At 38.0% G+C, this 57671-nt stretch carries 53 protein-coding genes (2 of these 53 only partly in view); 14 read left to right on the forward strand and 39 right to left on the reverse strand.

Annotated elements, in window-relative coordinates; genetic code table 11:
• Together PPBDW_RS17895 and PPBDW_RS17900 are read right to left on the reverse strand one after the other, a co-directional pair.
• Positions 1-1908, reverse strand: partial view of a glycosyl hydrolase family 18 protein gene (locus PPBDW_RS17895; RefSeq protein WP_036791068.1) — the 5' portion only. 438 nt of this gene lie to the left of the window's left edge; 1908 of the gene's 2346 nt are visible here — the first part of the coding sequence; its start codon is at positions 1906-1908; its stop codon lies off the left edge, out of view.
• 412 nt (positions 1909-2320) lie between these two features.
• On the reverse strand, positions 2321-2569 hold the full coding sequence (locus PPBDW_RS17900; protein WP_036791071.1) for a GlsB/YeaQ/YmgE family stress response membrane protein: 249 nt from the start codon (positions 2567-2569) through the stop codon (positions 2321-2323).
• Positions 2570-2813: 244 nt separating this feature from the next.
• Here PPBDW_RS17900 and yjjG point away from each other — a divergent pair, with 244 nt between their 5' ends.
• From yjjG to brnQ (PPBDW_RS17915), 3 genes are all read left to right on the forward strand, one after another.
• The gene (gene yjjG, locus PPBDW_RS17905) at positions 2814-3488 is read left to right on the forward strand and encodes a pyrimidine 5'-nucleotidase (RefSeq protein WP_036791074.1); all 675 of its coding nucleotides are present in this window, start codon (positions 2814-2816) and stop codon (positions 3486-3488) included.
• Positions 3489-3911: 423 nt separating this feature from the next.
• Positions 3912-5198 carry a branched-chain amino acid transport system II carrier protein gene (gene brnQ / locus PPBDW_RS17910; protein WP_036792889.1) on the forward strand — a complete coding sequence of 429 codons (1287 nt, stop codon included), beginning with the start codon at positions 3912-3914 and terminating at the stop codon, positions 5196-5198.
• Positions 5199-5794: 596 nt separating this feature from the next.
• On the forward strand, positions 5795-7129 hold the full coding sequence (brnQ, locus tag PPBDW_RS17915) for a branched-chain amino acid transport system II carrier protein (protein WP_036791076.1): 1335 nt from the start codon (positions 5795-5797) through the stop codon (positions 7127-7129).
• Between the two features lie 144 nt (positions 7130-7273).
• Here the strand turns inward: brnQ (PPBDW_RS17915) and PPBDW_RS17920 are convergent, their stop codons facing one another.
• From PPBDW_RS17920 to PPBDW_RS17930, 3 genes are all read right to left on the reverse strand, one after another.
• Positions 7274-7450 carry an ATPase gene (locus PPBDW_RS17920; protein WP_036791078.1) on the reverse strand — a complete coding sequence of 59 codons (177 nt, stop codon included), beginning with the start codon at positions 7448-7450 and terminating at the stop codon, positions 7274-7276.
• Between the two features lie 95 nt (positions 7451-7545).
• Positions 7546-9249, reverse strand: coding sequence for a phospho-sugar mutase (locus PPBDW_RS17925; RefSeq protein WP_036791080.1), 1704 nt, complete (start codon positions 9247-9249; stop codon positions 7546-7548).
• Between the two features lie 329 nt (positions 9250-9578).
• Positions 9579-10100, reverse strand: coding sequence for a DUF2058 domain-containing protein (locus tag PPBDW_RS17930; protein WP_036791082.1), 522 nt, complete (start codon positions 10098-10100; stop codon positions 9579-9581).
• A 391-nt stretch (positions 10101-10491) separates the two neighbouring features.
• Between PPBDW_RS17930 and PPBDW_RS17935 the strand changes: the two genes are divergently transcribed.
• The gene (locus PPBDW_RS17935; RefSeq protein ID WP_036791083.1) at positions 10492-10974 is read left to right on the forward strand and encodes a YidB family protein; all 483 of its coding nucleotides are present in this window, start codon (positions 10492-10494) and stop codon (positions 10972-10974) included.
• A gap of 51 nt (positions 10975-11025) precedes the next feature.
• Here PPBDW_RS17935 and astB read toward each other — a convergent pair whose 3' ends face one another.
• On the reverse strand, positions 11026-12363 hold the full coding sequence (gene astB / locus PPBDW_RS17940; protein ID WP_036791085.1) for an N-succinylarginine dihydrolase: 1338 nt from the start codon (positions 12361-12363) through the stop codon (positions 11026-11028).
• Positions 12364-12693: 330 nt separating this feature from the next.
• Between astB and PPBDW_RS17945 the strand changes: the two genes are divergently transcribed.
• Complete coding sequence (locus PPBDW_RS17945) at positions 12694-13383, forward strand: MaoC family dehydratase (protein WP_036791088.1); 690 nt, start codon at positions 12694-12696, stop codon at positions 13381-13383.
• A 797-nt stretch (positions 13384-14180) separates the two neighbouring features.
• Positions 14181-15200, forward strand: a complete 1020-nt coding sequence (gene lplA, locus PPBDW_RS17950; protein WP_036791090.1) for a lipoate--protein ligase — start codon at positions 14181-14183, stop codon at positions 15198-15200.
• 62 nt (positions 15201-15262) lie between these two features.
• Here lplA and PPBDW_RS17955 read toward each other — a convergent pair whose 3' ends face one another.
• Positions 15263-16186 (reverse strand): cation diffusion facilitator family transporter, encoded by a 924-nt coding sequence (locus tag PPBDW_RS17955; RefSeq protein WP_036791092.1) that lies wholly within the window; start codon positions 16184-16186, stop codon positions 15263-15265.
• Between the two features lie 81 nt (positions 16187-16267).
• Positions 16268-16867, reverse strand: a complete 600-nt coding sequence (locus tag PPBDW_RS17960) for a DNA-3-methyladenine glycosylase I (protein ID WP_036792892.1) — start codon at positions 16865-16867, stop codon at positions 16268-16270.
• Between the two features lie 260 nt (positions 16868-17127).
• Between PPBDW_RS17960 and PPBDW_RS17965 the strand changes: the two genes are divergently transcribed.
• Positions 17128-17400, forward strand: a complete 273-nt coding sequence (locus PPBDW_RS17965) for a hypothetical protein (RefSeq protein WP_036791093.1) — start codon at positions 17128-17130, stop codon at positions 17398-17400.
• A gap of 214 nt (positions 17401-17614) precedes the next feature.
• Here PPBDW_RS17965 and PPBDW_RS17970 read toward each other — a convergent pair whose 3' ends face one another.
• The 4 genes from PPBDW_RS17970 to PPBDW_RS17985 form a co-directional block, all read right to left on the reverse strand.
• Positions 17615-17929 carry a hypothetical protein gene (locus PPBDW_RS17970; RefSeq protein WP_036791095.1) on the reverse strand — a complete coding sequence of 105 codons (315 nt, stop codon included), beginning with the start codon at positions 17927-17929 and terminating at the stop codon, positions 17615-17617.
• A 146-nt stretch (positions 17930-18075) separates the two neighbouring features.
• Positions 18076-18978 (reverse strand): protein translocase subunit SecF, encoded by a 903-nt coding sequence (secF, locus tag PPBDW_RS17975; RefSeq protein WP_036791097.1) that lies wholly within the window; start codon positions 18976-18978, stop codon positions 18076-18078.
• Positions 18979-18982: 4 nt separating this feature from the next.
• Positions 18983-20797, reverse strand: a complete 1815-nt coding sequence (gene secD, locus PPBDW_RS17980) for a protein translocase subunit SecD (RefSeq protein ID WP_036791099.1) — start codon at positions 20795-20797, stop codon at positions 18983-18985.
• A gap of 255 nt (positions 20798-21052) precedes the next feature.
• Positions 21053-21670, reverse strand: coding sequence for a hypothetical protein (locus tag PPBDW_RS17985; RefSeq protein WP_054262167.1), 618 nt, complete (start codon positions 21668-21670; stop codon positions 21053-21055).
• Positions 21671-21883: 213 nt separating this feature from the next.
• Here PPBDW_RS17985 and PPBDW_RS17990 point away from each other — a divergent pair, with 213 nt between their 5' ends.
• The gene (locus PPBDW_RS17990; RefSeq protein WP_036791101.1) at positions 21884-22753 is read left to right on the forward strand and encodes an NAD(P)-dependent oxidoreductase; all 870 of its coding nucleotides are present in this window, start codon (positions 21884-21886) and stop codon (positions 22751-22753) included.
• Positions 22754-22867: 114 nt separating this feature from the next.
• On the opposite strand, the gene PPBDW_RS17995 is transcribed toward PPBDW_RS17990, so the two are convergent.
• The 3 genes from PPBDW_RS17995 to PPBDW_RS18005 form a co-directional block, all read right to left on the reverse strand.
• Positions 22868-24133 (reverse strand): NupC/NupG family nucleoside CNT transporter, encoded by a 1266-nt coding sequence (locus PPBDW_RS17995; protein WP_036791103.1) that lies wholly within the window; start codon positions 24131-24133, stop codon positions 22868-22870.
• 490 nt (positions 24134-24623) lie between these two features.
• On the reverse strand, positions 24624-25058 hold the full coding sequence (gene trxC, locus PPBDW_RS18000) for a thioredoxin TrxC (RefSeq protein WP_036791105.1): 435 nt from the start codon (positions 25056-25058) through the stop codon (positions 24624-24626).
• A 268-nt stretch (positions 25059-25326) separates the two neighbouring features.
• Positions 25327-25629: a hypothetical protein gene (locus tag PPBDW_RS18005; protein WP_054262168.1), complete on the reverse strand. Its 303-nt coding sequence runs from the start codon at positions 25627-25629 to the stop codon at positions 25327-25329.
• A gap of 128 nt (positions 25630-25757) precedes the next feature.
• Between PPBDW_RS18005 and hemB the strand changes: the two genes are divergently transcribed.
• Positions 25758-26750: a porphobilinogen synthase gene (hemB, locus tag PPBDW_RS18010; protein ID WP_036791107.1), complete on the forward strand. Its 993-nt coding sequence runs from the start codon at positions 25758-25760 to the stop codon at positions 26748-26750.
• Positions 26751-26881: 131 nt separating this feature from the next.
• Here hemB and PPBDW_RS18015 read toward each other — a convergent pair whose 3' ends face one another.
• The 5 genes from PPBDW_RS18015 to PPBDW_RS18035 all read right to left on the reverse strand — a co-directional run bounded on the left by PPBDW_RS18015 (position 26882) and on the right by PPBDW_RS18035 (position 30230).
• Positions 26882-27169 carry a hypothetical protein gene (locus tag PPBDW_RS18015; RefSeq protein WP_036791109.1) on the reverse strand — a complete coding sequence of 96 codons (288 nt, stop codon included), beginning with the start codon at positions 27167-27169 and terminating at the stop codon, positions 26882-26884.
• Between the two features lie 271 nt (positions 27170-27440).
• Entirely contained in the window at positions 27441-27857 is a 417-nt protein-coding gene (locus tag PPBDW_RS18020) for a GFA family protein (protein WP_036791111.1), read from the reverse strand.
• A gap of 158 nt (positions 27858-28015) precedes the next feature.
• The gene (locus tag PPBDW_RS18025) at positions 28016-28891 is read right to left on the reverse strand and encodes a class I SAM-dependent methyltransferase (RefSeq protein WP_054262169.1); all 876 of its coding nucleotides are present in this window, start codon (positions 28889-28891) and stop codon (positions 28016-28018) included.
• Between the two features lie 306 nt (positions 28892-29197).
• Positions 29198-29488, reverse strand: a complete 291-nt coding sequence (locus tag PPBDW_RS18030; RefSeq protein ID WP_054262170.1) for a hypothetical protein — start codon at positions 29486-29488, stop codon at positions 29198-29200.
• A gap of 544 nt (positions 29489-30032) precedes the next feature.
• Positions 30033-30230: a hypothetical protein gene (locus PPBDW_RS18035; RefSeq protein WP_036791113.1), complete on the reverse strand. Its 198-nt coding sequence runs from the start codon at positions 30228-30230 to the stop codon at positions 30033-30035.
• A gap of 471 nt (positions 30231-30701) precedes the next feature.
• On the opposite strand from PPBDW_RS18035, the gene PPBDW_RS18040 reads away from it, so the two are divergent.
• Together PPBDW_RS18040 and PPBDW_RS18045 are read left to right on the forward strand one after the other, a co-directional pair.
• Positions 30702-31640: a Dyp-type peroxidase gene (locus PPBDW_RS18040; RefSeq protein ID WP_036791116.1), complete on the forward strand. Its 939-nt coding sequence runs from the start codon at positions 30702-30704 to the stop codon at positions 31638-31640.
• A gap of 271 nt (positions 31641-31911) precedes the next feature.
• Positions 31912-32754 carry a hypothetical protein gene (locus tag PPBDW_RS18045; protein ID WP_036791118.1) on the forward strand — a complete coding sequence of 281 codons (843 nt, stop codon included), beginning with the start codon at positions 31912-31914 and terminating at the stop codon, positions 32752-32754.
• A gap of 110 nt (positions 32755-32864) precedes the next feature.
• Here the strand turns inward: PPBDW_RS18045 and PPBDW_RS18050 are convergent, their stop codons facing one another.
• The 5 genes from PPBDW_RS18050 to trmY all read right to left on the reverse strand — a co-directional run bounded on the left by PPBDW_RS18050 (position 32865) and on the right by trmY (position 39001).
• Positions 32865-33788: an alpha/beta fold hydrolase gene (locus PPBDW_RS18050; RefSeq protein WP_036791121.1), complete on the reverse strand. Its 924-nt coding sequence runs from the start codon at positions 33786-33788 to the stop codon at positions 32865-32867.
• 124 nt (positions 33789-33912) lie between these two features.
• Positions 33913-34902 carry a patatin-like phospholipase family protein gene (locus PPBDW_RS18055; RefSeq protein WP_036791124.1) on the reverse strand — a complete coding sequence of 330 codons (990 nt, stop codon included), beginning with the start codon at positions 34900-34902 and terminating at the stop codon, positions 33913-33915.
• 155 nt (positions 34903-35057) lie between these two features.
• The gene (locus PPBDW_RS18060; protein WP_036791126.1) at positions 35058-36377 is read right to left on the reverse strand and encodes an ABC1 kinase family protein; all 1320 of its coding nucleotides are present in this window, start codon (positions 36375-36377) and stop codon (positions 35058-35060) included.
• A 173-nt stretch (positions 36378-36550) separates the two neighbouring features.
• A complete protein-coding gene (locus tag PPBDW_RS18065) occupies positions 36551-38011 on the reverse strand; it encodes a peptide MFS transporter (RefSeq protein ID WP_036791129.1) in 1461 nt (486 codons plus the stop codon).
• A 393-nt stretch (positions 38012-38404) separates the two neighbouring features.
• Positions 38405-39001 (reverse strand): tRNA (pseudouridine(54)-N(1))-methyltransferase TrmY, encoded by a 597-nt coding sequence (gene trmY / locus PPBDW_RS18070; protein WP_036791132.1) that lies wholly within the window; start codon positions 38999-39001, stop codon positions 38405-38407.
• A gap of 350 nt (positions 39002-39351) precedes the next feature.
• On the opposite strand from trmY, the gene pepT reads away from it, so the two are divergent.
• Positions 39352-40593, forward strand: coding sequence for a peptidase T (pepT, locus tag PPBDW_RS18075; protein WP_036791135.1), 1242 nt, complete (start codon positions 39352-39354; stop codon positions 40591-40593).
• 163 nt (positions 40594-40756) lie between these two features.
• Here the strand turns inward: pepT and PPBDW_RS18080 are convergent, their stop codons facing one another.
• The gene (locus PPBDW_RS18080; protein ID WP_036791138.1) at positions 40757-42013 is read right to left on the reverse strand and encodes an adenylosuccinate synthase; all 1257 of its coding nucleotides are present in this window, start codon (positions 42011-42013) and stop codon (positions 40757-40759) included.
• A gap of 175 nt (positions 42014-42188) precedes the next feature.
• On the opposite strand from PPBDW_RS18080, the gene PPBDW_RS18085 reads away from it, so the two are divergent.
• Positions 42189-43094 (forward strand): LysR family transcriptional regulator, encoded by a 906-nt coding sequence (locus PPBDW_RS18085; protein WP_036791141.1) that lies wholly within the window; start codon positions 42189-42191, stop codon positions 43092-43094.
• A 103-nt stretch (positions 43095-43197) separates the two neighbouring features.
• On the opposite strand, the gene PPBDW_RS18090 is transcribed toward PPBDW_RS18085, so the two are convergent.
• The 5 genes from PPBDW_RS18090 to PPBDW_RS18110 form a co-directional block, all read right to left on the reverse strand.
• On the reverse strand, positions 43198-43638 hold the full coding sequence (locus PPBDW_RS18090) for a copper resistance protein NlpE (RefSeq protein ID WP_036791143.1): 441 nt from the start codon (positions 43636-43638) through the stop codon (positions 43198-43200).
• Positions 43639-43731: 93 nt separating this feature from the next.
• On the reverse strand, positions 43732-44298 hold the full coding sequence (locus tag PPBDW_RS18095) for a hypothetical protein (protein WP_036791147.1): 567 nt from the start codon (positions 44296-44298) through the stop codon (positions 43732-43734).
• Between the two features lie 315 nt (positions 44299-44613).
• Positions 44614-44946, reverse strand: a complete 333-nt coding sequence (locus PPBDW_RS18100) for a hypothetical protein (RefSeq protein WP_036791149.1) — start codon at positions 44944-44946, stop codon at positions 44614-44616.
• A 110-nt stretch (positions 44947-45056) separates the two neighbouring features.
• Positions 45057-46970: a metallophosphoesterase family protein gene (locus PPBDW_RS18105; protein WP_036791151.1), complete on the reverse strand. Its 1914-nt coding sequence runs from the start codon at positions 46968-46970 to the stop codon at positions 45057-45059.
• Between the two features lie 32 nt (positions 46971-47002).
• A complete protein-coding gene (locus tag PPBDW_RS18110; RefSeq protein WP_036791153.1) occupies positions 47003-47887 on the reverse strand; it encodes a LysR family transcriptional regulator in 885 nt (294 codons plus the stop codon).
• Between the two features lie 92 nt (positions 47888-47979).
• On the opposite strand from PPBDW_RS18110, the gene PPBDW_RS18115 reads away from it, so the two are divergent.
• Entirely contained in the window at positions 47980-49347 is a 1368-nt protein-coding gene (locus PPBDW_RS18115) for an MATE family efflux transporter (RefSeq protein ID WP_036791156.1), read from the forward strand.
• Positions 49348-49421: 74 nt separating this feature from the next.
• On the opposite strand, the gene PPBDW_RS18120 is transcribed toward PPBDW_RS18115, so the two are convergent.
• The 8 genes from PPBDW_RS18120 to PPBDW_RS18155 form a co-directional block, all read right to left on the reverse strand.
• Positions 49422-50084 (reverse strand): alpha/beta hydrolase, encoded by a 663-nt coding sequence (locus tag PPBDW_RS18120; protein ID WP_036792906.1) that lies wholly within the window; start codon positions 50082-50084, stop codon positions 49422-49424.
• Positions 50085-50117: 33 nt separating this feature from the next.
• Positions 50118-51374 carry an ABC transporter substrate-binding protein gene (locus PPBDW_RS18125; RefSeq protein WP_036791159.1) on the reverse strand — a complete coding sequence of 419 codons (1257 nt, stop codon included), beginning with the start codon at positions 51372-51374 and terminating at the stop codon, positions 50118-50120.
• A gap of 13 nt (positions 51375-51387) precedes the next feature.
• Positions 51388-52839, reverse strand: a complete 1452-nt coding sequence (locus PPBDW_RS18130) for an ATP-binding protein (protein WP_036791162.1) — start codon at positions 52837-52839, stop codon at positions 51388-51390.
• Positions 52840-52913: 74 nt separating this feature from the next.
• Positions 52914-53642 (reverse strand): response regulator, encoded by a 729-nt coding sequence (locus tag PPBDW_RS18135; protein ID WP_036791165.1) that lies wholly within the window; start codon positions 53640-53642, stop codon positions 52914-52916.
• A gap of 337 nt (positions 53643-53979) precedes the next feature.
• Positions 53980-54978: a glycine betaine ABC transporter substrate-binding protein gene (locus tag PPBDW_RS18140; protein WP_036791167.1), complete on the reverse strand. Its 999-nt coding sequence runs from the start codon at positions 54976-54978 to the stop codon at positions 53980-53982.
• A gap of 167 nt (positions 54979-55145) precedes the next feature.
• On the reverse strand, positions 55146-56357 hold the full coding sequence (locus PPBDW_RS18145; protein WP_036791170.1) for a quaternary amine ABC transporter ATP-binding protein: 1212 nt from the start codon (positions 56355-56357) through the stop codon (positions 55146-55148).
• Positions 56354-57250: an ABC transporter permease gene (locus PPBDW_RS18150; RefSeq protein WP_036791173.1), complete on the reverse strand. Its 897-nt coding sequence runs from the start codon at positions 57248-57250 to the stop codon at positions 56354-56356. Before PPBDW_RS18150 ends, PPBDW_RS18145 begins: the two co-directional genes overlap by 4 nt.
• A 17-nt stretch (positions 57251-57267) precedes the next feature.
• Positions 57268-57671, reverse strand: partial view of an ABC transporter substrate-binding protein gene (locus tag PPBDW_RS18155; protein ID WP_036791176.1) — the 3' end only. The gene runs 595 nt beyond the window's last position; only the last 404 of its 999 coding nucleotides appear in the window; the start codon falls outside the window, past its right edge — the gene reads right to left on this strand; it ends in the stop codon at positions 57268-57270.

Genomic DNA, 57671 nt, shown 5'->3' on the forward strand with positions numbered 1-57671 from the left:
TGAAGAATAAGTTAAGTTATCGCCCTCAGCATCAGTTGCGGCAACAGAGATAACCACATCTTGACCACTTTCAACAGCAACTGTTGCTGGTGCTGTTAATACTGGCGCCGTATTTTCAACAACGCCTGAACCTTTAACATTCACCACCACAGATTTAGTCACACTTTTACGGCCATCAGTCACTTTAATCGTTACAGATGTCACCATATCAGTCGCTGTGTTTGGTGCGGTATACGTCACTGTTGCAGTACCATTACCATTATCTGTAATTTGTGCCTCTGGAGAACTAAAGCTTAAACTGTCGCCATCAGCATCTATTGCAGAAACACTAAAACTAATAGTCTCGCCAGACTGTGCAGCTTGAGCGGCTGGTACTGTCAATTCTGGCGCAGCGTTCGGAGTAATATCAGCGCTAAACACATCATCAATTGCTTCTGCTAGGGGAGAACTTAACTTAGTACATTCTTTTAACTTAGTACCGTGGTTGATAAAGGTACCTTCACACTTAATATCGCCGTGTACTTGCCAAACAATAACCCCACCTAAATCGTGATCAACAATGTACTGCGCTTTCTTCTTCATCGAAGGAACATCGTCATAACTTAAGAAGTATTTACCTTTAACAGCATAAGGTACTTCTGCACTCGCATCCCACTTATGCTCCCAACCTGGCGTTTTAACGATATAATTGTAATTTGGTGAGCCTTCAAACTCTTTCCAGTTATCAACATCGACAGCAGTTAACAATGGACCATCAACAGACATGGTATACATACGTTTATCAGTTGGTGCACCTAAATAAGCTTCAGCTTCTGTGGTCTGCACACCTCGACCATAAAAAGCAGCACCGAAGTTAATTTTCTCCGATGGAATGCCCTTTTCTGCCATCCAAATACGCAAGGTATCTAAATCTAATCCGGCATATTCTTCTTCTGGGTAGGGGTATAACGGTGCGTTATGTGCAGTAACATTCGACCAACCACCATTAAGGTCGTAAGTCATCATATTAAAGTAGTCCATTGATTTAACGAGACGAGGCCAATTAAACCCTTCGAGTTTTGCCGTTGATGCAGAGAATGCCGCTGTCAGTAATTTATCAGGGCCAATACGTTTGCGAATATCTTCCATTAATTGTTCAAAGTTCGCGAAATCGGCAGGATCACCCGCAAAATTCATTCCACCAAACCCTGGATATTCCCAATCAATATCAATACCGTGGAAACCTAATGCCATTAACTTATCTAAATCATTAAGGAAACGTTCTTTTTTAACCGGGTCAGCAGCCATTTCAGGAAAATGTTTAGACATGCTCCAACCACCTAGCGATGCCATAACCTTAACACCTTTCTGATTGGCAAGATCAATCAAGCCAAGAGCACCTCCTTCTTTTTTCAGTGGAATAGGCATATTACCTTCAATGCCTGTTGGTTCATGACGCCAACCTTTGCCACTTTTCACAAAACCTTGTGCTGTTACCTTGGCTAAATTTTCCGCATCCCAAGGTTCATTAACTGGGTATTGATGAATATATTCCAACTCACCCCACAAAATATGGAAATCCCAGCTAGAATATACATCTGGGTGTAATAATGGCCCAGGCTCTTGTACGCTATCAGGCTTATTAATATCTTTATTACGTAAATCACCACTGTGCAATGTGCCGTCTTTTGCTACTCCAAAAAACGAGAAATTAAGAATAGAGTAAATATCCATATCAACATTTAAATGAGTCGCTTCGCCTTTTACAGAAAAACCTGCACTAGTACCTTTCCATGCTTCCCATTGAGTTAGATAACCAATCACATTCTTATTATGTGCTGGTGCTGCTTGTACTTGAGCTGCTGAACCCGCCAATAAAAATCCAGCAATAATACCTGCCACTTTCGTTTTATTAATTCCCTTTTTCATTTTGTGCTCCACGTTATGATTGATAGCTAATTGCTATATCAGCTTTTATGAATTCAGCTGATTTTTATAACGATTAGTAATGTTTTTACGCCATTAAGAATCTTGTATCATTGTTATAGATCTTTTTTGGTTTAGCGAAAAAAAAATTATCATTTTGATTACAATGATCAACAAAAACACAACAAATGGAACTGAGTTCATACTTTGTCAGCAACAATACGAACAATAAAACATCATTTTGCTATCGATAACGACAAAAAAAGGAGATAATATTTAGATAAAAATATCATTATAAAGCTGAGGTAATTTTTTCTAGACAGATATTTGTTCTATTAGAAAATAAAAGCATAAAAAAACGAGTTGTAAAATACAACTCGATTATTATTTAATTGCTATTGTAATATTATGATTATTAACGAATAAATCGATTATAAATAAACAGTAGAATAAAAGCACCTAACGTTGCAGTGATAATACTGCCAATATTTACGCCAGTTGCATGACCTAAACCAATAAATTTACCTACAAACCCTCCGACAAAAGCACCACCAATACCTAGTGCCATTGTCACAATCCAACCGCCACCATCTTTACCTGGCATTAACCATTTTGCTAATGCACCAGCGATTAAACCTAAAATAATCCAAGATAAAATGCCCATTTTCTTTCCTCAATTGGCTAATTTTTTCACTCTCAAGAGAGATGATGTGATTATGGTATAAGTAGACATATATCACACTATTGAGTTCAATAAAAATATCATAATTATATAAATAGCGTTATTGATCACACTTATTCGTTGTGAACTACTAGCGCGTACTTCCTTACTTCAAGTAAAATACAGTCCGCTTTACAAGGGTTAATGTAATAGCATTTACACTCACTGAAATAGAGAATGACGCTTAATGAAATACCAATGGATTTTATTTGATGCTGACGAAACCTTGTTTCACTTTGATGCATTTCGCGGGCTTCAATTGATGTTTTCTCGGCATAATATCGTTTTTTCTAATAGTGATTTTGAGCAATATGAAGCGATTAATAAACCATTATGGGTTGATTATCAGAACGGTATAATTTCTGCGACCGAATTACAAAATATTCGCTTTGAAACATGGGCTGCAGCGCTGTCGCTATCAACAGAGCAACTGAATACTGATTTTTTAAAAGCAATGGCTGATATTTGTACACCATTAGCAGGCGCTAAATCGATGCTCGAAGCATTAAGCCAACATGCAAAGTTAGGCATTATTACTAATGGCTTCACTGCATTACAGGAAATACGTTTAGAGCGTACTGGTTTTGCCGACTTTTTTGATGTACTCATTATTTCAGAACAAGTGGGGATCGCTAAGCCTGACGTTAAGATTTTTGATTATGCATGCCAACAAATGAATATCACTCAGCGCCAACAGGTTTTAATGGTCGGAGATAACCCACATTCTGATATTTTAGGCGGTATTAATGCAGGCATGGATACTTGCTGGCTTAACAGTGATCAGAAACCACTGCCAAAAGGGATTACTCCAACTTATACCATAGCGTCATTAGCTGAATTACAAACCATTTTACTGACTTAAAAATCGATTTTTTGTATTAAAAACTAGATGTCATTATATAACGACTATAATTCAGTTGTTTATATGGCATCTAGCCAGTCAATACTAAAAAAACGTCAAATACTTGTTCATCATGCTTTACAATCCTCTTAATTCCGATTAAGTTTAAACCTCATTTTTCTTAGAGCGTATAGGCTATGTCTCAGAACATTAACAACAATCAGGATGCTATTGCTACAGCTGCTACAGCAACCAGACCGATTGCTTGTACGCTAAAATCTGTCGTCGTCGTCACTTTCTGACGCTGACGGTTAATTTATTCGTCAGTAACGCTGGCGGATATGAGTTTCATTTCTTATTACCTCTCCAGCATACTGACTCACATTGTTCGCTCTGAATAAGGTATGTCATTTGAAAACAAAAGAACTTGCAGCCATTGGTTTTATGACCTTTGCATTATTTCTCGGTGCTGGAAACCTAATATTCCCCCCTCTTATGGCACAACAAGCTGGTGAAAACTGGTTAATTGCTATCGCAGGATTTTTGCTAACCGCTGTTGGCTTACCTGCGTTGACGCTTGTTGTTCTAGGACGGTTATCTTCTGCGGACAAATTAACTGCGGCATTACCAAAATGGATGGATCGTTCATTTTGGTTTTTAGTGTTAACCACACTCGGCCCTGCTTTCGTTTTACCTCGGGCTGTTACGGTTGCCTATGAAATGGGTATTAAACCGTTTTATTCTGGTAATGGCTTAATGGTCTTCTCTGCCGTTTTCTGTGCATTAACATTAGTACTAGCGCTTAAACCAGGGAAACTAGTTGATTATATTGGCAAAGTAATGACGCCAGCACTGATTGCAATGTTAGCATTACTTGCAATTTCTGCGATTATTAATCCTTTAGGCTCTCCAACAGCAGCAATTGAAACCTACCAAAAAGCACCAACGGTTAATGGGCTTATTCAGGGCTACATGACATTAGATGCGATTGCAGCCGTCGCTTTTGGCTGGGTTATTATTCAAACTATCCGTAATACTGGCGTGAAATGTAATAAAGCAATTTCTTACTACACCCTTCGCATTGCACTCATTTACGCGGTTCTAATGTCACTTTGCTACCTTGCTATGGGATATTTAGGTGCGACATCTTCAGATATTGCACCACAAGCAACCAATGGTGGTGAAATCCTTACTCGCTATGCTGCGGGTGAATTTGGCACGCTAGGGCAACTGTTGTTAGCAGCCATCACATTAATGGCTTGTTTAACCACCACAGTAGGCTTAACCAATGCTAATGGTGAATATTATAAAAACACTTACGGTGTAAAATTTAAACTCAGTGCTACCGTGATTATGGTATTAACCGCAATTATTTCTAACGTTGGTTTAGAAACAATTATTAAAGTAAGCCTACCCGCTATTTTAATTTTATGCCCAATTTCAATATCATTAATTATTTCAACCTTTTTCATTCGTAATCACTCAACGTCAGAGCAACGGTGTATTTCGGTAAGTCAGACAATAGTAGTCATAGTTGCAACACTATTTGGTACTATTGATGCGTTAAATATTTTAGGTAAATTGCCAACGCCAATAACCGACTTTGCTCAGTATTGGCTGCCTTTATTTGCTTCTCACGCATCTTGGCTAGCACCTGTCACCATCACTATTTTAATCAGTAAATTATGTACTCGTAGTCATAAAAATCACGATAGTGTCGCTGTAAACTAGTTTAATATAAGTAACCATCATTGTAGGGCTAGATAATATCTAGCCCTTATAATTAACAGTTTTCATCAAAAAAAACACCAACTCACAACATAATCAATCGAAATTATTACCATTACTCAAAATAAACACATCACAATTTACTAACTTGTTAATATTAAACACTTAAATTAGATTTTTTTTACAACTATTAAAAAAAATTTGAAAAAAGTTATTTACAACACTAACTTTTCTTTATATTTTTAAAGTGTAATTCACTCATTCATTAATAGAAGTTGTTAAGTTATGCATTCAACAGCGTTGAAACATAGAGAACAAAAACACTTAGCATCAACCACAGCGACAAACGCTTGGGTTGAAGTTGCTTCTATGACGATAAAAAAAACATCTCGAATTATTTCCGCTTTGATTCTAGTGATTATTCGCTAGGCTGGCGGGCAAGCTTCCGTCAGCCGTTGCTGATGGGAGATAGCTTCAACTCTTCATATCTTCTTTCAGCAAACCTGCGGAACCATTATTAACGAAGTAGCAGCACTATAATACTTATAACATTAAGTCATTAGTTACTGTTCGACATTCACACAATGCAGGTACAACATTTGAAAACACAAGACTTACTCGCTATCGGTCTTATGACCTTCGCACTGTTTCTAGGTGCTGGTAACTTGATCTTTCCTCCTGCTATGGGTTTGGATGCAGGTACATCATTAACATCAGCAATGAGCGGCTTCTTAGTCACCGCAGTTGGTCTACCCGCCTTTACTATTATTGTACTAGGTCGTATTGGTAGCACTAAAAACCTCACTAAAGCACTGCCAAAATGGTTAGCAACTACATTCTGGATTCTATTATTTACAGCAATTGGCCCAGCATTTGGTATGCCTCGTGCAGTTACTGTTGCTTATGAAATGGGATTAAAACCTTTTTTCAAAGCTGATCATCTCATTGCTTTCTCTATTGTATTCTCTGCCCTAACATTAATTTTGGCATTTAAGCCCGGCAACCTCGTTAATTACATTGGTAAAATCATGACACCAGCTCTGATTTTATTATTAGCAGGTTTAGGCCTCGCCGCTTTCTTTTCACCACTTGGTGCACCAGCAGCTCCTTATGGTGATTATCAGCACAGTGCAGTTACCAGTGGCTTAATCCAAGGTTATATGACGATGGATGCTATCGCAGCAGTCGGTTTTGGTTGGGTTATCATTCAAGCAATTAAAGCTAAAGGAGTGGTATCGCAAAAAGGAATCGCTAGCATCTCGTTTAAAGTCGCAATGATCTATTTTGTATTAATGGGAAGCTGTTATATTGCGATGGGGTATGTTGGTGCAACTTCAACCTCAATTGCTACTCACGGAATGAACGGCAGTGTAATCCTTACACGTTATGTTGCTGGTGAGTTTGGAGTCTATGGCCAATGGCTACTGGCTGCAATTATTATCATGGCTTGCTTAACGACTACCGTAGGTTTAACCAATGCCTGCGCTGAATATTACCAACAAACATTCAAAGCTTCATTTGGTTTAACAGCAACAATTATTGTTGTGTTAACAGGTATGATTGCTAACTTTGGTCTCGATGATATTCTTAAGGTGAGTTTACCTGCTATCTTAGTCTTATGCCCAGTTGCTATTGCACTCGTGTTTGCTTCTTTAACAGCTTCTACCATTCATGTTTCAACACTGACTCATTCCTCAGTATTAGTCACTGCCATGGTATTCGGTACTGTTGATGCAATAAGTATTCTCGGTAAAATGCCCGCAGATCTTAACCAGTTTTTTAATGACACATTACCACTATATCAAGCACATGCTAGTTGGTTACTACCAACTCTATTGATCTTATTTGTGACGACTATCATGGCTCGCTTACCCATCGTAGCGCGTAAGTTCAATGTTGTGGATTACCGTTTAGATTCAACGGCTAAAAATTAATAATATCTCTGTGTAACGATAATTGGGGTTATCAATACCAGACTGTATCCCATCATTAATTAGCTATAAAAAAAGCCTCTTACTGCTTCAATAATAAATGAAGAACAGTAAGAGGCTTTTTATTACACAATGATCAACATTACCTTATTCAGGTAAACGTTCACCTGTCATGAATGCGTGCAAAATTTCAGGCGTTAACTCACCTGCTTCTTCTAAACGCTTAAGCTCTGCCACAATTTTCTTTTGGTCATCAATCGATGGAATCGGTAATTCTGGCTCTTTTTCATAATCATCAGGTAACGATAAATTAAGATCGTGCATGGTAAACCCTTGGTTATCTAAATAAATTCTAACTTTCGTGATTATACACTGAAAATTGTCTAGAGTTCAGCTTTACCATACCACGGTAAGCTCAATTACAATGAAGCTTGATGCTGAACAATTAATCGATCCATTGTTTCCTGAGCGCGTAGTTGAGCATGTTCAAATGTCTCTTCTTGGCTCATTGGCTCAACAACTTCATAATAACATTTCAATTTAGGCTCAGTACCTGACGGACGAACAACAACGCGCGCACCACCTTCAAGATGATAAATTAGTACATCGCTAATTGGTAAATCAATTGCTTCAACCGATCCATCAGCAAAAGTGCGCAATGAGGTTTTAAAATCCTCAGTGCTATGAATAGCCAACCCTGCAATCGCCTGTGGTGGCGTTGCACGTAGTGAATCACCGATTGGCGCAGCGGTTGGATCAAGCGCAATGCTACGTTGGGCATTAATATATAAACCATATTCACGATAAATCGCTTCAAGTTGATCCCAAACAGTTTGACCTTTAGCAGATAGTTCAGCAGTTAGTTGTGCAAATGCTACTAACGCAGATAATCCATCTTTATCCCATACGGTATTGCCAATGGTGTAGCCTAAAGCTTCTTCATAAGCAAATAAGAACTGATGATCAGCCGTTTGACGTTCCATTGCAACATTAGTGAGCCATTTAAAACCCGTTAATGTTTGATAATATTGTGCGCCAAGGGCTGTAGCGATTTTACCAAGTAATGTTGATGAAACAATGGTATTACCGACTAAGCTAGTTGAAGCTTGCGCCTGGTTAAGCAAGTAATAACCAAATAATGTACCAACTTGATCACCAGTTAACATCTGATACTCACCATCAGCACAGCAAACAGCAACTGCAAAACGGTCAGCATCAGGATCATTAGCACACGCTAAAGTTGCCCCATGCAGTTTCGCCTCAGCGATAACGAGGTCCATTGCCCCTTGCTCTTCAGGGTTTGGAAACTTAACCGTTGGAAAAGCACCGTCTGGTTCACGTTGAGCTGCAACACTGTAAACATGTTCAAACCCTGCATCAGCTAATAATGTTTCAGCCATATCAGCACCAACACCATGCATTGCTGTATAGGCAATACTAATATCTTGCGGGTTATGATGATTATTCAATAATGGGTTCGTATTTATTGCCTTACGATAATCTTGATAATAAGCATCATCAAGCCATACTAATAAACCTTTGGCTTCTGCTTCAGCTAAATCCATAAGGTGTAATTCAGATTGGGTAGCTTTATCAATTTCAGCAGCAATACCTGCGTCATGAGGTGGAATGATCTGCGCACCATTATTCCAATACACCTTAAAACCATTATAAGCCGGTGGATTATGACTCGCAGTCACAACAACTGCGGCTGCAGTATGTAAATGCTTAACACCAAAAGCCACAATCGGTGTTGCCGCAACTTTGGTGGTGAGATAAACCTTAATACCTTGGGCTGCTAATGCTGCCGCTGTATCATGAGCAAATTGACGCGAATCTGGGCGGCCATCATAACCAATAACAACACCTTTATGGGCAGCGGCACTATCTGTACGTAATAGATACTGGCCAAGTCCTGTTGCTGTTTCTTGAATAACTAACCGATTCATACGATTAGGTCCTGCACCAACCACACCACGTAAGCCTGCAGTCCCAAACTCTAAGCGTCCATTAAAACGATCGGCTAATTCAGCAGTCGCATTATCGGCAACTAATTGTTGTAATTCTTGACGTGATTTAGGGTCAGGGTCACGTTGTAGCCAACGCGTAATTTCATTATTCATTGTTGTTATCCTAGTACGTTTATCATCATCACAACTCAATAATAATGACTGGGTCATTTATGAGACCGCAGACACTACCATCGTACATTTATTTATCATTACCATCGGATCAGCAATGCAAATGATAAATACTCTCATTAAAATATGCCCTATTTCATTGAATTACAACTGCCTTTAACCAACATTTGATTCGCAAACGATTACCTATATCAATACACATTGATGCTTTTCGTGAACTCTTTTAAAACAGTAATACCAAAAACATCCCTTCGCCAAATATTTTAGGTATAAAAAAAGCCTCTAATGAGGCTTTTTCCATTTAGCGCTATTTACCACATTAGATCGTCAGGAATAACAAAATCTGCATATGGATCATCATCATCAATAATACTTTCATCAACCACATTATTAAGCACAATTGACTCTTGATCACGCAGAGCAATTTTATCCGCTACAGACGCAGGAATAACCTCGTAACCATCAAGGTAACGTGCAATAGCAAGACGACCATTCACTAATTGTGCTTGCATTAGCTTATCAACATAGATCTTCTTAACCGTGGTACCATCAGTAAAGTTATAACCAATATCCCCGCTATTACGATCTAAGCGATTCATTTCAATCAACTGTTTTACTTGCGCTAGAAATGCTTTTTGTTGCGCATCTTCATCTCGCTGACGATTAAGCTGTTTGTCTTTCTCAAGCTGAGAGATTCGGTTCTCCTCAACAGCAGCTTTTGCTTCTTTAGCTTGAGTTCGCGATTTCTTAGTTGTCTTACCCGCTTTTTTTAGCTTTTTCTTATCAATAAGACCAGCTTTTAGCATTTGCTCTTGTAGGCTTAGCTTTGCCATTGAAACTCCATCAATTATTCGTGACGATGAGTGATTATTACACTTATAGATTTATGACGACTATTATCCCTGTTTGGTCTAAAACAGGTCAAGCATTGCTACACATAGATGTAGTCATTAGTTACACAAACACCAAGACCAAACAACAATACAACCTCATAAGCAACCATGCTGCAAATGCATCTAAAATACATTTTTAGCATTAAAATGTCAGAAAATGCTGATAATTTAATCTGTTTTTTGTATTATTATTAACAACATACTTATTAATAGCCATCAGTAATAGACTCAACAGGGAATATAACATGAGCTTATTAAGTTTTGTGCGTGACATCAGTATCACGATTTTTAGTAGCCGCATAATGAGCTTATCAAGCAAGGAGTCTTAGTCATGGATATGGTAGAAATAGTTCGTCTTGGTGCACAGTTTTTTAATCAATCACGTGCAAATACCCAAGCTGTTGATGAAAATAGTATTTTTTCAGCACTCTCTCATTTATTAGACGGTGATGATCAAGCTCAACACGTAAACCTCCAGACTGTTATTAAAGCGCTCAATCAAGCAGATTTATCTAATATTGCCAACTCTTGGCTAGGTAACGAAGTTAATGCTAAGATTTCAGCGACAAATATTGCCACTATTTTTAGTACCGAGAAACTTGCCACATTTGCTTCTGAACTCAAAATGTCAGAACAAGATGTCATTTTAGGTCTACAAGATGCATTACCAACCATGATTGATCAGGCAAGCCCTGGGGGTGATATTGATCATAACTTATTAATTCAGCCTGTTGGTGAAATTCATAGCATTGATGATTTAATGGATATCAATAACCTTAAGAGCCTTGCTTCAACCATTTTTGGTAAAAAGTAACAATGTTAGTATTTATAATCCGCAGTTAATGTTTACTCACGACTCTGCGGATTATACTTGCTGAAAATCATAGACTGACCCCAATTTTAAAATATAGGTTAATTCGTCTAATGCAGTATAAGACTGCAATAATAATGACGGATCAGCTAAATCAGCTTCCACTAATCGATCTCGATAATGTAAATCAACCCATTCTCGTAAGCGTTTAAATAATGTATCTGTTAATAATACTGCAGGGTTAACCGCTCGCTGCTCTTGCTCGGTTAATACGACTCTTAAACGTAAGCATGCTGGTCCACCACCATTACACATACTCTGACTTAAGTTAAATAAATCAATTCGGTTAATACCAACTCGCGCTTGTAATAATTGTTGTACATACTGCCATATGCGTGGGTTACGTTGGCACTCTTGCGGTAAGATCAAACTGACATCACCATTTGGTAAAGTCACTAATTGCGAATTAAATAAATAACTACTGACAGCATCATCAACACTTACAACATTGTCAGGTACTTCTATAATAGAAAAATCCATTCCCATTTTCTGCTGTAGCTGCAGATAAACATCAGCTTGATTTAAAAAAGCATATTGATGACAAAACAATACTTGCTGATTAGCAACTGCAATTACATCATTATGAAACACACCTTGATCTATTAATAACGGATTTTGTTGCGCCATCACCACTTGTTGTGGGTCTAACTGATGTAACCGTGCAATAGCAGCACTTGCTTCATATGTTTGACGTGCAGGATACCGTGTAGGTGCTTGCTGATGATGATCAAACCCATAACGTCCAAACACAAACATCTCGACACCTTGCTCACCATGATGCTCACAAAAACGCATGTGATTAGCTGCGCCTTCGTCACCTAATTGTTCTGATGAAGGTAGTGGTTGATGATGACAAAAATGATTCTCGTCGTTAAATATAGCAGCTAAAATTCGAGCCGTTGTTTGGTTCTCAATAGAACGATGAAAATGGTTAACTAAATTAGCAGGGGTAAAATGTATACGACGATCATCTGTATCTGCCGAAGGTGAGACTGTTGCAGCGTTAGCGGCCCACATACTGGATGCTGAGCAGCAGCTTGTTAATAACTTAGGTGCTTGCTGTGCTGCTTGCTGTAATACACAACGATCACTACCATAAAAACCGAGTCGCCGTAACACCTGTATATCTGGCCGCATTTGAGGTGCAATAACGCCTTGTATAAGTCCTAAATTAGCCAATGCTTTCATTTTATCGAGGCCTTGTAGTGCTGCTCTTTTAGGATTTGATACTTGCTGACTATATGTAAGCGAGGCAATATTACCTGTAGATAAACCACTATAATTATGAGTGGGTCCGACTAACCCATCAAAATTAGCTTCATATGCAATCATCCACTTCCTCCATGATATAAGTCGTATCTCTTTACTATTATAGTCTCCTACTATTTATAGTATTTCAGCATAGGTTAAGATCTAATAGTTTATGATACCTATAAGTAATATTTAGCATTGTTTCCGTGACTAACTCAGCTTTTCTATAAAAAATCGTTAAAAAACGCCATTTAATTATTGCGTAAAGGCATCAACATCCTTTAAAATTAACTCATCCGATGAGTCTTATAAGTATTTTTTATAAAAAATACCAGTTGTGCTACTGTAAATAATAGCTACAATGCCTTGCCCCAAACCCAAGCGCGGCATTTCAAACTAAGGTTATGCTCTATGAAAGTAAAAGTAGTCGATTTTATCAAACGTAAACGTGAAGTGTTATCACATCACCCGTTTGAATTTAAAGACTGGCTATCCCCATCAATCCGTGACTATTGGATTGAATTTCTCAATAAAGCCAATAGCAGCCATTTTGCAACTTGGGTAAAAGATCATAACCTCGTTTCTATATCTAACGGTGAAGCTGTCTCTAAACCTATTATGGTTGAGATGCACCCAGAAGCTACCAAAGTAATGAATGAGCTCACAGCATCGTTAGGCGAAGAAATTCATGTTGGCGAATGGCTAACAGTTGATCAGCTACGTATTAATAACTTTGCGAATGTTACCGACGATCATCAGTGGATCCATACTGATCCACAAAAAGCAGCAGCAGAATCTCCTTTTAAAACAACCATTGCACATGGTTTTTTAACGCTTTCACTTCTATCAGTATTAACTGACAGTGTTGATCCTGCGAGCCCAAAATTTCCATCTGCCAAAATGACAGTCAATTATGGTCTTAACCAAGTTAGATTTCCTTACCCAGTAAAAACAGGCGTTAATATTCGCGCCAGAACAAAAATTCAGTCTGTAACACCAATTAAGCGCGGTCTAGAAATCGTTCAAGAGATTACCGTTGAAATCGAAGGTTGTCGTCGTCCTGCATGTGTTGCTGAATCAGTTATGCGGCTTTATTTTTAATTTTAAGCAATCCCTATTCCCCCAAAAAGCCGAGTCATCGGCTTTTTCTCTATTGACAAGAACTCAACCAAAAAAGCAAAAAAAAGCATTCAATTCATTATGTTATTTATCTTTCTTCTTTTCCTATCTTAATGATCTTATAGTGTAAAACCTAACTTTTCATTAATAGTCATTTACCTAGTGAAGAAGGCTGGTATGGTAGCCGAATATTTTTTGGTTAGGTATCATTATGAACAAGTGGATAAAATTCATTCCCCTCATTTTATTAATTGGCTATTTCATCACGTATGATGTTTTTAACCAAGTAAGTCAACCAACACCAGCAGAACAAACAACGAACAATCAGTAACTAATCTATAAATAACTATATTTTATATTATAAATAGCTTAGAGGTAGCATGGTGATCAATCCATGCTCTTACTGACTACCATTTACTGCATTTATACCCCTCAAGCTTCAACTCTGTACCATTTCGTTTTAACTATATTTCTTCACCCATACATCACATAATTACTATCAATAAATAACATATAGTAACCTTAACTTGCAATTATCGTTCTTTGCATTCAAAAATTGTGATGCTATTCTTATTTTATGATCTAGAAAACAACAAGATTCTCTAGGCGAGCCATAATTAAAAACATGTTACCAAATCACATTTGTTCCAGTTTATAGGATGTGATTTGGTTTTTTTATTTATAACCCCTACAAAAATTTTCTCTTCTGTATTGACCGCTTTACCTCTTTCCAATGACAAGGTAAATTCATTGCATCCACATTTAGTCAGGTATGCGTGATGTCTTCAAAAATTAGAGTACTGATTTCAGACTCAACTAACCCATGGTTTAATCTTGCTGTTGAAGATGCTATTTTCCGTACAATGTCTACCCAGCAACGGGTATTATTCCTATGGCGAAACGACAATACAGTTGTCATAGGTCGAGCACAAAACCCATGGAAAGAATGTAACACGCTTAAAATGGAACAAGATGGTATTACACTTGCGCGTCGTCAAAGCGGCGGTGGCGCAGTCTTTCACGACCTTGGAAATACCAATTTTACATTTATGGCAGGTAAGCCTGATTACAACAAGACAATATCAACAGATATAGTACTTACAGCACTCAAACAACTTGGTATAAATGGTAGAGCAACAGGCCGTAATGATTTGGTTGTTGAAGATGCAGAAGGCGAGCGTAAGTTTTCAGGATCAGCATACCGTGAAACAATGGATCGTGGTTTTCATCATGGCACATTATTACTCAGTGCCGACTTAACACAATTAGCCAATTACCTTAACCCTGATAAAAAGAAACTTGCCGCGAAAGGGATCACATCTGTACGTTCACGAGTGACAAATCTCAACCAAATCGTTCATAACATTGACCATAAAATGGTATGTGATGCCATTATTGATACGTTTTGTGATCATTACAGTGAGTATGTTGAAGCCGAACATATTTCACCACAAGCATTGCCTGAATTAGCAGGCTTTAATGAAACATTTGCAAAATTCAGCCGTTGGGACTGGAATTTTGGTAATACACCTCAGTTTACACATAGCCTAGATGAGCGTTTTAATTGGGGAGGTATTGAACTGCACCTTAATGTCAACAAAGGTAATATAACTGAAGTAAAACTATTTACTGATAGTCTAGATCTTGCACCATTAGAATTATTAGAACAACGACTAATTAATTTACCTTATAATAATGCGGCTATAAGTACAGCTATCGATAATTTAGCCATTGAGTATCCACACTATAATGATCTATTAATGGATGTTGATAATTGGTTAAAAAACACTATTAATTAAAATATAATAACAAGACCAGATTAATATCGGTCTTGTTATTGTTAAATAAGTATTATTTATTCCTAATAATTATCACAATCATCACTGCATGGATTTATTTTACGCTCTTGGCAATTATATGGCTCAATATGAATAATAATATCGACAACCTCATCTAATTCATTTAATAAATGTGTTTTGAAATTTTCGGTAATATTATGAGCCCGTTCAACACTCATTTCAGGATCAACCAATAAATGGAAATCTAATAAAATTGTACTACCAGTACGGCGGCTTCTTATCGCATGAACTTCTTGAATATCTTTATCTTCTGCTGCATATGCCTGAATTTGTTTTTCAATATCAGAGTCTGCTTTTGCCTCAGTCAACTCTAAAATTGCTGGCCATAAAATTTCAAACGATGCTTTTAAAATCATCGCAGTTACAATTAATGCTGCAATTTGATCTAAATAATGAAAGGTAGGAAAAAAATAATTCGCTATTACTGCGATAGCAACAGGCAATGAACTTAAAGCATCAGAACGATGGTGCCAAGCGTTAGCATATAGTGCACGACTATTAATACTTTTAGCCTGAATTGCAGTCCAGCGATAAAGCGCCTCTTTCACAACAATTGACGCCACTGCGGCACTAAATGCTAATATCCCTGGTTGCGAATGTGATTGAGTGCTGATCGAATGGAGTGAATCCCAACCAATACCAATACCTACAATAGCCAAGATAAAACCAATAAAAATATTAGTTAATGTTTCAAAACGGCCATGACCATAAGGATGTTCTGTATCAGCAGGAGCCGTCCAATAGCGAGAGCCTATTATGATAGCCGTATCGGTAACCAAGTCAGAAAAACTGTGTACACCATCGGCAATAAGCGCCTGACTACCAGTAAGTTTACCGACAGTAATTTTTATAAATGCTAATGCAATATTTGCAATAGACCCAACCCAGGTGACTTTCTGAATTAACTTAACTGCCGTCTTAGACATAACGCCCCATAAAACATGAAAAATGGATGCGATATAATAACGAATTTAGCTCACAAAATGTGATCTTTTTTACATTAATAACTACTTTACTATTTCGTTTGTAATAGATTGATAACAATGACAATTAATCGTATGATCATTAACCATCCCTACTGCTTGCATAAATGCATAACAGGTTATATTACCAATAAATTTAAATCCATGATGCTTTAGAAATTGACTCAATGCCTGTGATATAGGGGTTGTAATGGGAACTTGTTCACTCGACGACCAATGATTAATATGAGGTATATCATTAACAAACTGCCACAATGGAGCAGCTAAACTACCATACTGGTTTTGTAGTCGTTTAGCAGCGCGCGCATTGGTAAATACCGAACGTAATTTACCTTGGTGTCTAATCACATCATAATTAGCAATAATCGTCGTTATACGTAATTCTATTTCTTGCTCACTATAAGCCGCAAGCTTCTCAATATCATAGTCTTCAAAAGCTTTTCTATAGCTAGCGCGCTTCTTTAAAACGGTATACCAATTAAGCCCAGCCTGAGCACCTTCCAATGTTAAAAATTCAAATAAATAACAATCATCCTTATGAGGACGCCCCCACTCATTATCATGGTATTGGCGTTCTAAATCTGAATGAATAGCCCACTCACATATATTATTTGAATTTGTCATATCACTTTTAATAATAATATTTATATTAATTAACTCTATTTTCACAAAACACAAGTAATAAATTTATAAGAATACCTACTACTATAGCGCATTATTCTTAAAGTCTTTTTATATAAGTCACTTTCAATCATCGTTATTACCTAAAAATATTTATCAATATCACATTATCCATATTAAATATAAATTTAGGTTTCAGTTTTTTCTCTTTGATGCATACTAACTAAGCCTATAGCATGTACAGATTCATTAAGGGATTAAATGTGAAAAATATTGCGGAGTTCATCGCACAAATAGAAAATGATAAGTGCACATACAATGCTTGGGTATATGCACAAAATGGATGTTATAAACAATTAAAGAGTAGCAATGTTAAAAACAGATATTCATACCTTAGAGAAATGATTGAATGTCATTTGCAAATTGTCGTGGAGCTAAACAATAACAAATTAGAGCACTATTTATTATTGTCAGAGATAAATGTTGCAACTCATATTGTATTTAACAATCAAAAAGTAACTGCGATTGCAGCTTAAAAAATAAATATTGAAAATTAATAATGAAAACTTAGGCTAGTTGACATTTAAGTAAAAACAGATCATTAGGTCTGTTTTTTTTACTCAACAAATATGTGGTTATATCTTATAACTAAAAGTAATTAAACACATATGCTTCATGTTGAGTATATTAACTGCTAATATAATACAAAACAAACCATATTTTATAAAAAGGTGACGTATATCAAAAATATCATCGTGTTTGGGATAAATTATATAGCATCTTCTCTTTTCCAGCTTTACAAGCAGAATAACCTTGTTGCCAACCTTTATTAAAACGCATTGAAGTGTCATTTAAAGTCAGATCTTGGTTATAGCGATGTCCTGCTACTTTTGCTTTCGCAAGTGCTGACTCGCAACCTTGATTATAGCCATAATGATAAATACTGTTGTATTCAATATTATTGATATATTTATCGGGTAAAAAACGAATATCGCCATCATCAGTGTGCGTACAGCCGACAATTAACAGTGCTGCACCACTAATTAATATCATTCTTTGTTGCATGCTATCTCCTTTCACCATGCTTTATGTCACTTCTATTAGTCTAGCAATAAATCTTACTATGCACTGAAAATAAGCCACTTCTTGAATCTACAGCAAAAAAAAACCGCCAACATTACTGCTGACGGTTTACTCATTATCCTTAACGGTTAAGGATCTTGTGATTCAGGTTTTGGCAAATAATGCTCAGGTTTTAACCCTAAGAATTCAGGTAACAATGTACCTACAGATATCGATGACCATGTACCGGTTAGCACACCAATAAACATCGCAATAGAGAAACCTTGCAGTGATGAGCCACCTAATAACCATAATGAACTGATTGTCATCAACGTCGTACCCGATGTCACCATCGTACGTGAGAACGTTGCAATGATCGCTTCATTATTAGTTGCTTCAATATCTTGCTTTGGTTTCGCAATCAGAAGTTCACGAATACGGTCAGCGATAACAATCGAGTCGTTCAATGAGTAACCTAAAATAGCCAGAATAGCCGCTAGTACCGTTAGGTTAAACTCCATTTGAGTCATAGCAAAGAAACCCACAGCTAAAATAACATCGTGCATTAGTGCAAGTAGCGCACCAGCAGCAAGACGCCATTCAAAGCGGTAACTTAGATAACCTAAGATACAAAGCATAGTAACAAGTAATGCTAAACCACCTTGAGATGCCATTTCAGCACCCACTTGTGGTCCTACAATGCTAGTGTTTAACACTTGGACTTGGGCATGTAACGGATCAAGTACTTGAGTAATTTCTGGGTAAGTCTCACCTTTAGCTGGTACTGAATAGCGTAGAATCCAACGACCAGGTTCATCAGCTGCAATTACAACAACATCTTGTTTAAAGCCAGCATCCATCAATGGTTCAATTTCACTGCTCGTAATTTGGCTGTTCATCTGTACTTCACTAACAACGCCGCCAGTGAAATCAAGACCCCAGTTTAAACCACGAATACAAATGAAGCTGATCGAGATAACCATTAGCGCAATTGACACAATACCGGTCATATAACGCAATTTAGTTAAGTGTGTAATAATCCAATTTTTCATTGCGTTAAACCCTTACATCTCGACGAGAATCACGACCCCAGACCAAGTTAATAATGGCGCGGGAAGTAAATATACCAGTGAACATACTGGTTAGAAGACCTAGACCTAACGTCAATGCAAAGCCTTGAATTGGACCATTACCGATAGAGTACAGAACCACTGCTGTGATCATTGTGGTAAAGTTCGCATCGAAAATTGTACCAAATGCGCTACTGAAACCACGATCAATCGCTTGAGCAAAACTGCGACCATCTCGAACCATATCGCGAATACGCTCAAAAATAAGCACGTTGGTATCAACAGCCATACCAACGGTTAATACCAGACCAGCAATACCCGGTAAAGTTAATACCGCTCCAGGAATCAAGGCAAGTAAACCGAATAGCATAATCATGTTAGTGATCAACGCAATGTTTGCCACCCAACCAAGGCGGCGGTACCACAATGCCATAAATAGCAATGTCACACCTAAACCTAATGCTAGAGCAGCAAAACCATTTTTAATGTTTTCAGCACCCAATGTTGGACCAATGGTACGCTCTTCAACAATCGTTACTGGCGCGGTTAATGAACCCGCACGTAGTAATAACGCTAATTGTTGTGCATCAGCAAGTGAACCAGCACCCGTAATACGGAAGCGGCTACCTAACTGAGTTTGAATAGTAGCAACACTAATGATCTTGTTAGTTTGTACTGTCTGACCTTTGGCATTACGCGTATATTCACTGTAAGACGTTGCCATTGGTTGGCCCACGTTATTACGTGAGAACTCTGACATCATGCTGCCACCAGCACTATCCAAAGTAATATTAACTTCTGGCGTACCCATTTCACCCATGCTCGCACGTGCATCGATAATATGATCACCGGTTAATACTGGTTTCCGGCTTACACGTACAGGACGACCTTCTTTGTCGTCAATAATCATTGTACTACCAGTACCTTCTTGCTTAACCGCATAGAAAGCAAGGCTAGCTGTTGCACCAATAACGTTCTTCGCTGCCGCAGGATCTTGTACACCTGGAAGCTCGATACGAATACGGTTTTCACCTTGACGCTGTACAGATGCTTCGGTAATACCTAATTGCTCAATACGACCACGCATAGTTTGCAAGTTCTGCTGTACTGTTAAGTTACGCAGATTAGTTTGCTCATCTTCACGCATAGACAAGACTAAGTTATCGCCTTGACCATTCTTCGCTTGCCATTGTGGGTATTGAGTACGAATGTATGTACGTACTTTATCATTCGCAGCTTCACTTGGAAGACGCACAAGAACTTGATTATTATTGGTCAATTCTGAGCGTGCAGCACGAATATCTTGTTTACGAAAATCAATACGAAGATCGTCAGTCAGCTGCTGTGCATGCTGCTTGTAAACTTCTTTCATATCGACATCAAGCAAGAATTGCACACCACCACGTAAATCAAGACCCAACTTAATAGGTTCAAAACCTAGGCCTAATAACCACTTCGGTGCAGCAGGTTCTAATGCTAACGTTAAACGACTTTCATTATGAATAATGCTGTTTAGCGCTTCTTTAGTATTAGTTTGCTCTTTGGTTGAATTAACGACCACAATAGTACGAGTTGGCTGCTGTTCAATAGTTTTGGCTTCAATGCCATTTTCTTTTAGAACACGTTGAATCTCAAAAGGTGTTGGCATTGAGCCGCCTTTCGCACTGATTTGTACTGCTGCATTTTCGCCATACCAAGTTGGGATCGCACTAAGCAACATAATCGAGACTGTCACAATTAACACAACATATTTCCATGCTGAGTAATGATTCAGAATCTGTTTATTATTCTTTTTTCTCATTATTTTAAGCCATATATCTAGCAACAAGCTCATCTTGTTGCGACCGATAACACATCAGCAATTATTATTAATTTTTATCTTTTATATAGACAAACAACCGTTTGTTATCATATTCACAGCCGATAACAGTTAGTATTAATAATAGTTATTGATAGATTTAATACATAAATTAATAGAACGTTTTATGTGTTGATGAAAGCAACATCACTAAGTAAAGCACACCATGCCATAAATGACATAAACGCTAGTAATGTCTTACGCGGTAACGAACGGACGTTCGTAATGTGAATAGAGTAGATTAGATTCTTTCCAGCCGGATACACGCGATGATGTGGATTTTATCGTTAATATCCAATCACTTTGTGGGCTAAGAGGTTCTGCATACCCAATAGTAAGTATAGGTATAGGAGGTAAAGGTAATTCAAACGCCAATTCAAATGTTGGCGGTATATCATCAGCATTATGATAAAAACTACTCAAAGACCGAGTAGATATATTAATGATATTTTTTAAATTAAGGGCTTCTGAACGGTGATGTTTACCACTGTGTAACGGAAATTTAATATTGGTTGGTGCAGGAAAGTTCCACACTAACTTAGTGTTATAAAACGACACCGGCAAGCCATTGGTACTGACATATCGATCAGTGGGATGCTTTTGAGTAGGAGCTTGTTCGCTCTGATGCTGTTGCGTTGAGGCATGATCTGTTATTGCTGTTAGTGTAACAGCAGTAACGTTAAGCATCGGTGTTTCAATAACATCAGTATATACAGGATTGGTCTGAGTGAAGTCCGCATGTGACGATGCCGAAGCAAATGAACTTGCTCCTAAACATAGTACTAATAACACAATACGAAACACAGCTGACAACATTAGACTTAACTAAACCAATCCATAAAATAAAAGTGAGTGTTATGATAATTGGCAACACAAGTTGTTACAAGCGATTAATCTCGAATAATTAATCCTATTGATAAACCTCACTCATTTGAACAAAACACATACAACTGCTAACCATTTACGCAATAATGCAGTCTGTTATGATGTTACATATTGCTCACAATTAAAACCAAGGAAGTATTAACTATGACTGCAAACGTTGCTTTTTTAGGGCTCGGGACGATGGGCTATTCGATGGCTGGACACCTTGCTAAAGCTGGCTATCACGTTACGGTTTATAACCGTACCCAAGCAAAAGCAGACGCTTGGACAAAAGAATATAATGGTGAGAGTGCTCTTACTCCTTGTGATGCAGTGAAAGAAGCAGATATTGTTTTCACTTGTGTCGGTAATGATGACGATGTACGTGAAATTTATAAAGGCCAACAAGGTATTTTAGTAACAGCTAAACCTGGTGCTATTTTAGTCGATCATACTACAGCCTCTGCTGATGTGGCACGAGAAATTGCTGATGCAGCACATGCTATTGGTTGTGACTTTTTAGATGCGCCAGTATCAGGCGGCGAAGCCGGTGCTATTAATGGTTGTTTAACCGTAATGGTCGGTGGTAATGAAGCTGTTTTTAATAAAGCCAAACAGGCTATAGCAAGCTATGCCAAAGCAACGACTTTAATGGGTGAAACGGGTTACGGTCAAATAACTAAAATGGCCAACCAGTTATGTATCGCTGGTGTATTACAAGGGTTATCAGAAGCAATTACTCTCGCCAAAGCCGCAGGGCTTGATATTCACACCATGACAGAAGTATTAAAACATGGTGCAGCAGGATCATGGCAATTAGAAAATCGCGCCCAGACTATGGACGCAAACTTATTTGATTTTGGGTTTGCCGTTGATTGGATGCGTAAAGATCTCGCGATTTGTTTCGATGCTGCTGACAAACTTAATGTGGAGCTACCATTGGCAAAACAAGTTGATTCACAATATGAAAAATTACAGCAACGCGGATTTAATCGAGCAGATACATCAGTATTAATTAAACAATTTGATAAATAATCAGCATTAAAATATCACTCAAATAAAAACAGATAGTGTTAGAAACAACGAAGCCGTTGTAAGATTTCTTACAACGGCTTCGTGACTCAATGGTTAAATTGCTTGTTTATTCCATTATAACGTAACAAAAATGCCCGCTAAGGTCGCACTCATTAAGTTAGCTAATGTTGCCGCCATCACAGCTTTAAAACCGAGTCGTGCAACATCACTACGACGCTCAGGTGCCATCACACCAATTGAACCAATTTGAATCGCAATTGAACCAATATTGGCAAAACCACATAAGGCAAACGTGATAATCACTTGTGTATGAGCAGATAAAGTCTGTTTAACTGAAGCAAAATCCATAAAAGCAACAAATTCATTTAAAATTAGTTTTTCACCAATGAAAGTACCTGCAGCCATCATTTCATTCGCCGGAACCCCAACAACAAAGGCCAATGGTGAGAAAATATAGCCTAAAATAAGCTGCATACTTAATGGGGTGGTCGCAAACCATTGTGATAACGACTCCATTCCCATGGTCGATGTTAAACTTGCTAGGCCATAACCGACCTGCTCTAGTCCTGCATTAGCCATCGCAATCACACTAACAAATGCAATTAACATCGTACCAATAGCAACAGAGACTTTCATACCATTCATTGCACCAGCGGCTAATGCATCAATGGCATTACTGTGTTCACTAGTTGCCATTTCAATCTCAACCTGCTCTTCTGGCGTTTCTTGCTCTGGCACTAAAATTTTAGCCATTAACAAACCACCAGGAGCCGCCATAAAACTAGCTGCAATCAAAAACTTAAGATCGACACCGAGACCCGCATAACCACCCAATACTGAACCAGCAACAGACGCCATACCACATGTCATTACCACAAACAGCTCAGAACGGGTCATTTTGGCTAAAAAAGGACGAATAAGTAATGGTGATTCACCCTGCGACAAGAATATATTACCCGTAGCAACTAATGATTCTGCGCGGCTCGTACCTAATAGCTTTTGGATACCACCACCAAGAACTTTAATTACCCACTGCATAATACCGAAATAATATAGTAACGAAATTAATGCACTAATAAAGATCACTAATGGCAATACTCGAATAGCAAATACAAAGCCACTTTTTTGAATATTGGCTAAATCACCAAATACAAACTTTATACCTACATCGGCAAAGCTCAACAAACCAGCAACACCGTCGCTCATTGCACCAAGCATTTTCTGTCCAAGAGGAATGTACAACACTAAGGCTGCAAAACTTGCTTGTAGCACTAAAGCACCAATCACGGTACGCCAATTGATCGCTTTGCGATTATCTGAAAGTAAAATTGCGCATAAAACCAGTATTGCAATACCGGCCAAACTAATTAACAACTGCATTATTTCGTCCTGCTGTGTTTATAAATGGGTGTCGAATAATGAAGGTATTGATTGTGTTGCGGCATCGGAAAAACATTTGCTGAAGACTCAACAAAAGATGGGGATTACGCAAATATGCGTAAACAACTAAAAGAGTGTTCGTCCAATGGTACAACATACAAGTCACCTAAATTAACAAGCTAGTTAATGCCGGTCCAACTCCGTGGGTCGTTCACATATCCTAGTGACAGCTTGTAATAAGGTGGCTGAACGTAATTGTTCTGGCCGAGGCGGGAGTATATAGAGATCTTGATCACATTAAAAATTTAGCATAGTGTTTTTTTACATTTACACATAATTAGCATAAATAATATGCGAAATAATGATATTTAGTATTGCTTGGTAAGATTTTTTGTACAAAAAAGCCCAGTTATCTATTTGAATAACTAGGCTTACTTATTAACATACCACTGACAAATATTCGTATATAACAAAAATATATTATTGGCCGTTATTTTGTTAATGCGTTGTTTAACCACTCATCGAATGCAGTTTTAGGCATCGCACCATTTAACATGTCGACCATTTTACCGCCTTTAAATACCATAATGGTTGGAATGCTACGAATACGATATTGTCCAGCAAGTGCCTGTTGAGCTTCAGTATCAATCTTAACGAAACGAGCTGCGCCATCACGTTCATTAGCAACATCAGCAAAGATTGGTGCAAAACCAACACATGGGCTACACCACGGGGCCCAAAAATCAACAACAACAGGTTTGTCACCATTAATTAAATTAGCGAAGTTATCAGCAGTACCTTCGATTGGCATACCATCAAGTAGCTTTTCTTTACAAGTACCACATGTTGCTTCGTCATTAACACGATCAAGAGGTAAGCGGTTCATTGCTTTACAATGTGGGCAGCGAGTTGTCATGGTTGTCATAATGAATTTCCAGATCTAATTCTAAATTAATTATATTTAATCTATCCCCTTCTTTATCAAAACAAAAGAAGTTTTAACTGATTAAGCTGATAGGAAAAACCTATGAATAGACATCGGTCATCAATAACACCAAAATACTTTTAATGGCTGTTTTTTTAGCCTCTATTAAATAATTTTTTGGGCTTGATATAGAATAGTTAACTCAAATATCACACGGATTAAAAGAGCTAACTCTTTTAATCCGTGTGAATGCCGATAAACTCGCGTTCTATTCACCCAATGGCTGTGCAGCTTTATCATTTACATCACTACAAGACCAACCAAATCCGCCGAGCTTAAGAACAAACTGCTTTGCTTTTGCTTCACAATAGCCAACTTCATGATTAGCACTCCATAAAATTTTATTACTGTCCGGCTTAGTATATTTAACCTCACAAGGCACTTTACTGCCTGGCTGACTATAAACAACTTCAACAGTGCGTTCAGCGCCATCCTTGTGACAAACATATTTGTCCTGTGCATATACTTGAAAAGATAAAATAGATAATACTAATAATATAATTACTTTCATAATGACCTCAGGGTAGTAACTTCCGCATTAAGTTTAGTCTGGTTAAGAATCAACAGCACAATCCCTTGCATCTCAAACCCTAACATTTGTATGATGTATACTCGATTAACATAAAATAGAATTTTCTAATGACAAACCCTATCTCTGTTCCAGTGAAACGTATTCGTCGTATGCGCCGTACTGCCAATATGCGTGATCTTGTACGTGAACATGAATTTAAATTAGCGGATCTGATCCACCCAATCTTCATTGAAGAAACCTTAACTGAAGAAGTGCCTATTAGCACCATGCCGGGCATTTCACGTATTCCAGAAACCATGCTGGCTGATGAGATAAATACACTTTATAAGCTTGGCGTGCGTTACGTAATGCCTTTTGGTATCTCTCATACCAAGGATGAAATCGGCAGTGATACATGGAATGATGATGGTTTACTTGCCCGTATGGTAAAAACAATCAAAGCCGCTTGCCCTGACATGATGGTGATCCCTGATATTTGTTTTTGCGAATATACCACTCACGGCCATTGTGGTGTTTACCATGATGAGCATGTCCTCAATGACGAAACACTCGCATTATTAGTTAAACAAAGTGTCACTGCAGCTAAAGCTGGTGCTGATATGCTAGCACCGTCAGCAATGATGGATGGTCAAGTTAAAGCCATTCGTGAAGGTTTAGATGCAGCAGGTTTTGAGCATGTGGCTATTCTTGCCCATGCGGTAAAATTTGCCTCTGCCTTCTACGGCCCATTCCGTACTGCAGTTGATTGTGAGTTAAGCGGTGATCGCAAAGCATATCAAATGGATTGCGCCAACGGCCGTCAAGCGTTAGTAGAAGCTCTACTTGATGAAGAAGAAGGTGCAGATATTTTAATGGTGAAACCAGGCACACCTTATCTTGATGTGGTTGCTAACCTTCGCCGTAAAACTAATCTACCACTCGCGGTATATCAAGTTGGTGGTGAATATGCAGGGATCAAATTTGCTGCATTAGCAGGCGCGTTAGATGAAAAGCGGGTGGTGTATGAAACATTAACTGGTTTTAAACGTGCAGGTGCGGATCTTATTGTTAGCTATTACACCAAGCAAGTTGCACAGTGGTTAGCGCAAGATAAAGCATAATTTAATCACATCACCCGTTATTCTTTAACAAACATACAATTGAGTCTTTAAGCATAATTGATCAAACATCTATTATGCTTAAGACAGAGTTACACATTTTGTTGAATTATTTGTTCACACCAATGTATAAGTTATGATTTAAACCGTCGAATAATATCTTTATAGCTTTCAATAATAAACGTTCCCAAACCACCGCCCACAGAAGAATCGGCGTACTCTTGCAATGCATACACATAGTTTGAGTTGAACTTATCTATCGCTTCATCTGCAGTGTCAGCAAAAATCACATCATCTTCTACTTCAAAACCGAGTTTTAACAGCTGATTTTTTTCAACCATAAAACTATCGCTATCCATTTTGAGATAAGTAAATTTCTTTCGGTCAGTATTGGGCATACAAAAAAATTGAAATTTTGACATCTTAATCTTCCTTTAGATGAGTTCTTTGAGAACAACTAACACATCATAAGCATCAATGGTAACTCATAGATAGTGGCCATTATTTTAATTCATCCATCCGTGACTAAGTCATCAAAAATACACTGTATCAAAGCATACTCTCAAGACAAACCAAGTGAATGACCACAAAATAATAAATGGATGACTTATCCCTATATTGATATCGTGCATTATTAGCCATGAATAAGCTAACCACAGGTATAATCCATAGTAAGTTAATAGAGAGGCTTAATTACATTTCCTTCGCAAAATAGGCCATAATTTCAGCAGTAGTCATTTGCTGAGTCTCATTGGTAAAGCAGTAATAACTAGGGCGTGCATCACTAAAATACTGCATCTCCATTTTTAGCCCTTTCAAGTCAGGGAACAAACCAACAGGCATATTATATTCACCTGTTTTTTTCACTTTATAAAATAAATGCGTTCCACATTCGCAGCAAAAACCACGCGATGCCCAAGGTGATGATTGATATATTTTAATACTCTCTTCACCCTTAAATTCCACTTTAGTGCCACATTGCACAGCAAAAAAAGGAGCACCACCCCACGTTCGACATGATTGGCAATGGCACACAGTAAACTTAGGATTAATCTCTGCGGCCATAATTTTTACTGCACCACAAAGACAGCTTGCTTCTGAATGAGACATTGAATAATTCCTTAACTAATAATTAATCTGGCTCATCATAATAGCGCCCTCAAAACCACTGTATATAAACACAGTTCAATTCTGTGATGTTTAGCTTAAATAGCACCCTAAACCATACCTAGAAATAACACTGTTAAACATAATACTACATCTACTACCTACAACGGCTTTTCGCCACTGAGCTTAAGTGACACTCGCCAAAACTTAGGAATAACATAGTTGAAAATAGTTATATCACACCAATAAAGACCACGATTAATATATAAAAATAGTGGCTTTATCATCGAAGTCTCGCTCAATACACTTCGAATCGGCGTCATCAACCCTTGGTCAATGATGGGAGATAAAAAACCTTCGGTAATAATTTTAGGAGTATTAAAGCCACATAATAATTGTTCAGCATCTTGCTGGTTAAAATCATGTACATCAATATTGGCGTGATCCCACCGCATTTGCCGCTGATGCTGCTTAGAAAAATAGCGACGAGTATTATTGATCCAGACTAACGGCTTTTTGATAATATCAATCAGTTGTCCACCATGGGTTGTCGGCTCACCGATAAAAACAAACTCCCCCCCTGGCTTTAAAACTCGTAAGAGTTCTTTCATGAATTTTTTTGGTTCAGGCAAATGATGCAAAAAAGCACAACCAACCACTAAATCAACACTATTATCATCAAAAGGGAGTATCGTCATATCTGAAACAATCGTTTTTATCTGTGTATTCATTGAGTGAGCATTTTTATGAGCAACTTCCAAACTACGCTCACTAATATCTACGCCAATCACCTGTTGATACCAATTAGTTGCTGCAAGTTTAACCGCTAAATTTCCGGTCCCAGAAGCGACATCAACAACCACTCCTCCTTTAGGAAGCGTATGTCCTAATACAGACTCTAACTCTTTAATCGTCCGTTGTTGTGATTTATTATCATATGTCGCTCCCATTCTAGCGTCATAATTAAATGCTTCTTCTTGATCATGAAAATCTTTGTTTAACTTATGAATATAATCTGCATCAATTTTTTGCCGCATGACCAACGTCCTCAAATAATACAAAGACGGCTAACGTCTAAATTTAAGTACATAAATAGTAAATAAGATAGTCAAACCAACCTATCGCATGCTTATATGCTAATAATAATAGTTTTATTACTATAGTTTAAAACGTCGATTTAAAATGTCTGACCGTATCGCAAATAATAATTGCCGTGTTTTTTAAGAGAATGTGAAATGCTTAAAGATAATAAGAAGCAAAAATACTGTACAAATAACATGTATTTTTGCTTCATGGATATTAGAGAGAAGTGGATCCAAATAAAAGGAAGGAATCGTTAATAATTAGCTTTTTAGCTCATCATTAACGGCATAACAAGACCATCCAAAGCTAGCCAATTTTTCAGTAAATTTTTGTGCCTTAGTTTCACAATAGCCCACTTTATGTTGCGCACTCCATAAAATGTCACTCTGATGTTGTTTAGTATATTTAACTTCACACAGTATCTGACTACCAGGAGCATGGTAAATAACTTCAACGTCACGCTCAGCATGATCTTTAGTACACACATATTTACTTTGAGCGTATGTTTGAAAAGAAATAACAGCGAGTATTAAAAGTAGAATGTGTTTCATTGTAAATCCAGAATAGAAAATTTAGCGCTAATCTTACTCTTTTTTCCCACTCCAAATACTCATCATTGTGTCAAATTTATTCCTAAATCCCCCATTCGCACCAAAGCTATTTGATCTATAAATAACAACGACTTAAAACATACAACTAACACTATTAAAGACACCTGTGAAACACGTTACATTTTACGAAGAAATATAAACTCGACAACATGTGGATAGTAGATTTCCTATCGCCCTCGCGGGCATTCACTGTAGGGAATAACGGTAGCTGTTTGGGGCATAGACAACATCTGCAAACGTCATCGAGTTGGGTGTGGGTTTATTTAGACCAGAAAAAGGGACACCACGATCGGTATCCCTATGCTGAGTTCAGAGTGCGAGCTATAACGGTAACTGTATTGCTCGCGTTAATCATGTAAGTGTTGTTACATTGCCTCTGACAATAGTATACGTCTAACATTTGTTGCGTTGTAATGCGGTTAATGAATAATTGGTACATGCATCTCGCCTCTTTGTGTGGCTAATGCGTTGATTCAACCTATACTTAATGCAATAAACCTAACTCTCTTGCCTCTGCAAGGGTTAACCCGCTTGCTTGAATATCGCGTAGCATCTCAATGCGTCGTCGTGCAGCACCTTGCTGCTTCTTGCTATCTGCGATGTTGGTCGCCGAGTCATCTTTATGTTCCCACTTAGATGAAACGGAAGAAATTTCTGAATAATCGATAGAGTTAATAGACACAATACCCTCCTAAAGAAACCTGTGTCGACATGCAGTACTTAGTATCAAAGGTTTTAAATTGAAAAAAGCAAATAACAACAAGTTTGTGAGCAACGCCATATTCGTAATAAAATAACGAAAAAAGACTAGTCATCATTCTATTTATTGCGTAGTTTTGATCGTTCATGCTTACAAATAAAGCATGCTTTAACGCAAATAATTTTTAGCACTATGTCGCCTTTTTGCCTCATGTATTTCTATGCTTTTATTCGCAAAACTCATCACTAAGCCCATAACATCACGTTAATAGTGTTAGAAGTAAAATTATTAACGATATAAATAATTAGTGCGCTGCGCAGTTTCACTATTAACAACAGATTAGGTATCATTTTACAGTCTAAAATGTGAAACTTTACATTACAAAAATTTACCTATAGCTCGCTATCTAAAAAGCGTACCGTTACAAGATAGCTTTAATTAAGGTCTACTACTATGAATGCAATGTTATCTGAACGTGCCCAACCAGGTACTTTATCCAATCCAAATACTTTTGCTGAATACCTCACTTTTGTTTTTAAAACAGATGTGAATGCAGAAGCAGTGAGTGATGCTTTCGCTAAAATTCAGATCATTGAAAAATCTATTGGCCAAAAAGATTCAACCGCAGACCTTAGTTTTACAGTCGGTGTATCTCATCATGGTTGGTCAACCGCTTTCCCAGCAACGCCTGTGCCTGCTTTATTACAAGATTTTAAAGCCATGACTGATGGCGACCGCAATTTCCCAAGTACTCCTGGCGATATATTTATCATGATCAAATCCGAGCGCATGGATTTGAACTATCAGGCAGCTAAATACTTAGCATCAGCATTTGCAGATGTAGCAACATTAATTGAAGATATTCAAGGTTTTAAATACCTTGATAGTCGCGACATGATTGATTTTGTTGATGGCACAGAAAACCCTAAAAATGCAGCTCGTATGAATGCAGTATTAGTCGTTGATGATCTCGATATTCACCAAGGTGGTAGTTATTTAACCGTCCAGCGTTACATTGACCGCCAAGGTTTATGGGATAAACAAGCAACGGAATATCAAGAACAAGTTATTGGTCGAACTAAACTTGATGATATTGAACTAGATGATGACGTAAAGCCTGCTTGGGCACATAACAATAAGAGTAAAGTGATTGTTGACGAGAAAGAAATCAAAATGCTTCGTCAAAATCGTCCTTACGGTAACGCAATGGAACATGGCACCATGTTTATCGGTTTAACGGCCTCTCCTGTTACAATGAGCACATCACTGCAACAGATGATTTTTGCTGATAGCAATGGTGATTATGATCGCCTACTTGACTTTGTTGAAGCAAAAACAGGTACAAACTACTTCATCTTTTCACAAACATTACTTGATACTTTTGCAGATTAATCTTAGTTAATAATCTGTAAATTTCTCAGCCCGTTGATGCAACCTGTCAATGGGCTGATTGCATTATAACGCTGATAATTACCACAATTAGCAACAATCAATATACATAAGTGAATCTTCGTCACCAGTAACTCATTGAATCTATTAAAGCTCATTTTTTTTTACAGAATAATGGCTTGCTTCCTAACAAATTCTGTTGTCCCCTATAGACTTATTTATTATTAGCGCTTTTTTATTACGTATATAAAGAGCTTTTTTTCTGGGGGCAAGAATGTACAACACCCTTTTTACCCGCGTATCACTCGCTGCAGTTATCGCTGTGCTTGCGGGTTGTAGTTCACCACCACCACCAAAACCAGCACCTGATTACAGCTTTAAAACAGCGGCCAAAAAATTCATTGCGGCCGATAGCGCACGTAAAAATGGCGTTGTTGTTGATAAAGGTCTGTTTTATCCAAAAGAAACCTTCTCTTATAGCTACCGTTACTGCTCCAATAGCGCCCAACAAGCCCAGCAAGATATCGAACAGTTTAATCAGTTAGCGACCAAAACTTGTACCATAAACAAAGGTTCAATGGTTAATTTAGATTCCGGTACATGGTGCGTTCAACATCCAAATACCGATCAGGAAACCCCCCTTTTTGCAGCACGCATTTCCTCCATTGATCTATGGGCCGATATTTGTTCTGACGGTCCCTTCGTTACAATGCGTATTATTGAGAACCGCGATATTCCTCAGACAGCATGGATTGATGGTGCAACATTATTAGGTTATCAACCTTATTCAGTTCATCGTAAATTAATGAGTACTAAAGCTATTGAGCACCTCGATGATGTAACGCCACCGCCAGCAGAAGAAGCATGGACAGAGGAGACCGCCTTTATTGCTACACATATTGGTGAAACTGTATGTATGTATAAAAAATCGCAAGACGACGCGTATGGGGTGACATACAAAGGTACGATTGAAAGTGTGAAAGATGGTCGGGTTCGTGTGCTTGCTACACGTAAAATCAAAGGTGATGTACGTATCGCACCAGTATCAACACCGTTACCATGGCATAAAAAAGCTTTTATTGAAGCGGATGCTAAATCTTGGTTTATCTGCCAATAACATTAATTTATTTTACAATAAGTTAGTTTATATCACATAAAACAACAGCGGCTGTATTTAATAATTAAATACAGCCGCTGTTTTAGCTTCAATAGATATTTTTAATCAATTTACACTATAAATTGATTAAAAAAAGCCAGAGTTTCACATAATGCTTGATTACGAATAACATCTTTTTCCATTAAGATCTCATGGCGTGCATTACGAATAACTTTCATCTTACAATGTTTATTCTGGCAACAAAATCGATGGTGACTACTATTGTCAACGATGGTATCACTGCCTGCTTGAAGTAATAAAACTGGAATATCTATTTTTTCAACATCTCGAATACAATGATCTGCTGCTTGAATCGCTTGCCATAACCAGCGCGGACTTGGTCCGCCAATGCGTAATTCTGGATGAATTTGATATAAATGCTTTGCCCAAACATAGCGTAATTTACTTTGGCATAAAGCGTTATTTTCAAACGGCTCTTCGTGATAAGGCTTCTGCCCTAAAACATACGAAGGTTCATGCTGATAATGTTCCATAATCTTAGCTATCGATGATGCAACCAGTTTTAGAGGCACTGGCATATGGATACCAAACATAGGTGCATTCAATACTACCGCATCAAAATGGCTCTTATATTTTTCGAGATAAAGAGTGGTGATTGCTCCACCCATTGAGTGAGCCAATAAAAAGTGATGCTGGTAAGATTTTTCGTTATCTACAACTTGAGTAATAAATGCATTTAGATCATCAACATAATCATCAAAACTATGCACATGACCCAGCTCAGGATCTGCAGTTAAGCGGCCAGAAGCACCTTGGCCTCGATGATCATAAGCATAGACATCATAACCCTGTCGTGAAAATTCAAAGAAAATTTCTTGATACTTCCAAAAGCTTTCATTACGACCATTCACAATCACAATACAGCGAGTATTGATAGGATTAGTCACACTGATCCATTGGATCTGTACCCCATCTTTACCACTAAATGCACTTTGTTTACGCTGCAACCACATACTATGAACGTCATTTTCCATCAATTGCGTAAACACCGACTCCTTGGTTGAAAATTCCACCTTATTTTGGTTCATTTATTAACAACTTCTTAGTAAAGACCCCTCAAACACATCACTTTAATATGATATTATTTGAATATTAAAATTAAGCATATTTCATTAAATCAGTATTGGTCACATCATGCTTATAATCAGTTTTATAAGGCGCATCTTGAATATTAATATGGCGACCAACGGTATTTAAAAAATATTTACCTGATTGATATCCCAAGTGATAATCCATATCCAGTGAATCGATATCACTACCAATCATTTTTGACCGCAATGGTTTTTGAGGATGGATTTCAAAAATAGTGACATCATCCGGAGGATTACTTAAAAATTCTTGGGTTTTTCGATAGTTATCTTCATGCTCTAACAACATTTCAATCATACCTGCGGCTTTAGAATTACCTAGAGCACGACGGATATTTGTCATCCAACAATGGTCAAATGACGTATCGATTGGTACAGTTCGTATCACTACAATGTGCCGATAACCACGTTCATAAGCTTCTTGGACTGGAATTGGTGCGCATAAACCACCATCGACCCAATATTCATTTTGAGAGAAAATAGGTTTTTTATTTAACACTGGCACAGCACATGATGCTTTTAATGCTAATGACCAGTTATCACTGTTTAAGTTAAAATACGATGCCTGATGGCTAGTAACGCCACTTGCTGAAGCTAACACCGTACGTGAGCGCATATTCTCGCGTCCTTGATGCCAATCAAGCTCAAAACTTGTTTGCGTTTGTTTCATTAACCAATCTAAATCCAATCCTTCCCGACCAAAAATAAACCGATAAACATCAAAAAAGTGATGATCTGTTGTCGCTTGAGTAATAACTTTATATGCATGCTTATATTGACCACAAATATAAGATGCTAAATTCAGCGATCCTGCTGATGTACCCACCATTAGAGAAAACGGATTAAACTCTGCTTCTAAAAAGGCATCCAACACCCCAGCAGTAAAAATACCGCGCTGACCGCCACCTTCGGTGACTAAAGCTATTTTTGATATATCTGTAGTATCAAAGGAAAGCCCTTCAATATTCTGTACTGCATAAGAGATGTGTTTACCAGTCATAGCGTTTTTACTTTTTAGTGGGTATTTATCATACAAATTTGTTTTAGGAGTAATCAGTATAACCACAGTGGGGAAAAGTATAAATTACCCAAAATAATAACTGATATTCTAAATATGAGCCGCTTGACTCATCGAAAATAACCTGCCTTATATAATTATTCAGTCATATAGGATAAAAATATTTTATTAATATCAACCTGCGCTTTTAATTTTGCTGCTAGCAAATATAGTCCGCCTAATTTACGATGCAAAAAAATCGCATCTGCTGGCGGTGTATGCCAATAACCTTGTTTCATGCTTAACTGACTGCCTGCATCACGAATTCGACCTACCATATCGGATTGACCAAAATCATATACACCTTGATACCTCAGAGGTTCGCAGGCTTGTAAACACAATTCTAATAACGCTTGTTGAGCTTGAGGTTCAATCGGCTGAGAGAAAAAACCAATTTGTTTCAATGCAGCTAACATTCGTGGTTGATCATCAATCACAGCACCAGTCATTAACTGTTGATAACCATCTGCAATATGTTGGGGATAAACCCTTGTGGCACCGAAATCAAGCAGTACTAATTTTTTAGTCTCAATATCATAACGATAATTGGCAAAGTTAGGATCGGTTTGTACTAATCTAAATTCAAACACTTCCCTAAACATCAGGCTAAAAGCAAGTTCAATAATATGATCACGTACTGTTTGTGGTTGATGAACTAATTTATCGACATCAATACCACCAACAAACGTCATTGCAAGAATATGTTTAGTCGTCAAATCATCATCAATATCTGGTAATAAATAGCGCGTATCAGTGGCTAATAATTGACGATATTGCTTTACATATTGTGCTTCAAGTAAATAATCAGCTTCTGCATGAAGTTGCTTTTTAGCCTCATCCAATAACTCAGAGACATCCAACTGTTTTGGGATTAACCCACTGATATTCAATAAGGTAGCAACATTATTTACGTCACTATCAATGCTTTTATTAATTCCTGGGTATTGAATTTTCAGAGCTAATTGACGTCCATCTTGGGTTGTCGCTTTATGCACTTGTCCAATTGATGCCGCTGCAATCGGGTAAAATGAAAACTGACTAAATTGCTGTTGCCAATCGCTGCCCCATTGCTGTTCAAGAGAATGATTTAATTGGCTTATCGGCATTGGTTTAGCATTTGCCTGTAACCGTGATAACAATTCGGTTAATTCCGGTGGTAATAAGTCACCACCATCCATTGATAATAATTGACCAACTTTCATTGCCGCACCGCGTAAATCAGCCAATTGATCAGCAACGCGTTTAACGTTCGTTGGGGTTAAAATCAATTCACTCACTTTAGGTCGATGACCAGTGGCTAACTGTTTTGCCCCTTCAGCAACCATACCAGAAGCAACTCGTGTTGCTAATGACCCAAGTTTAGCTAACCGCGATAATCGACCACTTGGCACTTTCGAATACTGCTTTTTATCATTCATTTAGAGACTCTTTACTATGAACAGCCATCTTTAATCACTGATTGCTGCTATTAATACTATCATAAAAGACATTATCGACGTCTGACACAAAATCACTATAAACAGCCAAAAAAAAAGGCCGATAATGTCTGCTAAAAGTAGCTTACATTATCGACCTTTTCTAAGAGCGTATATTAATCGTATTCAGGTTCGTTACGATTTTTAAAATTAACTAATAACCCGAGTACTAACACTACTACTGTTACAATGAAAATTGATTGGAACACATGGTGATACTGCGTTGCCGAAGCAATTAAATCAGCAGTATTCGTCGCTTGCGTACCTGTTGAGGTTAATTCAGCAATATTTGCTGCTAAATAGTTAGCAACAGAGCCACCCATTAACATATAAATACCCGCTACCGTACCCGTTGCACCTTGAGGGTTCATGCGTGTAATAGCAGATAAAGCTACAGGGTCAATAAACAGTTCCGCAATACCAATCAAGAACAAACCAATAAACAGCCATAAGAACGTTGTATGGCCACTCACCATCGCTAATTTAGACGATAAAGTGATCAAACTAAAACCAGCTGTTAGCAAAAATAAACCCATATTCAGCTTAGTTAGGGTACGTACTGAAATTTGACGCGATGCCAGCACTTTCCATAACCATGCAACTGCACCACCACCAACAATAACAGCAACTGGATTCACTGATTGGAAAAAGGCTGTTGGAATATGGTAGCCGAATATATCCGTATCAATATTACGCTCAATGAATAAGCTAATTGAACTACCACCTTGTTGATCAAATGCCCAAAAAACCATGCCAAATAACATAAAGTAAATGATTGCATTAAGTTTCTTACGATCTTCAGTGCTGCTCTTACGGTATAGGCGTAACATCTGTAAGGCAGAAAAAGCCAAAATAACAGCTAGAATATACCCAGCAAGTAAATCTTGTAATACAAACACTAAACCTATAGCACATACTATCACGCCAAGAATAATCAATTGCCAGTGACTAAAACCAGCGGTCTTTTGACGTAATGCAGGTATATTCGCTTTTTGAACATGAGCAAAATGCTTACGGCCAGTGCTAAAAATAATCAAACCGATTAGCATACCAATGCCTGCAAGAGCGAAACCTACATTCCAACCCCAACGACTAGCAGCATAACCACAGAATATCGGCGCTAACGCAGAGCCTACATTACCTCCAATATAAGAAATCGAGAATCCAGATTCGCGAGCACCTTCATGATCTTTATATAACTCACCCAATAAACAGCTTGAATTCGTTTTAAAGAACCCATAACCACAGATAATCAAAGCAAGCGCGGCATAAAGCACCGTATTATCATGGCTAGGAATACTAAGCACAGCATGACCAGCAACCATTAAAGAGCCACCAATGATCACTGACCAATAATTGCCTAAATAGCGGTCAGCTAAATAACCGCCTAAGATTGGAGTAACATAAACCAGCGATGTATAAGCACCGTATAAAGCATATGCGTGGTCGTCAGACATTAAAAGTTTTTGAGTCAAAAAGAGAATTAATAACGACCGCATGCCGTAATAACTAAAGAATTCCCACATCTGTATCGCAATGAGGTGAAAAAGCCCTTTAGGCTGAGAGGATAATTGCATATTGTTTCCTAGGTAAAGGGGCCATAAAGGCTAACGGTAATAATTGTTATTTAATTCGAAATACCGTTGGTATTTAGTACTGAAAATACACTGAACATCTACAAGCTCAAGCTTAATCTTGCTCCATATTTAGTATCTTAATTTTCACACTAATGAAGAGGACTTTATCGTACATAAAAAATGACGCTTAATTATATACCATATGGCGATATTTTCCACTTATAGTTATATTTACCCCACAAAAGTCACATAAAAAATCATTTAATTCTAAATTTACGCATAATAATTCACTTAAATTTAAGTATAAAAAAGCCGTTAAGTAATCAGCTAGAATATCAACTATCACTTAACGGCTTTTTATTTATTTGTTAAAAACTAACAAATACCAAACAATTACAAAGTTAAATCCAATTCATTATGTATTAATACAATACATTGCGATGCAAATAACATCTTAGGCCCTAAACTGATTTTTTCAGCGCCTAAACGTTTTAAGCTATTAAAACTTTTCTTGGGCATCGGCATATGATCAGTCAATAAAAAACATGGGTTGGAAGCCAACTCTATATCTCGAATAAAATCACCTTTTTTATCGAGCATATATAATTGGTAATCTTCTGCTAATTCACATACTAATTTTTCAAAGCTAATAGTACGAACACAAATACCAGGCTCGACATTCCGCAACTGCTCTTTATTCATACCAATAGACTTATCTAACGCATGAGCTATTTTTTCAAGCCAAGCTTGCTCATGAAAACCCGATAAGTTACTAATATCATTAGAGCTAAAACTAATAGTGCGAGAGAAATCTTGCGTACTTTCAAGTACTAAATGCACCATAATATCTTCACGATGCGACTGCGCTACAAAAATAGCATTCATTAAAACGTGAGCCAATATCTCAGTGTGAGCGTCTTGTCCAACTGACGCAATTAACAACTTACTGTCGGTTGGGGCTGAACGGGCTCGTAACACGAAAGCGCGCATAATCAATATCCTAGAAATTTAAAATGTTCTTGTTGATCGCCCACTACAGAAAATCAACAATAGATACTGACTATTATCCTTGGTTTTACAACTGATGTAACCCTAAAAATAAACTCAGTGATCGATAAAATAATCTATTAGTCATAATTAAAAATAATATCAGCCGAGATCACAAATCGTAATCAGCAACCTGTTAATTTCCTTGTTAATAACAATAAATAATGGAATATTCCTCCTCATTACGAGTGCTTAGATTTATCTACTCTATTATTGTCATCCATTTATACTGATGACAATTTAAACAAAGAATCGCCTCTATTATCAATAATGTCTTCTTCAGGATGAATATAATGAATATTGTTGACCGTTTTATAAATTACACTCAAATTAATACCACCACCAACCGTGAAAATGGTGCTGCTGGAATAATGCCCTCATCGTTAGGGCAAATGAAATTAGCCAAAATATTAGCCGCTGAGTTAACACAACTGGGCTTACAAGATATTATTTTACGTGACAGCGCTATTCTTACAGCAACCCTACCGAGTAACAGTCTCAGAGCCATTCCTACCGTTGCTTTCTTTGGTCATTTAGACACCAGTGCTGAACAGAGCAATGATACCCATGCACAGATTGTTCATTACACTGGCGGCGATATTGTTCTTAATCCCGCATTAAATATCATTCTCAAACAAGCTGAATTTCCAGAACTAAGCCAATATCAAAACCAAGATATTATTGTAACTGACGGCACTAGTTTATTAGGGGCTGATGATAAAGCCGCTATCGCTGCGATTATGCACGCACTTACTATTCTGATTGATAATCCTGATATTGAACATGGCGATGTTAAAGTTGCATTTTTACCAGATGAAGAACAAGGCTTACGCGGCGCTAAAGCATTTGATGTTGACTCTTTTGGGGCTGATTTTGGTTACACCCTAGATTGCTGTGGCATCGGTGAATTTGTTGATGAAAATTGGAACGCAGGTGATGTCGTAATCACTTTTATCGGTCAATCAGCGCATCCAATGTCAGCCAAAGGCAAACTCAAAAACTCATTGCTGATGGCACACAAATTTATTGCTATGTTACCACCAGGAGAAGCCCCAGAATATACTGATGGCCGTGAAGGTTATTATTGGGTAAAAGATCTGATCGGTAATAGTGCTAAAACCGTCTTGAAAATGGATGTTCGTGATTTTACTCAACAAGGCTACCAGCAACGAATGCAATTTCTAGCTACATTAGCAACAAGCTGCCAAGCCTTATGGGGCGATGCTGCCGTTACGATCACCCTTGCAGATCGCTATCAAAATGTCGCTAATAGCCTACAAGGTGATGCCAGCTTTCCAATTGAAATAGCTAAACAAGCCTATGCGCGTAATCATATTGAAATGAAAACAACCCCCATGCGTGGTGGTTATGATGGCGCTGTATTGTCTCAAAAAGGCTTACCTTGCCCTAATATTTTTACTGGTGCGCACAACTTTCACTCTATTTATGAGTATTTACCGGTGCCATCATTGCAAGCGGCAAGTAATGTGGTGGTCGATGTAATTCGCATTACTGCTGAGCAATATGGGAAATAGGTTCGAGGGTTCGAGGGTTCGAGGGTTCGAGGGTTCGAGGGTTCGAGGGTTCGAGGGTTCGAGGGTTCGAGGGTTAATAGTGTATCATTCTAATAAATAAACAAACAAAAAACGGGCGAGTTACTAAGTAACTCGCCCGTTATAATTTTTGATTACGCTACGATTAACGTAGGATCATTTGGTCGCGCTCAGGACCTACTGATACCATCTTAACAGGAACACCCATTAGTTCTTCAATACGAAGTACATATTGTTGTGCGCCTTCAGGTAGTTCTTCAAACTTACGGCAACCCGTAATGTCTTCATCCCAACCCATCATTTGCTCATAGACTGCTGTTAGTGATGCAGTTTGAGGCCAAATTGGGTTTTCAGTGTGATCACCGTTGTAAGCAACACAGATCTTAAGATCTTTCATACCGCTTAAGCAGTCAATCTTAGTTAATGCGATTTCTGTTGCTGCTTGTAGCTCAATACCATTACGTGTTGCTACTGCATCAAAGTAACCCATATCACGTGGGCGACCAGTTGTAGCACCGAACTCTTTCGCATCTTCACGGAATTGATCTTGATCTTCCATTGCAGTGATCAGAGTACCAGTACCTACTGAAGAACTGAATGATTTAGCAACGGCAATAACACGCTCAGGGTGAAGTGCTGGTAAACCACTACCGATACCAGCATAAGCTGCAGTTACGTTAGAAGATGTTGTCCATGGGTATTCACCATAAACTAAGTCACGACCAGCACCTAATTGTGCTTCAAACAATAATGTTTTGTCTTCTTTTTGTAACGCTTTTAGTGGCTCAGTAACGTTACAAATGCTGTCACGCCAAGGTTGAGACACTTCAAGTAGCCACTCGGTCATTTCTTCAGCAGTTTGCGTAAACTCCATTGATGGATACAACGCTTTAAGCTGTGGCAATTTCCAATCCATCATAAATTGGATACGCTCAAGTAGTACTTCAGGCTGATTTAACCAACCAACAAGAATACCCTTCTTCATTACACGGTCGCCATATGCAGGTGCGATACCTTGACGAGTTGAACCGTATGCACCAGCACCTAGACGTTCTTCTTCTAGCGTGTCTTCTAGTGCGTGTAATGGTAGACATAGTGTTGCACGATCAGAGATGCAAAGTTTAACTTCAACACCTGATGTCGCTACTTCTTCGATTTCTAGGCTTAATTTCTCTGGGCTGATAACCATACCAGGGCCTAAAACAGCGATACAATCAGGGTTAAATACGCCGCTTGGTAATTGGTGTAGTTTAAATGTACCAAAATCGTTAACAACAGTGTGACCTGCGTTATTACCACCTTGGAAACGAATACTCGCTGAAGCTTGGTCTGCTAAATAATCAACAATACGACCTTTACCTTCATCACCCCAGTTAGCACCAACAACAACAATAGACGACATAATTTAAACTCCTCAAAAGCAAGACCTCTATCCTATGATCAATGACGCAATAAAAATAATTAATAATCGTTATTAACTTGATAAGAATCTCTTATATGGCGTACATTAGTGATTAAGTTTATTCTGGTAACATTACTATCAATAATAGCGTCTGAACCAAAATAAGAAGGTAAAAATGGTAGATTTGCATTGGCTTAATACATTCGTCGCACTTTCTAAGCACCAACATTTTGGAAAAACAGCCGCAGCGCTTCATATGACGCAACCTAATGTTAGTCTTCATATTAAACAACTAGAACAAACAACACGGGTTAAATTAATTGAAAGAAATCCATTTCGATTAACCCAAGCGGGTGAACGGTTACTTAAAAGTGCTGAAAACACTTTAATGGAATTACAAGTTTGCCAAGCAGATCTTAATGCGATTAATGAACTCAACCAAGGTACGCTGACTATTGCGGCAAGTGACATTATCTCGCGATTATTACTTATCAGCCCATTTCAGGCGTTTAAAAAAGAATATCCTGGTATTGATTTATCACTTTTTAATACCACCTCGTCACAAGCAACTGAACTCGTAAAAAGTGCCAAAGCTGATTTAGGTTTTGTGATCGCGCAAAAAGAAAGCCAACCGTTGCATTTTATGGAACTACGCCAGGTTAAATGGTGTGCATTAGGTAATGGTTTAGAGCGTTGGCAACAATTATCTCATAATCCAAACGCAGTTATTGAACCACAACCTCTTGCTGCAGAAGAGCCGACATTAATTTTATTGGGTCATGATACCCGTACCCGCGAATTAATAGATTTAGCCTTACCAAGCTTACAACTGGCTAAATATCATGTTATGGAAGTCGGCAGTGTTGATGCACAAATAGACTGGGCTGAAGCGGGATTTGGCGTTGCTATTGTACCGAGTTTTTCATTACATTCGAAACTACACCTGCAAACCACAATTACACCACTACCGCACTTCCCCACCACGAGTCTTGGGTATATTGTGCGTCAAAATCAGGTGTTATCACGTGCTATAAAGCAATTATTACGCTGGGTCGATGATGAAATCCAACGCTCACAATAATGAGATAATGGCTAAAATACATGGGTGTTAATCATCAGATACAAAAATGCCCTGATAACTCTTATTGATTAATAAGAGACTCTTCAGGGCATTTTCTTAAAAATTAATTGTCGTCATTTTGCGTAAGAGTATAAGCATCGGCTAAATCACCCGTAATACGCTGGCCTTTTTGATCAAGCCGGAAAATACGATGTTCACCAACGAAATACTTCACTGACTGATTACTGCTAAGGTTTAACGTGATGGTATCACCACGATCATTCCACTTAAACTTACCTTCATTAACAAACGGCTTGGTATCTTTACCTTGATAGGTTTCATTTAAGACAAAAGTACCATCTTTATTCAAGGTTAAGCTCGTTTCAATCCCAGAACAATCACCACAAGGCTGAATGCCTGTATATTCGCCCATCCAATCTAATGAGTTTTGTGCATTATGCGCTTCCGCTTGTTTCGCGGCTGCCGCACTCGCACCATCTTTTGCTTGATCACAACCTGCAAGTGCAAGTACGACCATCACAGCTAATAAACATTTTTTTTTCACCGTAATACTCCTTGTGAAAAAAAGAATAACCGAGCAATAATGGCTCGGCATCTTAGTGTAAATATCAATACTTTTATTAATTTATATTATTGATTAATTAGTTAAATCAGATACTTTCTTTTCTGCTGAATCAACAGATTTATCCATCATATCAGCAGCATCACTTGTCGCAGCTTTAGTTTTATCCATAGCCGCATCTTTTACTTCTGTTGCAGTATCGACAGCATCAGTAGCGGCATTTTTCATCGCAGCTTTTGTATCAGCAGCAGCCTCTTTAGAAGCATCAATAGCATCAGATGTTGCATTTGCAGCATCACCTTTTAATTCAGAGACTTTATTTTCAACAGCATTAGCTGAGTCAGACACGGCTTTCTTAGAATCTTCTACTGCAGTTGCTGAAGTATCTACTACATTATTTTTAACTTCTTTCGCTTTATCAGCTACTTTACCGGCGGTATCTTTTACAGCATCAGCAGAACTTTCAACAGCTTTAGTCGTTGAATCTAGTGCTGAATCAGTTGTTGTGACAGCATCATCTTTTACTTGGGTCGCTGTTGCTTTTACCGAAGCCGCAGATTCTTTTGCTGAATCGTGGCTTGCTTGATCACAACCAACAAGCACTAAACCAGCGATCGCTATAGCAATAATACTTTTCTTCATATCAACTCCTGTAAAACTCACATTAAAATATAACCTTAACAGTATCTACCATCAGCATGAAAAATATATCTAGTTAACGTCATGTCAAAGTCAATAATAGGTCATTTTTTTTCATTATGCGGTATTAAATCTGTTTTATTTATAAAAATAAAACCACAAATATGAGAAATAACATTCATATTCATTAACGATTACTGACAATCAAAAAACAAAATATCACTTATTACGTAACATCTTTTCTTATTATAAAAGTTAAACTTCACGCTATTTAGAACATCTATCTAAAATAAAATTAACCTAAATATAATTGACTATTTAATGTGGTGGCAAATATGAAAAATCACATGAAATGAACTCATAGGCATCATCGCCAAATAACATACAACTCTTTTGCACAAATACCACTTGAGAGCCAACAGGACAATATAATCCATCTTGAATATCAATATTAATCATACTATTTGTTTGATCAGACATAACCTGTAAATGAAACTTACCTTCATTTTGAAAAGTGTTGCTATTAACGTTCACTACTCTTCCAACTACAGCTTCTGTTTTATAAGTTCGTCCTGCAACAATAATTAATAATATAGTAAGGATAAGCAAAGAAGCGCCTAAGGTTAAACCGACCTTCTGTGAAAAACGCATACAAACCTCACTTACAACGAATGAACAGCACTTACAGTTAACAATAAATTCACATACATACTACAGTGATACAATTGTCATTTACAAGTAAAATCAATGAAATTTTATCATCAAGACACTTTAGGTGGAAAATGAATCACTTCCCCTTCAGCGGTTAATATATCAATAACACGGGGAGCTCCCTGCTCATCAAGATACAATTCACCAATCGCACTTTTATTAATTAATCGATGGTGGCCAGCAACATCGGGATCACGCTTTTCAATCAGCAAACGTTTTCGCTTAGTAAACCAATTTAAAGGAGAATGTGGACTATAGAGACAACGATCCATCCAATCACAAAAACGTAATAATCGATTCGGAAATTCGTTTTTAAGTCCGCTGCAAGTTATTTGAAATATTTTAAACTGCCCTTTCAAATTACGTAATGTAATATCGTAAGCAAATGAGTAATGCACATCACCTGATAAAATAATAAAAGTCGTCGGTGTTTTTGTATGAGTAAAAATACTTAATAAGGTATTAGCAGAACCTAGATGTGCCATCCAATTCTCAGCATCTACCACTAATGGTTGGCCTAATAGCGTCATTATTCGTTGTAAAGTTTCAATAAATTTAACCCCAAACATCGGCGCAGCAGAAACAATAATTACTGCTGATTCATGCAATAGTTCTTGTTGTAATTCAACTAATGCCTCCCAATCCATCAGTCCTGACGGGCGATTTGCATTAGACTCTGAACGCCAACGTCGAGTACGAGTATCTAACACCACCATCTTAGGTATTGTTGAAATCGTATAATGCCAATCTTCAAATCTGTAAAAATACTCAGCTAAAGCATCTTGTGCTTGTGGCGTCGGATGGTTAAAAAATGTCAGGGCTAAATCTAAACATGGTTGGGTAAATTTTTCAGGGGCATTACCCCATCCCTGGCATAACCAATAGCTAATCAAGGCATTACCAATAATACGACGTGAAAATAAATTATTGTAAGCCGCTGTCTCCCAACGACGATTTAATTGAAAATCGTCTGTAATATCATGATCATCAAAAATCATATACGTTGGAATATGAGCCATTAATCGACGAACCTGGCTAAGACCTGCAACAAATTCATCAATAATCGGCGCTTCATGATCCCATGTTTGCTGCCACTTAAGTGATACCGCAACACCGGCATTACAGTAACCATTACGCGCAAAACGATTACGATCAACAAACGACCATAGCGCTGGAGACCACACCAATAAATACATTGCAAAGAATTCGCTAAAGCTAATTAAATGGTTTTCACATTCACGCGAACTAAAAATAGGTGTTGTTGTTTTAGGTAAACAACGTCGCCACCAGCTTTCATCATTAGCATAATGGGGTAATAATTTATCGCGCCCATAAATATTTTGAGGATGTTGATACAAGGCTGTGGTGTCAGCAATTTTAGCCTCTTCAAAAGTCTCATCAGGTAAACCTAACAATAATGATATTTGTTCAATAGCATCCAACATTGGCCCTGCGACATGATCCGCATAAATTTGATCACCGCTCATCATTAATAAACTTGGACGTTCACACGATGCTAATCCATTTACTTTATTATCAGCAGCAACCAAACTATCTTTACTAGGATAATGGGGATTACGGCATGAGCCATGCAATACATAATCAGCACGCTTCTGAATGACTAAACTCAAACGAGATTCGTTGTCATACAATAAATCTGGCATTAATTCGGTTAGTGAACCTTCAACTGTCATTATCTGATATTCAAGAGGGATATTTTGTGGAAAGTCCCCCATAAAACGTGCAAGTACAACCCATGCATGTTTACCGATTTGAATTTGCTCGGCCGTATTAAATGTCGCCTTATAAAAAGGCGTGTCTTCTGCTGCCATAAACACACTAAAATCAGCCTCGAATTTACGTGTCGTGACTAACCATAGTGTTAATTCTTGAGCAGTTACTTTACGTAAAATAGGTCCAGCCACAACCAATGGCAAAGGATCTCTAGCTACGATATTTTCCATTACTTTTGCTACCATATACGAGTAATAAGCTGTTAGTTATGTTGGGCAAACATAGTCTTAAGTTCTTGATACATCCAGCGCAGTACTGGACCATTACCTTGATCGCGTCGCTTTACTAATCCCATGTCAATCCAAGGGGAGGTTGGAATATTTTCTATTGATAGCCTCACTACCCCATCTTTAAATATTGAATAATTAAACACATGGTCAGGTACAAATGCCCACCCCATATTTCTCAAGACAAATGCCGTGATCGAATAATAACTATCGATATGCCAATAGTTAGCTGAAAGAGCATCAGTGTGGTAATAACCCATACGATCACAAATCAATAATTGTCGATATTGACTTAGCTGCTGCATCGTTGGAGCTGATATTTTTGCTAACGGGTGGTTTTTAGCAACAATAAGCGATGAATTAAACTCACAAATAGGCGTAAACTCTAGACTACTTGGTAAGGTCTTACTAAAAAACAAAATTCCCAAATCAGCTGTTAAATCATTAACTTGACTTGCAATATCATCTTTTGAGCCACTAATAATGGTTAACTTCAACAGTGGAAAGGTGGCTGCTACACGTTCAAAAAATTCTTCAAATACTGTTGTTGGAGTAGCTTCATCCATTGCAATAGTAAGCGATACCTCCTCGCCCTTAGTTAAGGTCAATGCACGAGATTGCAACCGATCACATTGAGCTAAAACGATTTTAGCTTCTTCATACATTTGTTCTCCCGCAAGAGTAAGCACAGGTAGACGCGCGCTGCGATCAAACAAATCAAAGCCTAAATCCGCTTCAAGATTGCTGATTGCGGTACTTATACGTGATTGTGCCTTACCTATTCGTCGAGCTGCGCCTGAAAAAGAGCCTTGTTCTACTGATATAACAAATGCATTAAGTTGATCTAATGTCCAATCCATCACGGTCAAACCATCCGAAAATAAGATAGATATTATCTTTGAACAATCTAATAAACAAGGATAATACTGTGACTAAGACAATGAGGCACCTTATGCAATTCACTCACTCACCACCGCCAACGCTCACCATTAGCCAAAATTTTTGGCGTTATGCGATTCCATCTATTGCGGCGATGCTCGTAACGGGACTATATCAAATTGTTGATGGCATTTTTGTTGGACATTATGTTGGTTATCAAGGATTAGCAGCCATTAATATGGCGTGGCCAATTACCTATTTATTATCAGGCTTAGGTTTGATGATTGGTATTGGCGGCGGTACGCTGATTTCAATTGCTCGAGGAGAAAATAATCCACAGCATGCACAACGAGCATTAGATCACGCGGTACTATTAATTGCCGCAGTTAGTGTAATTGCATTAGTATTATTTGTTCACTTTGGTGAAACATTGTTAACCATTCAAGGTGCAAATCACACGATAAAAGCATTAGCACTCCAATATGTTCAAAGTTTTGGGTGGGCGGCATTTATTACAATTTTTGCCGGTGCAATCCCGATGCTGATTCGTAATGATGACAGCCCCAAAATAGCCACTGGTTTATTAATAGCAGGCGCACTAACCAATATTGCTCTGGATTATTTGTTCATTGGTATTTTTAAATGGCAATTACAAGGTGCAGCCATTGCGACCATCATCGCACAAGCTGTCACTGTTATTGGTGGGATCATCTATTTTTGTTCTGCATATTCTCCACTTCGCATCCATTTAACAATGAAAAATATTCGATTAAACCACTGCTGGAAAATTGTCAGTCTTGGTTCATCAGTATTAATCATGTATCTCTATGCCAGCTTTGTCGTCGCTTTGCATAATTACCAATTTATGCAATATGGTACCGAACTTACGGTTGGTGCATTTGCGATTGTTGGTTATATGATGACGTTATATTATCTCGTTGCAGAAGGTATCGCAGAAGGTATGCAGCCACCTGTTAGTTATTACTATGGGGCTAAAAAACCGCAAAATATTAGTAAAACAACCTATTTAGCAATTAAGGTGACAATTATTGCGGGTATTACGTGGTTTGCATTATTGTATAGTTTCCCTCGTGCATTAATTGGGTTATTTAACAGTGGTAATGCTGCTCTCACCTCAGAAGCAATTGATGGTATTAAACTACACTTATTTGCGATGTTTTTAGATGGCTTAATTGTCCTCGCAACCGTGTATTTCATGTCAGTTGATAAAGCAGGTAAAGCCTTAGCTATTTCAGTAAGCAACATGTTAGTACAGTTGCCATTTTTATATTTCTTACCACAGTGGTTAGGTGTCAATGGTGTATGGCTATCGATGCCATTATCAACAATATTGTTAAGCTTTATTGTGTTACCAATGGTGTGGAGTGACTTACAACAGCGTAATAAAATTGCACCATCAATGCCGCAACCTGCGGTGTAATCTATTCTTTGAACGATAAACAATACTGCGGATAATAATGATATTATCCGCAGTTATTTTTATATATGTCTATTTTACAGACTAAGCTGTGATTTTATCCAGGCAGCAATATCTTTAATTTGTGGCATACATACATGATGTTCCATCGGGTACGTCCGCCATTGAGGGTGATAACCCGCTGCAATCAAATCATCACGAGCCATTTCACCCAATTTAGGCACAACCACAGGATCATAACTACCGTGCATAATCTCAATATCAATGTCACGGTTGGCATCGCTATACTGAATAATATTTGCCGTTGGAAAGTAGGTTGATAACGCAAGTAGACCCGCTAATGGTTTTGAATAACACAAAGCGGCATGATAGACCACAGCCCCACCTTGGGAAAATCCTGCCAAAATGATCCGCTCTGATGCAATGCCGCGATTGATTTCACGTTCAACAAGATCAATCACACATTGAGCCGAGTGCATCAGTTGATCGACATTAAGCTTACGTGCCACATCCAATGAAATAATATCGTACCATGCCGGCATCACAGCACCGCCATTAATAGTGACGGGAATAGAAGCCGCATGAGGGAAAATAAATCGTACCGACATGTCGGTCGGCAACTGTAATTGTGGCAGTATTGCTTCAAAATCATGGCCGTTAGAGCCTAAACCATGTAGCCAAATAACACTCGCTGTCGCACTAACGGTTGGCTCTACTTCAACACAAGGTAAATAGGTTATATTCATATTTTTATCCTTTATAAACCTTATTCACTATATCGCTGATTTTATTGCCCGCGCAAGTCGAGAAGGGGCTAATGTTGGATCAGGATCCGTCTGATTAAAGAATTCACTCACCACATCGACAATAGCTGATTGCACATCAGCTGTTGTGGCTAAGTTTTGCGAAAAACTCGGTACTAAATCACCGGATAATGAAGCTTGTTTAAACGCTGTCATCGAATCTAACGCACACTGATCAAATGCCGACATATCCATATCTAATCGAACTGGAATCGAGCCTTTATTTAAATTGAATACCCGCTGAAAGGACGGCATTAATAATGTTTGTGCCAAGTCATGCTGCGCAATATTATCAGCTTCAGTACCTTTTAATTTAAAAAACGCCAAGCTATCGATATTAAACGTAAACTGATGTTGAGTACCAGGCGCTGGTACACATAAATAATCTTTACCTGGCAACTCTCCAGCTTGGGCAAATTCACCTTTAGCCCAGTCCCCCATAAACTGCATTGCAGCTTGACCATCAATCACCATTTCTGTAGCAGAGTTCCAATGTCGCCCTTTCGCCTGTGGATCTATATAGGCTTTCATCCGTTTAAACTGCTTAAATACCTCTACCATTTTATTGCTATTGATAATTGCCATATCAAGATCAACAAATGCTTTACGGTAATCAGCAGAGCCTAATACTGCTAATGCTATGCTTTCAAACAAGGTCGTATCTTGCCAAGGCTGACCGCCATGCGCTAAAGCAATAAATCCTGCAGCTTTAATTTTATCTGCCGCGATAAAAAAATCAGCTAGAGTTGTGGGGACTTTTGCACCGGCAGCTTGAAACACTTTAGGATTAATCCATAACCAATTAACCCGATGTACGTTAATAGGCACAGCCACATAATGATTATTATATTTCATAATGTTAGCCACAACGGGAGGCAATACTTTATCCCAGTGCTCTTGTTGAGCAACATCATCAAGTGATGTGAGAAAGCCTAGTCGCCCCCACTCTTGAATATCATGCCCTTTAAGTTGGGCTGCTGTGGGTGGGTTGCCAGATACTGCGCGCATTTTTAACACCGTCATTGCACTTTCACCACCACCACCAGCAACAGCAAAATCTTTCCAACTATGGCCTTGCTGCTCCATCATCTGTTTAAGCACTTTGGCTGATTTTGCTTCACCACTTGATGTCCACCAGTGCAACACCTCAACTTGTCCTGCGGCCATTGCTGATGTCGCAGGTAGCCACGCTAAGACCGATGCCAACATAATATTTTTTAGTTTCATGTTTTCTCTTTCTTTAAGCCAGTGCTACCGGCAATACTCGTGGTAATACAACCACAACAATCAACCCTTGTGTTAAACCATTTTTAATCACTAATTTACCACCATGGGCATGAATAATATTACGCGCAATTCCCATCCCTAAACCATGGCCTTCGGCATCGGTTGCTAAACGAAAATAAGGTTCAAACACTGCTGATAATGACGATTCAGGAATACCTTTACCTTGATCGGTGATCGTCATAATAATTTTATCTGGTTTGTCTACTACCGCCACAGTGACTTTGTCGCCATACTTAACCCCATTATCAATTAAATTACTGAGACAACGTTTTAGGCCTAATTCTTTCCCCATCATCGGAGCGATAGTTAATACCGGTAAAACCACTTTGGTATCATGATGATTATGGCGTTCAGCAATACTTGCCAATAATAAATTCAAATCAATTGGAACAATATTTTCATGTAAATCTGTATCTTTCACACACTGCAATGCCCCTTTAACCATCATCTCTAATTCATCAAGATCATGATTAAATTTATCAATTTTCTTATCATCATCAATTAACTCAACCCGTAACCGTAACCGGGTAATAGGTGTTTTAAGATCATGAGAAATAGACGAAAATAGCTGCTCTCTATCCTCAATATAACGTCGTAACCGCAGTTGCATGCGATTAAATGCTTGAGTGGCCATCACCAACTCCGTCGCCCCTTCTTCCTTCAGTGGTGGTTGATAAATATCGAGGCTTAAGGCATTGGCTGCATCAGCCAATTGCTTTAACGGCTTTATTTGACGGCGCACCATGATATAAGTAAACATCAACAACAAACTGGTAATAAAGACCAAAAACAAAATTTGTTGACGGGTGATCACTTCATCTTTTAAGTTCATATAAGGTGCTGGTAATAATGCGGCAATATACAGCCATTGATCTTTTTCTAATTCAATTTGAACCACTAATATAGGCGGGTTTAATGGTTCTAAACTTAAGGTATTATGAACCCACGATCGTGGTAGATCGCTTAATAAAATATCATTTTTAAGCACATGTAGTGTTTCAGGACGAGAGAATTCAACTTTTATCGTCGGCAAACGCGGCAATTTTTGGTGCAACACTTTTTCAAACACAGAAACTGCCATCTGTTTTTGTTCTGAATTAGCAATCGGCTTAATATGAATCTCTTCATCATTAAAAGAAACAAAAAAGCGAGTCCCGCCCATATTACGTAATTGATCTAATACGATATGGCGATATTGCATCGGTAATGATTGGAAAAAAGTCACCGTGGATGCAAACATGGTTGCCATACTCGCTGAAGTAGATTGCAATCCATCTAAGTCTCGCTGTTTCGATTGGCTATACCAAATCGCAGTTGCAATAACTTGTGCCAAAAATACAGCTAATAATGTTAACCACAATGTTCTCGAAACTAATGATTTCGGGTACAACACTTTCCAATTCATTGACCAGTATCCATATAGTAAAAAAGTGTGATCCTCATACCAGCAATCACACTTTATCCAACGCTATTATTATGTTATACGTCTTCGTAAACGACATCAGCAGTAAAGATATAACCATTACCACGACTGGTTTTAATTAAACGTTGAGTACGTCCTTTATCACCTAATCGATGTCGTAAGCGGCTTAAAGCAACATCAATTCCACGCTCTGAAGGTAAGGTGTCACGGCCTCTGGTCGCATAAGAAATCGTGTCACGATCTAATATCTCTTGGGGACGAGATAAAAACAGCATCAATAATGAGTAATCACCACCCGTTAGTTCAAAATCTTGCTTGGTCTCGAGATCAAATAAACAATGGGTAGTAGTATCAAGTCGCCAATTAGCAAAACGGATAAATTTGGCTTCAGATGATAATGGTTGGCTTTCCGTGGGCTTTATTCGCCTTAATAAGGCTTTAATACGTGCCAATAATTGGCGAGGACTGAACGGCTTAGCGATATAATCATCAGCACCAATTTCAAGGCCAATGATCTGATCCATTTCGTCAGAGACCGCAGTGAGCATAATGATAGGTACATTCGAACTTTTACGAATATACTGACACAAGGTAAAACCATCATCACCTGGCATCATAACATCTAATAAGATCAAATCAGGATAACCGGCCGCTAAACGCCGTTTCATCTCTTCACCTTCCGCAGCAGTAATCACCTCAAAACCGTTTTTTGTTAAATACTCATCCAGTAATTCACGGATTTCTTGGTCATCATCAACAACGAGTACCGTCTTAATTGCCCCCATTTTACTCATCCTTCACTGATACATATTTTATTATTATTTTTAACCATAACCGTTTGTGATTTGATTATAATGCTCATTATTAACTGCCACAATTTGAATGTTGTGATATATACCTTTACTACATTAAGCAATTTATATAGCTTATCTTTTGTTGCAACACTACATTTGACCATCAACTATCATAAAAGTCAGTAAATGACGTCGTTTTCATGATAAAACCGTTACCTTACTAACAAATTACACTATTAATTATAGAAAATCAGTAGTATAAAATTGAGTAATATTCAGCATAACATCTAGATATGGCATTTTAATATCACTTAAAGTGCAACTATGATTATAAATCAGCAAGCGCTCCCTTTACCTTAGCAGCAACTTCTGGTGATACCCATTGGATCCATATTGCTTCATATTGGTTAAGGAATTCCGCCATAACTTGCTCGCCATCAGCATTATTATTTACCTTCCATGCCATTAAGTTATTCATATCTTGATTTGAAAAACGACGAGCTGACAAGTATGCGGTAATCTCAGGCGCTCGCTGAGCAAATTTAAGAGTAACAATCGTATCGACAGCGCGAGGGGGGAACATCGTTACTTGAGGATTTTTACAGTTAGGTTTTTCAATACATTCTCTAAAATGTTCACGATCAACGCCTGAATTAAAGTCAACTCGTACCATTTTATAATTACCTAATACTGCCGTTGGTGACCAATAATAACCAATCCAAGGTAACTTTTTTGCATAAGCATGAGCAATGGATCCTGATAATCCAGTTACTGCATCTGTCGGTGTTAACTCAAAACCTGCTTGCTTAAGATCGAGGGCATTAAACAAATTCGTCACTGCATTTTGACAACGCCAATCAGGTGCACAGCTAAAAAAAGGTTGTTTATTGCCAAAATCTGAACGTTTAAATAAATAACTGTGCTGCTTAACTCCAGCAATAGTCGCTAATGATGGCTCTTTTTCTACCATATAAGCCGGTACCCAAAACCCCTCTAAGCCACCTTCATGCAATACTTTACCGACAAACTTAATTTTATCTTTTTCAATGCCGTGCTCCAATCCTCCTTTCAATGCATTGCGCCACATTTCAGGAATAATGTCAGGCTTACCTTGGATTAGAATAGATTTCGCAGCGAGGATCGTTTCGCTCGGCACTAACTCTGTCTCGCACCCAAATCCATGCTGTAAAATAAAACTATCGACATTAGCGACAAAAGTAGCTGAATCCCAATTCATATCTGCAATAGTTACCTTGCCACATTCTGTCGCATGTACATTAAACGTTATCGCAAACAATACCATGAATACTGTCAGTTGCTTTAGCATCAATACCCTCCCTTCTATCACTGCTTAAATGCAATTTATTACTATTATTCTAAACAACCTCAATATCAAACACCAAAAAGAAACCGCCAAATATAAAAAACACCCTTAACAATAACGTCAAGAGTGTTGGGCTTTTACAGTGCAACAAAGACTTTGCAAAAGTTACATTATTCTCGCGGAGTAGCTTGATCGCTTAATGCTTCCGCTAATGTTGAACGCGATAATCGTCCCGTAACATCTCCTTCCTCATTAATAACAGGTAATGGATGTTCGTTATCTAGTGTCTCAGGGATCACTGTTTCCAGTAATGCATCCGTTGTTATTGCAGGTACGGTTTCTAACATCGATTGATCAATGGCTTTGCTATAATCAGATTCCTTTACAAGCTCTAAGGTTTCTTGTGTAATCACGCCTTGATAACCTTCCTCATCAATAAAATACCCATAATCATCTTTTGCATTACGCATTTCTGTTACAGCTTCACCAATAGTTTCTGCTGAAATTCTTACACCTTGTGGCTTCATTACTGTTGCAACCGTTAATGCACGAGCACGATTAACATCTTTAACAAACGCTTCGACATAATCATCAGCAGGGTGTAATAAAATATCAACGGGTTTACCTTGTTGAACCAATTTACCATCTCGTAAAATAGCAATACGATCCCCTAACCGTAATGCCTCATCAAGATCATGCGTAATAAAAATAATTGTTTTATGTAGTTTTTCTTGTAATTCAATTAACTGATCTTGCATCTCACTACGAATGAGTGGATCTAATGCCGAAAATGCCTCATCCATCAATAATACTTCGGCATTAGTACATAACGCGCGAGCAAGTCCAACCCGTTGTTGTTGACCGCCAGATAAATTGGCTGGATAACTTTGCTCATATCCCGCAAGCCCAACCGTGGTTAACCATTGCTGTGCTTGTTGTTGCCACTGTGCCGTTTTCGCCCCTTGAACAGATAAACCATAGCCAACATTCTGTAATACCGTTCGATGAGGCATTAAACCAAACCGTTGAAAAACCATCGACATTTTATGACGTCGAAAATCTTGCAGTTGCTTAGCATTTAAGGTCATCACATCCGTGTTTTCAATAATAATACTGCCTTCGGTTGGTTCAATTAACCGATTAAAATGACGTATTAATGTTGATTTTCCCGATCCTGATAGACCCATAATGACAAATATCTCACCGGGATAAATATTCAAATTAATGTCACTTAACCCTACGGTATGGCCAGTTTCAGCCAAAATAGCATCTTTAGACTCCCCTGCTTTTACTTTGGTGAGCACTTGCTTATCTTTAGGACCAAAGATCTTATACAAATTTTTAACTTGAATAAGTGGAGTACTACTTGGTTTATTACTCATTTAGGTGTCCCTCCTAAATGCTGCTGACTCCGTTGAGCATAGCTTTGAGATATACGATCAAAAATAATCGCTAATGCCACAATTGCTAATCCATTTAACAACCCTAAGGTGAAATATTGATTAGTAATTGATTTAAGTACTGGTTGCCCTAAACCTTTAACACCAATCATCGATGCAATAACGACCATCGCCAACGCCATCATGATGGTCTGATTAATACCCGCCATTATATTGGGCATCGCTAACGGTATTTGCACGCCGAATAATCGTTGCATCGGACTCGCACCGTAGGCTGTAGCAGCTTCTAATACTTCTTCGTCTACTAATCGAATACCTAAATTGGTTAAACGAATAACAGGGGGAACCGCATAAATAACAACAGCGATCACACCAGGGATCTTACCTATTCCAAGTAACATCACCACTGGGATTAAATAGACAAATGCAGGCATTGTTTGCATCACATCAAGCATAGGCGTCACAATTCGTTGAATTCGGTCCGATCTGGCCATCGCAATACCTGTCGGTATACCAATCGCAATTGCGACCAATGTCGAGACTAAAATAATACTCATGGTTCGCATGGTATTATCCCACATGCCAAAAACACCAATCAGCACAAAGGAAATCACAACGCCGAGTGATAATTTCCAAGAACGACTAGCAACATAAGCTATCGCTGCTAATACTGCGATAACTAACCACCATGGCGTTGCCAGTAACAGTTTTTCAAACCAAATTAAAAAAGCTAATAGCGGATCAAAGAAGCTTTCGATTGTATCGCCATATTCACGAGAAAATGCACGATAACCACCATCTAATGTTTTCCTTATTTCAACTAACTGTGCTCGTTCAAGTTGAGGAAATTCTGTTAACCATGAATCATTTGACATAAGTATCATCCATTTACTTATAAATCTTTTAATGCGCCTTTAACTTTTATAGCCACATCTTTTGATACCCACTGCGTCCAAATAGCATCATGATTAGTCAAAAACTCAACCATCACGGCTTCACCATCAGCTTGATTATCTTCCATCCATGCTAATAACCCATTCATTTCACTATTGGTAAATGAGCGTGCTGATAAATATTTCACGGCATCACTTGAACGATCAGCAAATGAGGTGGTAATAACAGTATCAACGGCTGATGGCGGATACATGGTTACTTTAGGATCGGTACATTCAGGATTAGTAATACACGATGAGAAGTATTTCGCATCCACACCAGAACCGAAATCAACTTTAACCATTTTATATTTACCGAGTACTGCTGTTGGTGCCCAGTAATAGCCAAACCATGGTTGTTTAC

It is taken from the genome of Photobacterium kishitanii (assembly GCF_000613045.3).
GTDB classification, from domain to species: Bacteria; Pseudomonadota; Gammaproteobacteria; order Enterobacterales; family Vibrionaceae; genus Photobacterium; species Photobacterium kishitanii.

Bases quoted from the DNA above. Each gene is read 5' to 3' on its own strand.
- brnQ (WP_036792889.1), top strand. From the start codon at position 3,912: ATGACCTTTGCATTATTTCTCGGTGCTGGAAACCTAATATTCCCCCCT.
- PPBDW_RS18015 (WP_036791109.1), bottom strand. From the start codon at position 27,169: ATGTCAAAATTTCAATTTTTTTGTATGCCCAATACTGACCGAAAGAAA.
- PPBDW_RS18080 (WP_036791138.1), bottom strand. From the start codon at position 42,013: ATGTCGTCTATTGTTGTTGTTGGTGCTAACTGGGGTGATGAAGGTAAA.
- PPBDW_RS17985 (WP_054262167.1), bottom strand. From the start codon at position 21,670: ATGTTGTCAGCTGTGTTTCGTATTGTGTTATTAGTACTATGTTTAGGA.
- PPBDW_RS18065 (WP_036791129.1), bottom strand. From the start codon at position 38,011: ATGCAATTATCCTCTCAGCCTAAAGGGCTTTTTCACCTCATTGCGATA.
- PPBDW_RS18100 (WP_036791149.1), bottom strand. From the start codon at position 44,946: ATGCGTTTTTCACAGAAGGTCGGTTTAACCTTAGGCGCTTCTTTGCTT.
- PPBDW_RS17945 (WP_036791088.1), top strand. From the start codon at position 12,694: ATGAAAGTAAAAGTAGTCGATTTTATCAAACGTAAACGTGAAGTGTTA.
- secF (WP_036791097.1), bottom strand. From the start codon at position 18,978: ATGAAAAATTGGATTATTACACACTTAACTAAATTGCGTTATATGACC.
- PPBDW_RS18105 (WP_036791151.1), bottom strand. From the start codon at position 46,970: ATGGAAAATATCGTAGCTAGAGATCCTTTGCCATTGGTTGTGGCTGGA.
- PPBDW_RS18030 (WP_054262170.1), bottom strand. From the start codon at position 29,488: ATGAAACACATTCTACTTTTAATACTCGCTGTTATTTCTTTTCAAACA.
- PPBDW_RS18150 (WP_036791173.1), bottom strand. From the start codon at position 57,250: ATGTCAAATGATTCATGGTTAACAGAATTTCCTCAACTTGAACGAGCA.
- PPBDW_RS18060 (WP_036791126.1), bottom strand. From the start codon at position 36,377: ATGAATGATAAAAAGCAGTATTCGAAAGTGCCAAGTGGTCGATTATCG.
- PPBDW_RS17930 (WP_036791082.1), bottom strand. From the start codon at position 10,100: ATGGCAAAGCTAAGCCTACAAGAGCAAATGCTAAAAGCTGGTCTTATT.
- PPBDW_RS18095 (WP_036791147.1), bottom strand. From the start codon at position 44,298: ATGAAGAAAAGTATTATTGCTATAGCGATCGCTGGTTTAGTGCTTGTT.
- PPBDW_RS18110 (WP_036791153.1), bottom strand. From the start codon at position 47,887: ATGGATTGGACATTAGATCAACTTAATGCATTTGTTATATCAGTAGAA.
- yjjG (WP_036791074.1), top strand. From the start codon at position 2,814: ATGAAATACCAATGGATTTTATTTGATGCTGACGAAACCTTGTTTCAC.
- PPBDW_RS17955 (WP_036791092.1), bottom strand. From the start codon at position 16,186: ATGTCTAAGACGGCAGTTAAGTTAATTCAGAAAGTCACCTGGGTTGGG.
- PPBDW_RS17960 (WP_036792892.1), bottom strand. From the start codon at position 16,867: ATGACAAATTCAAATAATATATGTGAGTGGGCTATTCATTCAGATTTA.
- PPBDW_RS18040 (WP_036791116.1), top strand. From the start codon at position 30,702: ATGAATGCAATGTTATCTGAACGTGCCCAACCAGGTACTTTATCCAAT.
- PPBDW_RS18115 (WP_036791156.1), top strand. From the start codon at position 47,980: ATGCAATTCACTCACTCACCACCGCCAACGCTCACCATTAGCCAAAAT.
- PPBDW_RS18055 (WP_036791124.1), bottom strand. From the start codon at position 34,902: ATGACTGGTAAACACATCTCTTATGCAGTACAGAATATTGAAGGGCTT.
- PPBDW_RS18135 (WP_036791165.1), bottom strand. From the start codon at position 53,642: ATGGGGGCAATTAAGACGGTACTCGTTGTTGATGATGACCAAGAAATC.
- PPBDW_RS17990 (WP_036791101.1), top strand. From the start codon at position 21,884: ATGACTGCAAACGTTGCTTTTTTAGGGCTCGGGACGATGGGCTATTCG.
- pepT (WP_036791135.1), top strand. From the start codon at position 39,352: ATGAATATTGTTGACCGTTTTATAAATTACACTCAAATTAATACCACC.
- PPBDW_RS17900 (WP_036791071.1), bottom strand. From the start codon at position 2,569: ATGGGCATTTTATCTTGGATTATTTTAGGTTTAATCGCTGGTGCATTA.
- trmY (WP_036791132.1), bottom strand. From the start codon at position 39,001: ATGCGCGCTTTCGTGTTACGAGCCCGTTCAGCCCCAACCGACAGTAAG.
- PPBDW_RS18145 (WP_036791170.1), bottom strand. From the start codon at position 56,357: ATGAGTAATAAACCAAGTAGTACTCCACTTATTCAAGTTAAAAATTTG.
- PPBDW_RS18140 (WP_036791167.1), bottom strand. From the start codon at position 54,978: ATGCTAAAGCAACTGACAGTATTCATGGTATTGTTTGCGATAACGTTT.
- astB (WP_036791085.1), bottom strand. From the start codon at position 12,363: ATGATTGCATATGAAGCTAATTTTGATGGGTTAGTCGGACCCACTCAT.
- lplA (WP_036791090.1), top strand. From the start codon at position 14,181: ATGTCTTCAAAAATTAGAGTACTGATTTCAGACTCAACTAACCCATGG.
- PPBDW_RS17970 (WP_036791095.1), bottom strand. From the start codon at position 17,929: ATGCAACAAAGAATGATATTAATTAGTGGTGCAGCACTGTTAATTGTC.
- secD (WP_036791099.1), bottom strand. From the start codon at position 20,797: ATGAGAAAAAAGAATAATAAACAGATTCTGAATCATTACTCAGCATGG.
- PPBDW_RS18005 (WP_054262168.1), bottom strand. From the start codon at position 25,629: ATGAAAGTAATTATATTATTAGTATTATCTATTTTATCTTTTCAAGTA.
- PPBDW_RS17920 (WP_036791078.1), bottom strand. From the start codon at position 7,450: ATGCACGATCTTAATTTATCGTTACCTGATGATTATGAAAAAGAGCCA.
- PPBDW_RS18085 (WP_036791141.1), top strand. From the start codon at position 42,189: ATGGTAGATTTGCATTGGCTTAATACATTCGTCGCACTTTCTAAGCAC.
- PPBDW_RS18020 (WP_036791111.1), bottom strand. From the start codon at position 27,857: ATGTCTCATTCAGAAGCAAGCTGTCTTTGTGGTGCAGTAAAAATTATG.
- PPBDW_RS17935 (WP_036791083.1), top strand. From the start codon at position 10,492: ATGGATATGGTAGAAATAGTTCGTCTTGGTGCACAGTTTTTTAATCAA.
- PPBDW_RS18050 (WP_036791121.1), bottom strand. From the start codon at position 33,788: ATGGAAAATGACGTTCATAGTATGTGGTTGCAGCGTAAACAAAGTGCA.
- trxC (WP_036791105.1), bottom strand. From the start codon at position 25,058: ATGACAACCATGACAACTCGCTGCCCACATTGTAAAGCAATGAACCGC.
- PPBDW_RS18125 (WP_036791159.1), bottom strand. From the start codon at position 51,374: ATGAAACTAAAAAATATTATGTTGGCATCGGTCTTAGCGTGGCTACCT.
- hemB (WP_036791107.1), top strand. From the start codon at position 25,758: ATGACAAACCCTATCTCTGTTCCAGTGAAACGTATTCGTCGTATGCGC.
- PPBDW_RS17995 (WP_036791103.1), bottom strand. From the start codon at position 24,133: ATGCAGTTGTTAATTAGTTTGGCCGGTATTGCAATACTGGTTTTATGC.
- PPBDW_RS17925 (WP_036791080.1), bottom strand. From the start codon at position 9,249: ATGAATAATGAAATTACGCGTTGGCTACAACGTGACCCTGACCCTAAA.
- PPBDW_RS18045 (WP_036791118.1), top strand. From the start codon at position 31,912: ATGTACAACACCCTTTTTACCCGCGTATCACTCGCTGCAGTTATCGCT.
- PPBDW_RS18025 (WP_054262169.1), bottom strand. From the start codon at position 28,891: ATGCGGCAAAAAATTGATGCAGATTATATTCATAAGTTAAACAAAGAT.
- PPBDW_RS18130 (WP_036791162.1), bottom strand. From the start codon at position 52,839: ATGAATTGGAAAGTGTTGTACCCGAAATCATTAGTTTCGAGAACATTG.